General features: G+C 63.5%; 52 protein-coding genes (2 of these 52 only partly in view). 25 read left to right on the top strand and 27 right to left on the bottom strand.

Annotated elements, in window-relative coordinates:
* The 5 genes from SINAR_RS0124380 to SINAR_RS0124360 all read right to left on the bottom strand — a co-directional run.
* A protein-coding gene (locus SINAR_RS0124380; protein ID WP_028001510.1) for an outer membrane beta-barrel protein crosses the window boundary here: on the bottom strand, positions 1 to 1,245 show its 5' portion. 192 nt of this gene lie to the left of the window's left edge; only the first 1,245 of its 1,437 coding nucleotides appear in the window; it begins with the start codon at positions 1,243 to 1,245; the stop codon falls past the left edge of the window.
* Positions 1,246 to 1,353: 108 nt separating this feature from the next.
* Positions 1,354 to 1,809, bottom strand: coding sequence for an NfeD family protein (locus SINAR_RS0124375; RefSeq protein WP_028001509.1), 456 nt, complete (start codon positions 1,807 to 1,809; stop codon positions 1,354 to 1,356).
* Between the two features lie 9 nt (positions 1,810 to 1,818).
* Positions 1,819 to 2,805 (bottom strand): SPFH domain-containing protein, encoded by a 987-nt coding sequence (locus tag SINAR_RS0124370; RefSeq protein ID WP_028001508.1) that lies wholly within the window; start codon positions 2,803 to 2,805, stop codon positions 1,819 to 1,821.
* A gap of 165 nt (positions 2,806 to 2,970) precedes the next feature.
* Positions 2,971 to 4,476 carry a xylulokinase gene (locus SINAR_RS0124365; RefSeq protein ID WP_028001507.1) on the bottom strand — a complete coding sequence of 502 codons (1,506 nt, stop codon included), beginning with the start codon at positions 4,474 to 4,476 and terminating at the stop codon, positions 2,971 to 2,973.
* Between the two features lie 113 nt (positions 4,477 to 4,589).
* Positions 4,590 to 5,576, bottom strand: a complete 987-nt coding sequence (locus SINAR_RS0124360) for a sugar-binding transcriptional regulator (RefSeq protein ID WP_033057554.1) — start codon at positions 5,574 to 5,576, stop codon at positions 4,590 to 4,592.
* Between the two features lie 111 nt (positions 5,577 to 5,687).
* On the opposite strand from SINAR_RS0124360, the gene SINAR_RS0124355 reads away from it, so the two are divergent.
* The 10 genes from SINAR_RS0124355 to SINAR_RS0124310 all read left to right on the top strand — a co-directional run bounded on the left by SINAR_RS0124355 (position 5,688) and on the right by SINAR_RS0124310 (position 17,925).
* Positions 5,688 to 7,043 (top strand): sn-glycerol-1-phosphate dehydrogenase, encoded by a 1,356-nt coding sequence (locus tag SINAR_RS0124355; RefSeq protein WP_028001505.1) that lies wholly within the window; start codon positions 5,688 to 5,690, stop codon positions 7,041 to 7,043.
* A gap of 4 nt (positions 7,044 to 7,047) precedes the next feature.
* Positions 7,048 to 7,860, top strand: a complete 813-nt coding sequence (locus SINAR_RS0124350; protein WP_028001504.1) for an HAD-IIB family hydrolase — start codon at positions 7,048 to 7,050, stop codon at positions 7,858 to 7,860.
* Positions 7,857 to 9,410 carry a glycerol-3-phosphate dehydrogenase gene (gene glpD / locus SINAR_RS0124345; protein ID WP_028001503.1) on the top strand — a complete coding sequence of 518 codons (1,554 nt, stop codon included), beginning with the start codon at positions 7,857 to 7,859 and terminating at the stop codon, positions 9,408 to 9,410. Before SINAR_RS0124350 ends, glpD begins: the two co-directional genes overlap by 4 nt.
* A 101-nt stretch (positions 9,411 to 9,511) precedes the next feature.
* Complete coding sequence (locus SINAR_RS0124340; protein WP_028001502.1) at positions 9,512 to 10,399, top strand: carbohydrate ABC transporter permease; 888 nt, start codon at positions 9,512 to 9,514, stop codon at positions 10,397 to 10,399.
* 1 nt (position 10,400) lies between these two features.
* Positions 10,401 to 11,282, top strand: a complete 882-nt coding sequence (locus tag SINAR_RS0124335; protein WP_028001501.1) for a carbohydrate ABC transporter permease — start codon at positions 10,401 to 10,403, stop codon at positions 11,280 to 11,282.
* Between the two features lie 69 nt (positions 11,283 to 11,351).
* Positions 11,352 to 12,848: an ABC transporter substrate-binding protein gene (locus SINAR_RS0124330; RefSeq protein ID WP_028001500.1), complete on the top strand. Its 1,497-nt coding sequence runs from the start codon at positions 11,352 to 11,354 to the stop codon at positions 12,846 to 12,848.
* A gap of 68 nt (positions 12,849 to 12,916) precedes the next feature.
* A complete protein-coding gene (locus SINAR_RS0124325; RefSeq protein ID WP_033057552.1) occupies positions 12,917 to 13,642 on the top strand; it encodes an SDR family oxidoreductase in 726 nt (241 codons plus the stop codon).
* Positions 13,643 to 13,703: 61 nt separating this feature from the next.
* Positions 13,704 to 14,768: an ABC transporter ATP-binding protein gene (locus SINAR_RS0124320; protein ID WP_028001498.1), complete on the top strand. Its 1,065-nt coding sequence runs from the start codon at positions 13,704 to 13,706 to the stop codon at positions 14,766 to 14,768.
* Positions 14,769 to 14,847: 79 nt separating this feature from the next.
* Positions 14,848 to 16,896, top strand: a complete 2,049-nt coding sequence (locus tag SINAR_RS0124315; protein ID WP_028001497.1) for a bifunctional aldolase/short-chain dehydrogenase — start codon at positions 14,848 to 14,850, stop codon at positions 16,894 to 16,896.
* Between the two features lie 12 nt (positions 16,897 to 16,908).
* Entirely contained in the window at positions 16,909 to 17,925 is a 1,017-nt protein-coding gene (locus SINAR_RS0124310) for a 2-dehydropantoate 2-reductase N-terminal domain-containing protein (protein WP_028001496.1), read from the top strand.
* A 63-nt stretch (positions 17,926 to 17,988) separates the two neighbouring features.
* Here the strand turns inward: SINAR_RS0124310 and hemH are convergent, their stop codons facing one another.
* The 4 genes from hemH to SINAR_RS0124290 all read right to left on the bottom strand — a co-directional run bounded on the left by hemH (position 17,989) and on the right by SINAR_RS0124290 (position 23,357).
* Complete coding sequence (gene hemH, locus SINAR_RS0124305; RefSeq protein ID WP_028001495.1) at positions 17,989 to 19,023, bottom strand: ferrochelatase; 1,035 nt, start codon at positions 19,021 to 19,023, stop codon at positions 17,989 to 17,991.
* A gap of 123 nt (positions 19,024 to 19,146) precedes the next feature.
* Entirely contained in the window at positions 19,147 to 21,039 is a 1,893-nt protein-coding gene (locus tag SINAR_RS0124300) for a bifunctional metallophosphatase/5'-nucleotidase (protein ID WP_028001494.1), read from the bottom strand.
* 187 nt (positions 21,040 to 21,226) lie between these two features.
* Positions 21,227 to 21,595 (bottom strand): outer membrane lipoprotein Omp10, encoded by a 369-nt coding sequence (omp10, locus tag SINAR_RS0124295; RefSeq protein WP_028001493.1) that lies wholly within the window; start codon positions 21,593 to 21,595, stop codon positions 21,227 to 21,229.
* Positions 21,596 to 21,905: 310 nt separating this feature from the next.
* Positions 21,906 to 23,357 carry a homospermidine synthase gene (locus SINAR_RS0124290; protein ID WP_028001492.1) on the bottom strand — a complete coding sequence of 484 codons (1,452 nt, stop codon included), beginning with the start codon at positions 23,355 to 23,357 and terminating at the stop codon, positions 21,906 to 21,908.
* A gap of 377 nt (positions 23,358 to 23,734) precedes the next feature.
* On the opposite strand from SINAR_RS0124290, the gene SINAR_RS0124285 reads away from it, so the two are divergent.
* Positions 23,735 to 24,685 carry a GGDEF domain-containing protein gene (locus tag SINAR_RS0124285; RefSeq protein ID WP_028001491.1) on the top strand — a complete coding sequence of 317 codons (951 nt, stop codon included), beginning with the start codon at positions 23,735 to 23,737 and terminating at the stop codon, positions 24,683 to 24,685.
* Here SINAR_RS0124285 and SINAR_RS0124280 read toward each other — a convergent pair.
* From SINAR_RS0124280 to SINAR_RS0124270, 3 genes are read right to left on the bottom strand one after another with little or no spacing between them, the layout of a single operon-like run.
* Positions 24,650 to 25,276: an aminotransferase class IV family protein gene (locus SINAR_RS0124280; RefSeq protein ID WP_028001490.1), complete on the bottom strand. Its 627-nt coding sequence runs from the start codon at positions 25,274 to 25,276 to the stop codon at positions 24,650 to 24,652. The genes SINAR_RS0124285 and SINAR_RS0124280 overlap by 36 nt on opposite strands.
* Positions 25,273 to 26,430: an aminodeoxychorismate synthase component I gene (locus SINAR_RS0124275; protein ID WP_028001489.1), complete on the bottom strand. Its 1,158-nt coding sequence runs from the start codon at positions 26,428 to 26,430 to the stop codon at positions 25,273 to 25,275. Before SINAR_RS0124275 ends, SINAR_RS0124280 begins: the two co-directional genes overlap by 4 nt.
* A gap of 52 nt (positions 26,431 to 26,482) precedes the next feature.
* Positions 26,483 to 28,366 carry a M3 family oligoendopeptidase gene (locus SINAR_RS0124270; protein ID WP_028001488.1) on the bottom strand — a complete coding sequence of 628 codons (1,884 nt, stop codon included), beginning with the start codon at positions 28,364 to 28,366 and terminating at the stop codon, positions 26,483 to 26,485.
* Positions 28,367 to 28,576: 210 nt separating this feature from the next.
* On the opposite strand from SINAR_RS0124270, the gene SINAR_RS0124265 reads away from it, so the two are divergent.
* Positions 28,577 to 30,115: a sigma-54-dependent transcriptional regulator gene (locus SINAR_RS0124265; RefSeq protein ID WP_028001487.1), complete on the top strand. Its 1,539-nt coding sequence runs from the start codon at positions 28,577 to 28,579 to the stop codon at positions 30,113 to 30,115.
* Between the two features lie 180 nt (positions 30,116 to 30,295).
* The gene (locus tag SINAR_RS0124260; protein WP_028001486.1) at positions 30,296 to 32,125 is read left to right on the top strand and encodes a peptidoglycan L,D-endopeptidase MepK; all 1,830 of its coding nucleotides are present in this window, start codon (positions 30,296 to 30,298) and stop codon (positions 32,123 to 32,125) included.
* A 64-nt stretch (positions 32,126 to 32,189) separates the two neighbouring features.
* Here the strand turns inward: SINAR_RS0124260 and SINAR_RS0124255 are convergent, their stop codons facing one another.
* The 3 genes from SINAR_RS0124255 to SINAR_RS0124245 form a co-directional block, all read right to left on the bottom strand.
* Complete coding sequence (locus SINAR_RS0124255) at positions 32,190 to 32,462, bottom strand: DUF2312 domain-containing protein (protein WP_028001485.1); 273 nt, start codon at positions 32,460 to 32,462, stop codon at positions 32,190 to 32,192.
* 197 nt (positions 32,463 to 32,659) lie between these two features.
* Positions 32,660 to 32,965 carry a DUF1244 domain-containing protein gene (locus SINAR_RS0124250; RefSeq protein WP_028001484.1) on the bottom strand — a complete coding sequence of 102 codons (306 nt, stop codon included), beginning with the start codon at positions 32,963 to 32,965 and terminating at the stop codon, positions 32,660 to 32,662.
* Between the two features lie 19 nt (positions 32,966 to 32,984).
* The gene (locus SINAR_RS0124245) at positions 32,985 to 33,779 is read right to left on the bottom strand and encodes an N-formylglutamate amidohydrolase (protein WP_028001483.1); all 795 of its coding nucleotides are present in this window, start codon (positions 33,777 to 33,779) and stop codon (positions 32,985 to 32,987) included.
* A 341-nt stretch (positions 33,780 to 34,120) separates the two neighbouring features.
* On the opposite strand from SINAR_RS0124245, the gene SINAR_RS0124240 reads away from it, so the two are divergent.
* Together SINAR_RS0124240 and pyk are read left to right on the top strand one after the other, a co-directional pair.
* Entirely contained in the window at positions 34,121 to 34,558 is a 438-nt protein-coding gene (locus SINAR_RS0124240; protein WP_028001482.1) for a DUF1036 domain-containing protein, read from the top strand.
* The gene (gene pyk, locus SINAR_RS0124235) at positions 34,558 to 35,997 is read left to right on the top strand and encodes a pyruvate kinase (protein WP_028001481.1); all 1,440 of its coding nucleotides are present in this window, start codon (positions 34,558 to 34,560) and stop codon (positions 35,995 to 35,997) included. The genes SINAR_RS0124240 and pyk overlap by 1 nt, the downstream gene beginning before the upstream one ends.
* Before the next feature lie 158 nt (positions 35,998 to 36,155).
* On the opposite strand, the gene SINAR_RS0124230 is transcribed toward pyk, so the two are convergent.
* The 5 genes from SINAR_RS0124230 to SINAR_RS0124210 form a co-directional block, all read right to left on the bottom strand.
* Entirely contained in the window at positions 36,156 to 36,755 is a 600-nt protein-coding gene (locus SINAR_RS0124230; RefSeq protein WP_028001480.1) for a tetratricopeptide repeat protein, read from the bottom strand.
* A gap of 177 nt (positions 36,756 to 36,932) precedes the next feature.
* The gene (ykgO, locus tag SINAR_RS0124225; RefSeq protein WP_010970191.1) at positions 36,933 to 37,058 is read right to left on the bottom strand and encodes a type B 50S ribosomal protein L36; all 126 of its coding nucleotides are present in this window, start codon (positions 37,056 to 37,058) and stop codon (positions 36,933 to 36,935) included.
* A 174-nt stretch (positions 37,059 to 37,232) separates the two neighbouring features.
* A complete protein-coding gene (locus SINAR_RS0124220; protein WP_028001479.1) occupies positions 37,233 to 38,282 on the bottom strand; it encodes a 5-(carboxyamino)imidazole ribonucleotide synthase in 1,050 nt (349 codons plus the stop codon).
* The gene (purE, locus tag SINAR_RS0124215; protein ID WP_033057883.1) at positions 38,279 to 38,743 is read right to left on the bottom strand and encodes a 5-(carboxyamino)imidazole ribonucleotide mutase; all 465 of its coding nucleotides are present in this window, start codon (positions 38,741 to 38,743) and stop codon (positions 38,279 to 38,281) included. Before purE ends, SINAR_RS0124220 begins: the two co-directional genes overlap by 4 nt.
* Positions 38,744 to 38,792: 49 nt before the next feature.
* Positions 38,793 to 38,996, bottom strand: a complete 204-nt coding sequence (locus SINAR_RS0124210; RefSeq protein ID WP_012066888.1) for a YdcH family protein — start codon at positions 38,994 to 38,996, stop codon at positions 38,793 to 38,795.
* A gap of 211 nt (positions 38,997 to 39,207) precedes the next feature.
* Between SINAR_RS0124210 and SINAR_RS1000000135750 the strand changes: the two genes are divergently transcribed.
* Positions 39,208 to 39,381, top strand: a complete 174-nt coding sequence (locus SINAR_RS1000000135750; protein WP_012709330.1) for a YdcH family protein — start codon at positions 39,208 to 39,210, stop codon at positions 39,379 to 39,381.
* A gap of 250 nt (positions 39,382 to 39,631) precedes the next feature.
* On the opposite strand, the gene SINAR_RS0124200 is transcribed toward SINAR_RS1000000135750, so the two are convergent.
* Entirely contained in the window at positions 39,632 to 39,892 is a 261-nt protein-coding gene (locus SINAR_RS0124200) for an ArsR/SmtB family transcription factor (RefSeq protein WP_028001477.1), read from the bottom strand.
* 95 nt (positions 39,893 to 39,987) lie between these two features.
* Complete coding sequence (locus SINAR_RS0124195; protein ID WP_028001476.1) at positions 39,988 to 40,770, bottom strand: sulfite exporter TauE/SafE family protein; 783 nt, start codon at positions 40,768 to 40,770, stop codon at positions 39,988 to 39,990.
* 99 nt (positions 40,771 to 40,869) lie between these two features.
* On the opposite strand from SINAR_RS0124195, the gene SINAR_RS0124190 reads away from it, so the two are divergent.
* From SINAR_RS0124190 to SINAR_RS0124165, 6 genes are all read left to right on the top strand, one after another.
* Positions 40,870 to 41,523, top strand: a complete 654-nt coding sequence (locus SINAR_RS0124190) for a thiamine phosphate synthase (protein WP_028001475.1) — start codon at positions 40,870 to 40,872, stop codon at positions 41,521 to 41,523.
* 9 nt (positions 41,524 to 41,532) lie between these two features.
* Entirely contained in the window at positions 41,533 to 42,678 is a 1,146-nt protein-coding gene (locus SINAR_RS0124185) for a tetratricopeptide repeat protein (RefSeq protein ID WP_028001474.1), read from the top strand.
* Positions 42,679 to 42,952: 274 nt separating this feature from the next.
* On the top strand, positions 42,953 to 43,753 hold the full coding sequence (locus SINAR_RS0124180; protein WP_028001473.1) for an inositol monophosphatase family protein: 801 nt from the start codon (positions 42,953 to 42,955) through the stop codon (positions 43,751 to 43,753).
* A gap of 267 nt (positions 43,754 to 44,020) precedes the next feature.
* Positions 44,021 to 45,127, top strand: a complete 1,107-nt coding sequence (locus SINAR_RS0124175; protein WP_028001472.1) for a MotA/TolQ/ExbB proton channel family protein — start codon at positions 44,021 to 44,023, stop codon at positions 45,125 to 45,127.
* 2 nt (positions 45,128 to 45,129) lie between these two features.
* Positions 45,130 to 46,158, top strand: a complete 1,029-nt coding sequence (locus SINAR_RS0124170; RefSeq protein WP_028001471.1) for a peptidoglycan -binding protein — start codon at positions 45,130 to 45,132, stop codon at positions 46,156 to 46,158.
* Positions 46,159 to 46,333: 175 nt separating this feature from the next.
* Positions 46,334 to 47,983, top strand: coding sequence for an FAD-binding dehydrogenase (locus tag SINAR_RS0124165; protein ID WP_028001470.1), 1,650 nt, complete (start codon positions 46,334 to 46,336; stop codon positions 47,981 to 47,983).
* A 13-nt stretch (positions 47,984 to 47,996) separates the two neighbouring features.
* Here the strand turns inward: SINAR_RS0124165 and SINAR_RS0124160 are convergent, their stop codons facing one another.
* Complete coding sequence (locus SINAR_RS0124160) at positions 47,997 to 49,799, bottom strand: ABC transporter transmembrane domain-containing protein (protein WP_028001469.1); 1,803 nt, start codon at positions 49,797 to 49,799, stop codon at positions 47,997 to 47,999.
* A 289-nt stretch (positions 49,800 to 50,088) separates the two neighbouring features.
* Between SINAR_RS0124160 and rpmE the strand changes: the two genes are divergently transcribed.
* The gene (gene rpmE / locus SINAR_RS0124150) at positions 50,089 to 50,310 is read left to right on the top strand and encodes a 50S ribosomal protein L31 (protein ID WP_010970183.1); all 222 of its coding nucleotides are present in this window, start codon (positions 50,089 to 50,091) and stop codon (positions 50,308 to 50,310) included.
* A 214-nt stretch (positions 50,311 to 50,524) separates the two neighbouring features.
* Here rpmE and rcdA read toward each other — a convergent pair whose 3' ends face one another.
* The 3 genes from rcdA to SINAR_RS0124135 all read right to left on the bottom strand — a co-directional run bounded on the left by rcdA (position 50,525) and on the right by SINAR_RS0124135 (position 52,879).
* The gene (gene rcdA / locus SINAR_RS0124145; protein ID WP_028001467.1) at positions 50,525 to 51,043 is read right to left on the bottom strand and encodes a protease adaptor protein RcdA; all 519 of its coding nucleotides are present in this window, start codon (positions 51,041 to 51,043) and stop codon (positions 50,525 to 50,527) included.
* 359 nt (positions 51,044 to 51,402) lie between these two features.
* Positions 51,403 to 51,591: a DUF1192 domain-containing protein gene (locus tag SINAR_RS0124140; RefSeq protein WP_028001466.1), complete on the bottom strand. Its 189-nt coding sequence runs from the start codon at positions 51,589 to 51,591 to the stop codon at positions 51,403 to 51,405.
* A complete protein-coding gene (locus SINAR_RS0124135) occupies positions 51,578 to 52,879 on the bottom strand; it encodes an MFS transporter (RefSeq protein ID WP_028001465.1) in 1,302 nt (433 codons plus the stop codon). Before SINAR_RS0124135 ends, SINAR_RS0124140 begins: the two co-directional genes overlap by 14 nt.
* Before the next feature lie 181 nt (positions 52,880 to 53,060).
* Between SINAR_RS0124135 and SINAR_RS1000000135745 the strand changes: the two genes are divergently transcribed.
* Positions 53,061 to 53,216, top strand: coding sequence for a hypothetical protein (locus SINAR_RS1000000135745; RefSeq protein WP_084617614.1), 156 nt, complete (start codon positions 53,061 to 53,063; stop codon positions 53,214 to 53,216).
* Between the two features lie 148 nt (positions 53,217 to 53,364).
* A complete protein-coding gene (locus SINAR_RS0124125) occupies positions 53,365 to 55,269 on the top strand; it encodes a TPR end-of-group domain-containing protein (protein ID WP_028001464.1) in 1,905 nt (634 codons plus the stop codon).
* Between the two features lie 12 nt (positions 55,270 to 55,281).
* On the opposite strand, the gene SINAR_RS0124120 is transcribed toward SINAR_RS0124125, so the two are convergent.
* Positions 55,282 to 55,944, bottom strand: partial view of a PhzF family phenazine biosynthesis protein gene (locus tag SINAR_RS0124120; RefSeq protein WP_028001463.1) — the 3' portion only. It continues 255 nt past the right edge of the window; the window shows 663 of its 918 coding nt (coding positions 256-918); its start codon lies beyond the right edge, outside the window — the gene reads right to left on this strand; its stop codon occupies positions 55,282 to 55,284.

The following is a 55,944-nucleotide window of genomic DNA, read 5'->3' as shown; positions in this document are numbered from 1 at the left end:
GACGCTGTTCGAAAGCCGGCCGACGAGAGTCGAGCGCAGCTGATGCGTGACCACGTTCGTCAGCTCGTAGTTAATCGATCCCGCCTCGCCGGGGGTGGTCGACGGATCGACATAGGTCAGCATGCCGAACAGGACGTCGGTGCCGCGCTGAGGCGACCAGTTGACGCGGCCGTCGAGCGACAATCCGCGCAGGTCTCCGAGCCGTGCGTCGTCGAAGCGGAAGGTCTCGTAACCGAGCGCCAGTTCTCCATTGAGCTTCTCGCCGAGATCGACTTCCATGCCGGCGCGTCCCGCATAGCTCTCATAGGAGCGCTCGAAGCCGAAAGTATCGCGGCGCAGATCGTAGATCGACTTGCCGACGGAGGCCTCGAGAAACGGGATGAGCGCCGGCGAGAGCTCGTAGCCTATCCGCCCGGTGAGCGTTCCCAGATTGCGGTCGCGGTCCTCCTGCGAAAGCGTCGTGCCGTCGTCGAGCTCGACATCGCCATAGGTACGGCGCTCGAAATCCACGCCGAGCGAGCCCCGAATGAGACCGAGGTCGCGCTCGACCGCGGCGCCGAGGCGATAGGTGTCGACGCCGGATTGGGTGTCGGCATTGGCGATGGCGTTCGGATCGTTCGCGTCCTCGCGTTCGAAGCTATAGCCCGCCCTCAGCCTTGCGATGGTCTGCGCGCCGAGGTCGAGGCGCAGTTCGGCGTCGATGTCTGCGCGCGGCTCTTCTCTGCCCTCACCGGATATGTTGTCCTGGACCACGCCTTCGCCGGTGATGCTCAGCTGGTGGCGGGACCAGTCGGAAGTGAGCGACCCCTTGAGCCCGGTTTCCATGAAGCTCCGGCTCTGGCTGCTGCCGCCATTCTTCTGCCGCTCATGGTTGAATGTTTCGCTGAGCGCCGGCTTCAGGACGAAAGTGCCGATGCGTATGCCGGGTGCCTGACCGTCATCGGGGTCGATCCGCCTGCGCAGCCCGTCGATCGTCTCCTCGCGCCGGTTCAGGCGATTGAAGTCCTCGTCGAGGGCCGGCGGAAGGTCGGTGCCGGCAACGGCGCCGGTCGCCTGCGGGTCGACGGTGGCGGGAACCGGCAAGCCCGCCGGAGCGGCGACAGAGGCGCCCGCCAGCGGCGGCTTGTCGAGGCTTTGCGCGCTCGCAGGCGAACAGGCCAGAAAAGCACAGCCCGCAACGAGCCACGCCGGCGGTTTCAAGCGCAAGGCGCCCGTCATGATCGAGCGTGAGATATTGGGCACCATGCGCCGTGTGTCCGCGAAACCTGATTGCAATCGTTTCGCAATCGTAAAGGCGCGTGGTTAATCAATCGTTTCCGTACGGCACGTTCAGATCGCGGTTTTCCAACGTGCTCAGGCCTGCTCGACCGTCAGGTGCCGGCCGCTGCCTGCAACGATGCGCACGCGCGTCCCGGCCGGAAGATCGGGGCCTTCGACGGACCAGGTCGTGTCGTCGAGCCGGACGCGTCCGCGGCCTTCCGCGATCGGCTGCTCGAGCACCGCCGTCCGTCCGACGAGGCTTTCGCCGCGCTTGTTGAGCAGCGGCTCGTCGCTCTCGGCGGAAGACGAGACGAAGCGCCGCCCGAGGAGGACAGAGGCGACCGAAAGCAAGGCGAAGGCAACGAGCTGTACCTGCCAGCTCCAGAATGACGCCTCCCACAAGAACAGCGAGAGAGCCCCGGTGACGAGCGCGGCGAGCGCAATCCACACGAGGAAGACGCCAGGCAGGATCAGCTCCGCCGCCAGCAGCAGGAGGCCCAGGACCCACCAGCTCCAGGGGCCGAGTTCGAGGATGATGCGTGCAATCATCGGCGATCCTCAGGGCGTTTCCGAAGGAACGGACGGCCCTGTTCGGGGCGTGGACTGGCGCTGGCGCGGGGAGGACGCCGCGCCGTCGCCGAAGACTTCCTTCGCGATCGCGCCTATGCCGCCGAGAGAACCGATGAGCGAGGCGGCTTCCATAGGCATCAGGACGATCTTCTGATTGTTCGCCGTTCCGATCGAGGCAAGGGCCTCGGTATATTTCTGCGCGACGAAATAGTTGATCGCCTGCACGTCGCCGGCGGCGATCGCTTCGGAGACCATCCGGGTCGCCTTTGCTTCCGCCTCCGCCAGGCGCTCGCGCGCCTCCGCCTCGCGATAGGCGGCCTCGCGCTGGCCCTCGGCCTGGAGGATCGCCGATTGCTTCGCGCCTTCGGCACGCAGGATCTGCGCATTTCTGGAGCCCTCCGCTTCAAGCACCTGCGCGCGCTTCTCGCGTTCCGCCTTCATTTGCCGGGCCATGGCGTCGACCAGGTCTTTCGGCGGTGCGATGTCCTTGATCTCGATGCGGGTGATCTTGATGCCCCAGGGGTTGGCGGCCTCGTCTACGACGTGAAGCAGCCGATCATTGATCGTGTCGCGGTTCGAAAGGAGTTCGTCGAGGTCCATTGAACCCATGACGGAGCGGATATTGGTCATGGTCAGGTTGAGGAGCGCGTTTTCCAGATCGGCCACCTGATAGGCTGCCTGTGCTGCATTCAAGACCTGGTAAAAGGCGACCGCATCCGCCGAGACGCTCGCATTGTCCCTGGTGATGACCTCCTGCGTCGGAACGTCGAGCACCTGCTCCATCACACTCAGCTTCGACCCGATGCGATCGATGAAGGGGACGATGAGGTTGAGCCCCGGCTCCATCGTCCTCGTGTAGCGGCCGAAGCGTTCGACCGTATAGCGATGGCCCTGCGGCACGGTCTTGATCCCGGCAAAGAGCACGAGGATCACGACAACGACGAACGCGACGACTGCGATATCCATACCGCCCATGACAGCCCCTTCCTTTTGCAACTCCAAGGCTCGGAGTCGCGCCCGAATCATCAGGTGGCGATTCGCCCGGATAATTCAAGCGTGACTGCAATGTCCGCCCGCACTCCACCTCGTTCGATCGCATGGCGTTTCTGCGACGCCTTGCGCGCGGCAGATGTCGTCGCGTCAGGTCCCATTATCGGCATCATCGAGGTGGCGGATTGCGTGGTAGAGCTTCACCTGCCGGCGGGATAGCGCCGCCCACGCATCCGCGGTCGCAGGGCGCGGTTCGACCTGTTCGGCAAGGCGCGACATGGCGTCGGCGGCCTCGCCGAAATGCCGGTACCAGCCGGCGCCGACGGCAGCGGACATGCCGGCGCCGAGCGCGGAGGCTTCGTTGGAAAGGCTGCGAATGACGGGCAAACCGCTGGCGTCGGCGATCATCTGCCTCCAAAGCGGGCTGCCGGCGCCGCCGCCGATGACGAAGATGCGGTCGGCGGCTACTCCCATCGATTTCATCTCGGAAAGGGAACGGACGAATTCCAGCGTGATGGCTTCCATCGAGGCACGATAGAGATGGCCCATGCCTGTCTCCGGACCCATGCCCGTGAAGGTGGCGCGGGCATCGGCGTCCCAGTGCGGATCCATGCAGCCCATGAGATAGGAGCAGACGGTAACGCCGCCCGAACCGATGTTCAGACTGCCCGCCTCCGCTTCGAGCCGATCGAAAATGGCCGGGTCCGAACGGCCGCCGGCAAAGGTGTCCAGCAGCCAGTTTACGAAATAGGCGCCGGCGCGCTGGCAGCTTTCTAGCAGATAGCCTTCGCCACTTGGCGAGACCAAGGTGCGCCAGTGGCGGCTGAGCCTGCGCGTCGGCGACCAGCAGCCGCCGACGACGGCCGTGCCGAGATTGAGATAGACGACGCCGGGCTTGATCACATTGACCCCGAGGCCGGCGCAATGGCCATCGCCGCCGCCGGCATAAACCGGCATCCCCGCCGCCAGGCCCGTCGTCCTCGCGGCATCCGCGGTCACACGGCCGATCAGGGTGCCCGGGCGGTAAAGCGGCGGCAGCTTGGCGAGCGGAATGCCGAGATAGTCGAGAATTTCGCGCGACCATTGCTTCGTCTCGATATCCATGAGGCCGAAGGGATCGCCGCTGGTCCAGCTTGCCGCGGCTTCACCCGTCAACTTCTGAGTCAGGAAATCGTGTGCGCTCAGAATATGCGCTGCGCGGTCCAGCAATTCCGGCTCGTGCTGGCGATAATATCGAAGGCGATAAACGCAGGGAATGACATCGACCGGCTTGCCCGAGATCGCATGCAGCCGCTCGCCGCCGAATTCGTCGGCGAGCGGCTGCACCACATCCTGCGCGCGGCGGTCGAGCCAGAGAGTCGCCGGGCCTAGCGGCTTTCGGTCCTCGCCGAGCAGAACCATCGTTTCGCGCTGGTTCGAAATCGCGATGCCATCGACGCGGGCGGGATCGATCTCGTGCATGAGCGCTGACAGCGCCTGGCAGGCGGCCGACCACCAGTCGTCGGCGTCCTGCTCCGCCTTGAACGGATGCGGTGTCGAAATGCGGTGCAGTGCGCGGCCCTCGGCCCGCGGTGTGCCGTCGGCCGTCCAGGCGACCGCCTTGACGGACTGAGTCGATGAATCCATGCCGATGACATAGCGTTCGTCCGGCTGCATGCGCACCTCCTCCGCGACGCAAGACCACGCGGGTCCCTTCCGTCCTCCTCAGGCCGCAGCCGATGCGGCGGCCTTTCCTCCCTGTCCGCCTGACTACCGGTCGGGCAGCCCGTTCATTCCGCCAGCAACGCCTCCCCCGTGGCGATGTCGGTAACGAAGTGGGTGGCGTAGCCGGCTTCGAGCGTGGCGGTGATCGCGGCGATCTTGACCGCGCCGCCGGCCACGCAGATACGGCTCGCCACCTGCTTCAGCTCGTCGAGTGAGATGCCGACCATCCGTTCGTCATGGTCGCCGCCGATCGCAGCACCATGCGCATCGATGAAGCGTCCGATAATCACAGCCGCGGCGCCGCGCGCCACGTAGTCGTCGATCTCCTCCTTGCTGGCAATGCCGGAGGCCCGCACCGTGCTCTTCGGCCCGATGTCGCCGACGCCGAACAGAATGCGGTTGGTCGAATGCACCAGGTCCATCTGCTTCCGGAGCACCGGCTCGTTGAGCAGCGCCGCCTTCAGTTCGCGCGTCGACAGCACGGCCGGCGCCAGCAGGTTGACGCAGCGCGCGTGGATGCGGTTCGAAAGCAGAGAAGTGCAAAGCTCGGGCGAGAAGTTCGGCTCGCCGGTCGAGCTGCCGGAGACCTGCACCACAGTCAGGTTGCCGACCGGGCGCGTCAGCGAAATGCGGTCGGCGACGGCGAGAACGGTGCGGCCCCACGCGACGCCGATCGTATCGCCATCCTCGATCTGATCGGCCAGCACGCGTGCGCCGGCATCACCGAGCCGCTGCGAAAGGCCTTCCTCGTCGCCGCTCGGAATGACGAAGGCGCCCTGGAGGGCGAACTTCTGCATCAGGGCGCGGGCGATGCTGGTGCGACCACCGGCCTTGGGATTGATATTAACGGAGACGATGCCTCGCTCTCGCGCCTCTTGCAGGTAATTGACGATGGTCGCGCGTGACACGTTGAGCTGCTTGGCGATCTCGCTCTGCGTCATCTGGTCCGCATAGTAGAGCCACGCGGCCCACATGACGGCATCGTCGAATTCGGTTGGCACGCCTGCCGGCAATTCCTCGCCGGTTCTGCCTGAAGTCTTGTCCCTTGCCATGCCGTTATCTGGCAGAGGGCGGTGGCATTTGTCAATCATGTCTGTCATGTGTATTGACATATGCCAACGCGTGTTGTCACATGCTACGAAATTGGAGAGCGGACCGAGGGAATGGAAACGGCAAGCCAGCGGAATATCGCCGCAGATGCGCCCGAAGGAGGCTGGACGGCGCTCATCGACGACATCGTTGACGGCAACTGGATCAACCCTGAGACGGGCAGCCGGGCGACCGTTCCCTACGAGAAGATCGTCATCAAAGAGAGCCTCGATGGCGCGGAGGCCGATCTCCTCGCCGGTCTCGGGCTCGGCGAGCGCTATGCGGTGGTCGCGGACGAGGCTACCTGGGACGCGATGGGCGGGCGCGTCGCAACCGCACTGAAGAGCCTCGGTCCGATCGATACCGTCATCCTCGACCATCCGCATGCAGACATGGGCACCGTGAACGACCTGACCGAGAGGCTTGCGAAAGCGGACGCCGTGGTCGCGGTCGGTTCCGGCACGATCAACGACCTCTGCAAGTTCGTCACCGGGCGCACCCATCGCCGCTATGCCATTTTCGCGACGGCCGCCTCGATGAACGGCTACACGTCCACGACGGCCTCAATCACATTGGAAAACGGCCTCAAGGTTTCGCTGCCGTCGCATGCGCCAGCCGGTTTCTTCGTCGATCTCGCGGTGACCGCCGCGGCACCTCGCCATCTTTCGGCAGCGGGTTTTGCCGATTGCCTCGTGCGCTCTGTCGCTCAGATCGACTGGTGGATGTCGCACCGGCTGATCGGCAGCCTCTATTCGGGCGTACCCTACATCATTCAGGATGCCGACGAGCGCGCGCTGAACGCGCGTGCGGCCGGTATCGCTCAGGGTAGCATCAGCGCGAACGGCTATCTTCACCGCGTCCTTACCCTTTGCGGCTTCGGCGTCTCCTTCACCGGCATGTCGAATCACGGCTCGATGGGCGAACATCAGGTCTCGCACTACATCGACTGCTTTGCCGGCGAGAACCATCCGGGCACGCTGCACGGACAGCAGGTGGGCGTAGCTACGCTCACCATGGCGCGGCTGCAGCGCATCTTTCTCGACAGCGACAAGCCGCCGGTCATCCGCCCCACGAGGATCGACCCGACGGACATGGCTCGACGCATGGGCGGCGACATCGCCCCGCAATGCTATGCCGAAATCCAGCCGAAGATTTTCGATGAGCGGTCCGCCGCTGAGATCAATGAAAGGCTCACCGGTCTCTGGCCGACGCTCCGCCGGGAACTGGAGGCCTTCGCGCTGCCGGTGGCCGAGATGGAGCGGCTCTTGCGGGAGGCCGGCGGCCCAATGACGGCGGCCGATCTCGGCCTGCCTGCCGACTTCTACCGCGAGGCCGTGCTGCACTGCCGCGAAATGCGCAACCGTTACACCTTTCTCGATATCGCCGCCGACGCAGGCCTCCTCGAGGATTTCGTCGCAGGAGAGGTCTGAAGCGATGCGCGCGGTTGACGAGATGCCGATCGATGTCGCCGCTCAGGTCACGGTGCTCTTCGCCGACATCGACGATACGCTGACCAATGAGGGTCGGCTGCCGGCCGCAGCCTATGGCGCTATCGAGCGCCTGACGGAAGGAGGGGTCAGGGTGGCCCCGATTACCGGGCGGCCGGCGGGATGGTGCGACATGATCGCCCGCATGTGGCCGGTTGCGGGCGTCGTCGGCGAAAACGGCGCATTTTATTTCGCCTACGACCGGACGAAGCGCCGCATGCGCCGCAGCTTTGCCATCGCAGATGCCCAGCGCGTCTCCAACCGCGAGAAGCTAAACCGGGTGAGCGCCCGCATCCTCGCCGAGGTGCAGGGAGCGGCGATCTCCGCCGATCAGCTCTACCGCGAGGCCGACCTCGCAATCGATTTCTGCGAGGATGTGCCGGCGCTTCCGGCATCGGAGGTCGACCGGATCAAGCGTATCTTCGAGGAAGAAGGCGCCGTTGCCAAGGTCTCCTCCATCCATGTCAACGGCTGGTACGGGGCCTATGACAAGCTGACCATGACGCGCCGCTTCGCCGCCGACATTCTCGGCGTCGACATCGACGATGAGCGCGACAGGATCGTCTTCGTGGGCGACAGCCCGAACGACGCGCCGATGTTCGGCTTCTTCCCCAATGCCTGTGGCGTCGCGAACGTTCTCGCCTTCACGGGCCGCATCGATGCGGAGCCTGCCTTTGTGGCCACGCGCGAGGGCGGCCACGGCTTCGTCGAAGTGGCCAACCGCATCCTCGACGCCCGTTCGGGAAGGCACGCGGCATGAGCGGCGCGGTCTACGACATCGCCATTATCGGCGGCGGCATCAATGGCGCAGGCGTGGCCCGCGATGCGGCCGGCCGCGGCCTGAAAGTGCTGCTTGCCGAACAGTCCGATCTCGGCTCCGCCACCTCATCGGCCTCGACGAAGCTTATTCATGGCGGCCTGCGCTATCTCGAACACTACGAGTTTCGGCTGGTGCGCCACGCTCTTGAAGAGCGCGAACAGCTCTGGAGGATCGCGCCGCATATCATCTGGCCGCTGCGCTTCGTGTTGCCGCACCGCAGGGGGCTGCGTCCCGCCTGGCTGCTGCGGCTCGCCCTGTTCCTCTACGATCATCTGGGGGGGCGCAAGCTTCTGCCGGGGACGAAGACGCTGCGGCTGAGAAGCGATCCCGCGGGCGAGCCGTTGCGCGACGTCTCCGCGATAGGTTTCGAGTATTCCGATTGCTGGGTGCAGGACAACCGGCTTGTCGTGCTTAGCGCGCGCGACGCGGCGATGCGAGGCGCGGATATCAGGGTACGCACCCGCTGCATCGCCGCTCGCCGCGAAGGCGACCTTTGGCGGCTGGAGTTCGAGGATGCCGAAACCGGTCTGAAGAGCGAGGCGATGGCCCGCGCCCTGATCAACGCCGCAGGCCCCTGGGCCGACAAGGTCGTGTCCGATGTCGCCGGCATCGGCACGCGGGGCCGCGTGCGCCTCGTGCAGGGCAGCCATATCGTCGTCAGAAAACTCTACGACCACGATCGCTGCTACATCTTCCAGAATCCGGACGGCCGCATCTTCTTCGCCATTCCCTACGAAGAGGACTTCACCCTGATAGGCACGACGGACCGGGACTACCAGGACGCTCCCGAGGCGGTCGCGGCCTCGGCTGAGGAGGTCGACTATCTGCTTGCCGCAGCATCGTCCTATTTCCGCACGGAGCTTTCGGCAGCCGACCTCGTCTGGACCTATTCCGGCGTACGCGCCCTGTTCGACGACGGCGCTGCCAACGCCCAGGAGACGACGCGCGACTACGTTCTGCAGCTCGACCGGCCGGGAGCGCAGGCGCCGATGCTCTCCGTCTTCGGCGGCAAGATCACCACCTATCGCTGCCTCGCGGACGATGCTCTGGACAAGCTCGCCACGATTTTTCCGGACTGGAACAGGCAGCGAGGCTGGACGGCGACGCAGCCGCTGCCGGGCGGCGCCTTTCCGGCCGGGACGGCCGATGATCTCGCAAGAGCCATTCTCGCCGAGCACCCCTACCTTACGGGACGGGAGGTGCGCCGCCTCGTGCGCCATTACGGGCTGGAGGCACGCGACATCCTCGGCAAGGCCCGCGATCGCGCCGATCTCGGCCGCGATTTCGGAGGCTCGATGACCGAGGCGGAAATCGCCTTCCTGATGGAGCGCGAATTTGCGCTGACCGCGGCCGATGCGGTCTGGCGGCGCACGAAGTCCGGATTGCGGATGACGAACGAGGAGATCGAGGCGCTGGACCGCTACATGCAGGAGCGGCGCGTCGCCGGCGCGACCGCGCGCGCCGTCCTGAAAAAGGCGGCGGGCGCATAAGGAGGAGACGACGGCGCTCTCCGCGCCGTTGCGGAACCGTCGGAGGGGACGGGCCACGGGCGGGAGACCGCCGATGGCGACGTCCGTGGGAGGAGAAGGCAATGTCCATTGCTCAGGTGAAACGCATCGCGATCTCGGACTCGCCGTGGCCGTGGCTCCTGCCGCTGATCGCGCTGCTGGTCGTCTTCACCATCTATCCGTTCATCTACAATGTCTGGCTGAGCTTTCACGAATTCGTACCGAAGAGCCGCGGGCTCAAGTTCGTCGGCGTCGACAACTGGATTCAGCTCTGGAACGACAGCCGCTTCTGGGGCGCACTTGGGGTCACCTTCCTCTATTTCGCCGTGGCCCTGACCATCGAGATCGTCCTCGGCATGGCGATCGCGCTTCTCCTCGACGCGGAACTGCCGGGTTTCGGGATGCTGCGCGCGGTGCTTTCGATGACGCTGGTCATCCCGCCGGCCATTGCCGGCATGATGTTTCTCCTGATGGAGGATTCGCAGTTCGGGGCGCTCTCCTATCTGCTCGGCCTTGTCGGCCTGCTCGACAAGGCGACCCCGATGCTTGCCACGTCCTCGCTGGCGCTGGTCGGCGTCCTGATCGCGGAAGTCTGGCAATGGACGCCGTTCATGGTGCTGATCTTCCTGGCCGGATTGCGTTCGCTGCCGGCCGAACCCTATGAGGCGGCGATGATCGACGGCGCATCGTCCTTGCAGATGTTCCGTCGGCTGACGCTGCCGATGATGTCGCGCGTCATCGCTGTGGCGGTGCTCTTGCGCGGCATCGATCTCTTCCGCGTCTTCGACTACGTCTTCGTCATGACTTCGGGCGGACCCGGCACCGCGACCTATACGGTCAGCCTCTATGCCTGGCAGCAAACCTTCTCGTTCCTGAAATGGGGCTACGGCGCCACGCTGAGCCTGACGAGCCTGATCATCGTAATGGTCATGGCCAACATGTTCATCCGCGTTGCGAAGGTGAGGTGGTAACATGCATCGGAGCGCTTTCGTCCGCACACTGCGCACCATCGCCGGCTGGCTCGTCGTCGGAGCCTTCTTTTTCCCGATCTATTTCTGGACATCGGTCGCCTTCCGCGACGCCAAGGACATCTTCAACTGGCCGCCGATCTTCTTCGGCTTCCAGCCTACCGTGAGAAACTTCGAACAGGTCTTCGGCATTTCGCTGGGCTTTGGCTTCGGAAGCCAGGAAACCGTGACGCCAGGCGGCGGCAACTTCTACATGGGGCCCCGCCTTTGGGATTCCATCGTGGTCGCGACTTTCTCGACGGTGCTGGCGATCGTGGTCGCGACGCTTGCCTCTTATGCGCTGTCGCGCATGCATTTCCGCGGCCGCCATGAATTCGTCAACTGGGTGCTATCCACGCGTATGATGCCACCCGTTGCGGTTGCGATCCCGATGTTCTTCATCTTCAAGCAGTTCAACCTGCTCGATACCTATACAGGCGTCATCCTGGTGCACGGTCTCATGAACCTGCCGCTGGCGGTGTTGCTCCTGAAGAGCTTCTTTGACGACATCCCTGCGGAAATCGACGAGAGCGCGTTGCTCGACGGCGCGTCGCGCTGGACGATCTTCCGCCGCATCGTGCTGCCGATGGCCAAGGGCGGCATCGCCGCTACTGCCGTGCTCTGCTTTATCTTCTCATGGACGGAGTTCCTCTTCGTCCTGACCTTGACGCAGACGGGGCTGAAGACCGTGCCGGTCGTGTCGTCGACCTTCGTGACATCGATAGGAACCGCCTGGGGCAATATGGCCGCCCTCGGGGCGGCGGCGATCGTACCCGCCTTCGTCGTGATCCTGCTCGTTCAGCGCCATCTCGTGCGTGGTCTGACGATGGGCTCGCTGAAGCAGTGAGAATGCGGCGCCCGCGCCGACAACAGGAGAGATCGGGGCCACCTCCGGCGCCGATAGAGGAGGAGAGAAATGAAAGAGAGAGACAGAAAGTTTTATCTCGCATCCGTGACCGACCGCTTCGTCCGCGGCCAGATGGACCGCCGCAGCTTCCTGCGCACGGCCGGCACTCTCGGCCTCGGCGCAACCGCACTCGGGATGGGGTTCGGCAGCCGGCCCTTTGGGGTAAGCAGAGCGTTCGCCCAGGAACAACTTCAGCCATCCGCAGAAGTGATCTCCTGGCTCAAGGACGTCGCCAAGCCCTTTGCTGGAACGACGCTGAAACTCGCGACGGAGTCGACCCCGCCGTCGAATGCCATCAATTCCCAACTGAAGAAGTATTTCGAAGAAGCGACCGGCATCAGGGTCGAGATCGAGGTGCTGCCTCTCGAACAGGTTCTACAGAAGCTCACGCTCGACGTTGCCTCGTCGCTCGGCACCTACGACCTCTACTACATCGACCAGAGCTGGTCGGCATCCTTCAGCGAAGACGTTTTCGATCCGCGCGAGCAGCTTCAGGAGAAGCCCGATCTCGCCATGCCGAACTATAATATCGACGACTTCATGCCGGCGCTCGTCGACGGCATCGCCAAATACGGGGACCGTTGGGTGGGTGTGCCCTACGACATCCCGATCTTCATCATGATCTACCGCAAGGACATCTACGAGAAGCTCGGCCTCAAGGCGCCGGCAACGTTCGAGGACCTGCTGAACAATTCGGTCGCCATCACCAAGGAGATGGGGCCGAACCTCTACGGCTATGCCGGTCAGATGAAGTCCGGCCACTATGCGCTGGAATGCGAATGGACGTCCATGCTGTGGGGAAATGGCGGCTCGATCTTCAATGCCGAGAAGAAATTCGTCGGCAATGACGAGCGGGGCATCGTCGCTCTCGATTACTATACCAAGCTCAAGGAAGCCATGCCGCCGGGCGTGGACCAGTGGACGTGGGACGGGCAGGGTCAGGCGATAGCTCAGGGCGTGGCGGCTTCGATGCTCTCCTGGGGCGAGTTCTTCCCCTATTTCGACGATGCCAGTCAGACCAAGGTGTCCGGTCTCTGCGAGGCAGTCGTTCCACCGCAGCCCGTCGCGCTCAGGAAGCCCGAGGAGTGCGGCTATGGCGAAATTCCCGGCGCCGGGCACCAGGGAGGCTCGTCGCTGGCCGTGTCCAGATATTCGAAGAGCCCGGATGCGGCATGGATCTTCATGCAGTGGGCGACCTGCGCCGACACACAGGCCCTCATCACCACACTCGGCGGCGGCACCGGCCCCACCCGCGCCTCGGTGTATGACGACCCGCGCGTCAAGGCCAATGCCCGCGTCGGCGCCGGCACGACTCGTCACCTGTCGGTCGTCCGCGAGACGATCGACAAGTACATGGGCTCGGAACCGGATCTGCCGGAATGGGCGCAGCTATCGAGCGACACGATACCCGTCGGCCTCGGCAAGTATTTCGCCGGCAGCTACGGCTCCTCCAAGGAAGCGATGGACGACATCGCCTCTCAGGTCGAAGCGGTGCTGAAGGGCTGACCCATACACGGAGGGGGCTGCACGGGCATCCCCCTCCGACCGGGACAAGAGGAATGAGGGGGACCACCATGCCTGACAGACCGCTGATCGCGATCACTGGCGCCAGCTCCGGCATCGGCGAGGCCGTCGCGCGCGCCTTCTCCAGGGCCGGCCATCCGCTGCTGCTGATCGCCCGCAGGCTCGACCGGCTCGAGGCGCTCGGCCTGCCGAACGCCGTGCTGAGGAAGGCCGATGTGCGCGACCGTGCCGCACTTGCCGACGCCGTCGGAGAAGCCGAGGCGAAGTTCGGACCGGTCGATATGATGTTTGCCAATGCCGGCATTGCGCGGCTCGGCGACATCGCCCGCCAGGCACCCGAAGAATGGGACGAGATGATCGACATCAATACCAAGGGCGTGATGAACAGCGTGCATGCGGTGCTGTCAGGCATGATCGGGCGGAAGCATGGAACGCTGGTGATGATGAGCTCGATCGCCGGACGCAAGGTCTATCCGGATCATACGGTCTATTGCGGCACAAAGTTCTTCGTCCACGCGGTTTCGGAAAGCTTGCGCGAATATCTGGCACCGCACGATGTGCGCGTCGTCGTCGTCTCTCCCGGTATCATCGATACGGAAGTGCTGGACCACGTGAAGGACGAAACGACTCTTGCCAATTACAAGGCAAACAAAGCGGCGATCGGCGGCGGCATTTCGGCCGACATCGTCGCGGACCTCATCCTCGACGCCTATCGGCTGCCGCAACGCGCGATCGTCCAGGAAATCGTCATCACGCCAACCCGGCAGAAATACTGAGACAGCGGAACTGCCGGCCGCCGGTACGGACGGCCTGAAACGAACAATGGAGTAGCGACCGATGGCGACCGTGGAATATCAACGTATAGGCAAGTCCTTCGGCGCCTTCACGATCATGCGCGACATCTCCTTCCGGATAGAGGATCACGAATTCGTGGTTCTGCTCGGTCCATCTGGCTGCGGCAAGACGACCCTGCTCCGAATGACGGCCGGCCTCGAAGCCGTCAGCCAAGGCGACCTCATGATCGGCGGCAAGCGCGTCAACGACGTGCATCCGCGCGACCGCTCGATTGCCATGGTCTTTCAGAACTATGCGCTCTATCCGACGATGAAGGTCTATGACAACATCGCCTTCAGCCTGGAAGTCGCGAAGGTTCCGCCCGCTGAAATCAAAAGTCGGGTCGAATGGGCGGCCGCGACGCTCAACCTTACCGCCTATCTGGACCGATACCCGAAGGAGCTTTCCGGCGGTCAGCGACAACGCGTCGCCATGGGCCGCGCCATGGTGCGGGAGGCGGAGGTCTTCCTGTTCGACGAGCCGCTGTCCAACCTCGATGCCAAGCTGCGCGCCCATATGCGCACGGAGATCCGCCAGTTGCACAACCGGCTGAAGACCACCACGATCTACGTCACCCACGACCAGATCGAGGCCATGACCATGGCCGACAAGATCGTGGTCATGCGCGCCGGGAAGATCGAGCAGATAGGTTCTCCCGACGACGTCTACGACCGGCCGGCCAGCAAATATGTCGCCGACTTCATCGGTTCCTCTTCCATCAATTTTCTCCCCGGAACTGTGGTCGCCGACAATGGCGCTCCTGCCGTCGATACGGCGACCGGTCGGGTGACCGTCGAGCCGTCGTCCGCCTTGAAGCCGGGTCGCAGGGTCGTTCTTGGCCTGCGTCCGACCGATGTGGTTGTCGACGCCGGGGGTTCGCTTGCAGCCAAGGCGATCCTCACCGAGCGGCTCGGCCACGACGCTCAGCTGTTCTGCCAGGGGCCCGATGGAAGCTTCGTCGCCGTTGTCGACAAGGCGGCGCGTTTCACGGAAGGCGCCGAGGTCCGCTTCGCCATCCCACCTTCCAAGGTGCACGTTTTCGATGCCGAAACCGAGATCCGCATCTGACTGCTGCGGATCGTCTTTCACTCTGCTGATCGACTCGAGCCGGCCGCTGCGTGCGGTGCCGGCAAGGAAAGGAACTACCATGAAATCGCGCTGGTCGAACTCCGAACTCACCTCGATCGTCGAGGCCTATGTCGCCAAAGGCGTCAATCGCGACCTTGCCGTCCGCACCTATACGACCCGTCTGCTGGGCTCCGATCCGGAGCTGGTGCTGCACGGCGGCGGAAACACCTCGGTCAAGACCACGTTCAAAGAGATGGACGGCACCGAGGTGGACGTGCTCTGCGTCAAGGGCAGCGGATGGGACATGGGTACCATCGAGCCGCAGGGGCTGCCGGCCGTCCGCTTGCAGCCGCTGCAGGCCATGATCGATTTCGAGACGCTCTCCGACGACGACATGGTGATGCTTCAACGCCGCCTGCTTGTCGACCCGGGGGCGCCCAACCCGTCGGTCGAGGCCATCCTGCATGCGATCCTGCCCTTCAAGCACATCGACCATACCCATGCGAACGCGATCGTCTCGCTCACCAATCAGCCGCACGGCGAAGATCTGATCCGCGAGCTCTTTCCAGAATCGATCATTGTTCCGTATGTGATGCCGGGCTTTGATCTGGCGAAAGCCTGCGAGGCCGCTTTCAAGGCAAACCCGAAGGGCGACGGGATGATCCTGCTGAAGCACGGGATCTTTACCTGGTCGGACGACCCACGCGAGGCCTATGAAGGCATGATCGCCAAAATCGACAAGGCCGAGCGGCGCCTTTCGGAGGGCAGGGCGAGGCCATTCAAGGGCATCGCCGTTTCCGGAGCCCTCGCCGCAGCCGCGGATGTCGCGCCGATCCTGCGCGGGGCGCTGGCGATCGATACCGGTATCGAAGGCGCGCCGAAGCGCTTCATCCTCGAACACCGTAGGAGCGAGAAGATACTCGACTTCTGCAATGCCGAAAATATCGAAAGCCTGGTGCGCCGCGGCAATGCGACGCCGGAGCACGTGATCCATATCAAGCGCTTCGGCGTGGCACTGCCCCCGCCGGAGAAGGGCAGGCTCGGCGCATGGGCGGAGAAGGCAAGGGAGGCGGTCGCCGCCTATGAGGCCGACTACAGGGCCTATTTTGAGCGCAACAATGCCCGCGCCGGGGGCGGCAAGCATATGCTCGACCCGAAGCCGCGCGTTTTCTATGTCGCCGGCATCGGGCTTTTCGCAGCCGGTGCGGCGCGAAAAAACGCTCTGGTCGGCGCCGACGTGGCGGAAGCGACCATCGATGTCGTCACCAAGGCGGAAGGCATCGAAACTTTCGAGGCGCTCCCGGAGGCCGATCTCTTCGATATCGAATACTGGTCGCTCGAGCAGGCGAAGCTGACAAAGGTGCAGGAAAAGCCTTTGACGCGGCAGGTGGCAATCGTTACCGGTGCGGCCAGCGGGCTCGGCCTTGCGGTGGCCGAGGCACTGAAAGCGGAAGGTGCCGAACTCGCACTCTTCGACATTTCCGAAGACGCTTTGAATGCGGCCGCAAAGAAGCTCGGCGCGCTGCCTGTGCTTTGCGACGTGACCAGCCCGGCGGCAGTCGATGCGGCGGTCGCTAAAGTCGCGCAGCATTACGGTGGCGTCGATATCCTGATCTCGAATGCGGGCGCAGCCTTTCAAGGCAAGCTGCTCGAGGTCGACGAGGCGATCTTCCGAGGGGCGTTCGATCTCAATTTCTGGAGCCATCATTATGTGGCGCGCGCGGCAGTACGCGTCATGGAACAGCAGAAGACGGGCGGCGCGCTGGTCTTCAACGTCTCCAAACAGGCGGTGAATCCCGGCGCGGACTTTGGTCCCTATGGGACCTCCAAGGCGGCACTGATGGCGCTGATGCGGCAATATGCGATCGAACACGGCGGTTCCGGCATCACCTCGAACGCCGTCAATGCCGACCGTATCCGAACCGGCCTGATGACCGACAAGATGGTCGAGGAACGTTCGCGGGCCCGCGGTCTGACACCGCAGGACTATATGCGGGGCAATATGCTTCGCCGCGAAGTGACCGGCGCCGATGTGGCAGCGGCCTTCGTGCATCTCGCCAAGGCCCGCACCTCCACGGGAGCGGTCGTCACCGTCGACGGCGGCAACGTCGCCGCGATGATGCGCTGAGGGAGCAAAAAGATGGCAACGATCCTCATTCTCGGGGCCGGTGTGATGGGGACTGCCCTGGCCGTGCCGGCAAGCGACAACGGCCACACGGTGCTGCTTGCCGGCACGCCGCTCGATACGGTGCCGGTTGCCCGAATGAAATCGCGCGGAATCCATCCGAAGCTCGACGCGCAGCTTGCTGGAACGGTAACGATCCTCGCCGACGAAGAGCTCGGGCCGGAACATGCCGAAGCGGCGGATCTCGTCGTCGTCGGCGTCAGCAGCCCCGGCATTGCCTGGGCGGTTGATCGGCTGAACCGCCTGCTACGCACGAAAAAACCGGTCGCCTTCGTAACGAAGGGCCTCGACCGCGAGGGCGAACGAATCGCCACCTATGCCGAGACGGTGCCGGCGCAGATCGCCAACATGGAAACCTTCATCGGCATCGGCGGCCCGTGCATCGCGCGCGAACTGGCCAATCGTTACCCGACGTCCAGCATCTATGCCAGTCACGATCGGACGGCCGCGGCTTTCGCGGCAGACCTGATGCGGACACCCTATTATCGGCTTACACCGGGCGTCGATGTGACCGGCGTCGAGGCCTGCGCGGCGCTGAAGAACTTCTTCGCAATCGGCGTCAGCGCCATGCAGACGCGCTATCCGGACCGGCTGCGCGCCGATGGCCAGTCCAAGAACCCGGCGGCGGCGGCCTTCAACCAGGCAGCGCAGGAAATGGCGCTGCTCTGCGAACGGATCGGCGGCAGCCGTAACACCGCCTTCGATCTCGCCGGGATCGGCGATCTGCATGTGACGGTCGGCGGCGGGCGCAACAGCCGGCTTGGCCACGGCCTCGGCCTTGGCCGCACCGTTTCGGAGGTGATGACGGGCGAGCTCGGCGGCGAGACGGTCGAAGGTATCGACACCGCACGGATCGTAGGCTCGCTGCTCCGGCAAATCGACGATGCCGCCACCCTTCTTCCCCTCGCAAGCGCAATCACGACCGCGATACTGGACGGCGGCACGCTCGCCTTCGACTTCGACAGGATTTAGGTCATGACGGCCGGGAGGGATGCGGGCGGAAAACCGCACACAGTTTTCCTCATCCCGCTCTAGCTAGAGCCAGCCTTCCAGTTCGCGACGCACCACGTGGTTGAGGACTGCCATGCCTTCGGGACTGTCGTTCAGGCAGGGGATATGGGCGAATTTCTCGCCGCCGTTATGGTGGAAGCTCTCGGCCGCCTGGCCGGCAATCTCTTCGAGCGTCTCCAGACAGTCGGATACGAAGCCCGGATTGATGACCGCGATCCGCTTCACGCCTTCCCTGGCCAGCCTTTCCACCGTGGCGTCCGTATAAGGCTGCAGCCACTCCTCGGGGCCGAAGCGCGACTGGAAGGTGACCTGCAGCTTTTCTTTCGGCCAGCCCAGCTTTTCGCGGAGCAGCCGCGCGGTCTTCTGACACTGGCAATAATAAGGGTCGCCCTTTTCGAAATAACTCTTCGGGATGCCGTGGAAGGAAGCGAGCACCAGCTCCGGTTCCCAATCGAGCGTCGCGAGATGCTTGGTGATCGAGGTGGCCAGGGCATCGATATAGACCGGGTCGTCGTGATAGGGCGGCACGGTTCTGAGCGCCGGCTGCCAGCGCATCTTGAGCAGGGCCTCGAAGGCCTTGTCGTTGACGGTGGCGGTGGTGGCGGCGGCATATTGCGGATAGAGCGGGAAAACGAGAATCCGATCGCATCCGGCCTTCTGCAGCGCCTCGATGCGCGAGGCGATCGAGGGCTGGCCATAGCGCATCGCCCAGTCGACGACGACTTGCGGCTGACCGCCAAAGGCCTCGGCCATCAGTGCCGCCTGGTTGCGCGTGTAGGTTCTGAGCCAGCTTTCGTTCAGCTCCTTGTTCCAGATGAGCTCGTAGGCCTTGCCGACCTTGCGCGGCCGGGTGTTGAGCACGATGCCGTAAAGGATCGGATACCAGAAGAGACGCGACCATTCGATCACACGTCTGTCGCTGAGGAACTCCTTGAGATAGCGGCGCATGGACGTGAAGTCGGTACCGTCAGGCGTGCCGAGATTTACCAGGAGTACGGCGAGCTTTCCGTAGGTGACGGCAGGATGTTCGGTGTTCGGCTCGGCGTTTGCGGTTGTCATTTCGGTCCTCGCGAGGCGCGCGCGTTTCTGAGATCGTGTCTGCGCCGACAGTTTCAAATCCTTCTAAAAAGAAAAGCCGGCGCGGGAAAGACCGCGCCGGCGCCCGAGGCGAGGCAAATTGTCTTACTCGGCAGGAATCTCCAGCTCGCGACCAATTTCGAGCGCCCGCGGCGCGGGATCGCCATTGGCGGCCGATATCCGCTTCCATTCAGTGCCGTTGCCGTAGAAGGACCGGGCGAGATCCCACAGCGTGTCGCCTCGGACGATGACGTGCTTGCGCGGACCTTCGGCCGCGGCCGCGGCCGCAGCCTCGGCCGAAGGCTCGGGAGCTGGGACGGCCGTTTCGCCTTCGGCCGGCTTTGCGGCGGCTTCCGGCTCCGGTGCAGCGCTCGGCGACGCTTCCGGCGCGGCAGCCACTTCCGCTATGCGGCCGTCGGTGTAGGGCTTGAACGGCTGGTTGGCGGCAAGATAGTCCGCAAGCACGGTTTCGAGGCCCGGACCGTAGTCATAGGCGTTCTCGCCTTTTTCCTTGAAAACCGCGTAACCGTCGCCGCCGCCGCGCATGAAGTTGTTGCTGACGAGCGAGTAGGTCTTTTCCGGATCGAGTGCTGCGAAGGTGTCACCCTCTTTGACCTCGACGTCGACGAGGCGGCTGCCGGCGGGCTTCGAGCGATCGAAGGAATATTTGAGGCCCGCGACCTGCGGGAAGCGCCCGCCGCCTTCCTCGATCTGACTGAGGCCGTTTTCCAGTGCCGTTCGGATATCGGCGCCCTTCAGCTGGAAGGTGGAGAGCGTGTTCTGAAAGGGCAGGACGGTGATGACTTCGCCCATTGTCACGTCGCCGCCGTCGATCGAAGCGCGCAAGCCGCCGCCGTTGGTGATGGCGACGGTCACGCCCTGGCCCTTGACGCGATCGAGCATCGCGTCGGCCACGAGGCTGCCCATCTCGCACTCCCTGGCGCGGCAGGTCTCGCGCGAACCATCGATCGGCGCCTCGGTCCTGGCAATCACTTTCGACCTCAGCTCTTCGATGGGCTTGGCGAGCTCGTTGACGCGGGCGACGACGGCCTCATCCGGCTTCACGGAGGAATCGACCAGGATGGGATCGCCCTTGGCGGCCTTGACCACCCCGCTGTCGTCGAACGTCACCACGATTTCGCCGAGATATTTGCTGTAGGAGCCGGCCTGTACCACAGGCACCTTGTAGCCGCCGGGATTATCGACCATCGTCGGATAGGGCCCCTCGGCCTTTTCGTCGGTGTTGGAAAGCAGGCTGTGCGAATGGCCGCCGACCACGACGTCTACATCCGGAATCTTCGCGATTGCCGCGAGATCGCGCGGATAACCGACATGCGTGAGCGCGACGATCTTGTTGACGCCCTGCTTCTTCAGCTCCTCGACGGCGCTGGTGATCGTCGCCACGTCCTCGCCGATGAGGATGTCGGGGCCGGGCGAGGCCAATTCCGGCGTATCGTTGGCGACCGCGCCGACAATGCCGATCTTCTGTCCGCCGACATCGAGCACGATCGACGGCTTGATCCGGTCGCCGATCTTCGACTTGTGACTCGGCAGCACATTGGCGGTGACGACCGGGAAGGTGATCTTGTCGAGGAAGCTTGCGAGACCGTCCTCGCTTTCGTCGAATTCGTGGTTGCCGACGGTCATTGCGTCGAACTTCATGAGATTGAGGAATTCCGCTTCGGCGGTTCCCTTGTAGGTGGTGAAGAAGAGCGAGCCCTGAAAATTGTCGCCGGCGTTGAGCAGAAGCACGTTCTTGCCCGTGAGGTCCTGGCGCTTCCGGTCGATCAGCGTCTTCAGGCGCGCGACGCCGCCGAAGCACTCGTTCTTGCTCTCTTCCTCGGCCGAGCAGGTCGAATCGAACTTGTTGATCGATTCGATGCGCGAATGCAGGTCGTTGATGTGCAGGATGTTCAATTCATAATCGGCGAAGGCTGCGCCCGACGAGAGCGCGAGAAGGGAAGCGGCAAAGAGGCCGGTCCGCATGTGTCTGATCATGGTTTGCTCCTGTGTGCTGCCGGCCGAGTTCCGGATAGGACCCGCCGCGCCGTAGCGGATGTTTTCACCAGTCGAGATCGACTTCAAGCTGCAAACGCATGCCTTTTCTGCCGGATTTTCAGATAAGGTTAAGCCCGCGCAGACAGAGGAAGGCCCCGTTTAAGGGGCCTTGATCCGGTCCTGGGCCTCAGCCGCGGCGCGCCAGCGAGAACTGCGCGCCCGAGTCCGTCGTGCAGTTCAGCTGAGAGGGCGTTGCCAGCGCGCAGTTGACCTTGGACTGGGTATTGCGCACCAGCGACGTCATGTTGATTTCCACCAGCGTCGGGCTGACGTTCACATAATTGCCGGAGGCGAGAAGCTGGTTCGTGTCGGTGGTGCGCGTCGAGAAGGTGCCGCCCGCGAAAGTGGAGACGATGCCGTTCGGATCGACCCACGAGCCCTCGACGCCCGTCGCCTGCGGCGCCGAAGACATTTGCCGCATTTCCCGGGGCTGGGACTGACAGGACACCAGCGCGGCGGCAGATGCCACGAGGATGAGAATGGCGAATGGCTTCATCGGCGTTTCTCCCGCGTCACGAATTTGAGCGGGATGCGAACGCAAAACCGCTTCATGCTTTCCTGTCCCCGCTCTACCGCATAATTCCGTGAATCGGAACCGATCCAGGGACAATTGTGCAGCGTCTCAAAGCACTGCTGCGACCGTTGTGCATCTTTTGAGACACGCGACACTGCAGTGCGCGAAACATGCCGCGATCATGAGTTGAAAGCAAGAGCGGGCATGCGCGGGCCGCGCTCGGCATTCGCGAACGAGAAAGGTCCGGAGCAGGATTGCTCCGGACCTTGCCCCTGCGCTTGTCGCGTGATCGTCAGCGGACGAGAATGTTCCTGAACTGCCACGGATCCTTCGTGTCGATGTCTTCCGGGAAAAGGCCGGGGCGACCGTCAAGCGGCGTCCAGTCGGTGTAGTGCCCCTCGACCGGACCGAGATAGGGCAGCTGCACTTCGAGGCAGCGCCTGTAGTCCATCTCGTCGGCCTCGACGATGCCGGCGTTGGGGTTCTCCAGGGCCCAGACCATGCCGGCAAGAACGGCGCTCGTGACCTGCAGGCCGGTGGCGTTCTGGTAGGGCGCGATGCGGCGTGTTTCTTCCAGCGAAAGGCGCGAGCCGTACCAGTAGGCGTTTTTCGCGTGGCCGTAGAGCAGCACGCCGAGCTCGTCGACGCCGTCTACGAGCTCATGCTCGTCCAGGACGTGCAGTTCGGGTTGCGCCTTGCCGCCGTTGCCGAACATTTCGTGCAGCGAGAGAACGGCGTCGTTGGCCGGATGATACGCATAATGGCAGGTCGGGCGGTAGGAGACATCGCCGTCCTTGTCGCGGACGGTGAAGAAGTCGGCGATCGAGATCGATTCGTTGTGGGTGACGAGGAAACCGTATTGCGGGCCGGGCGTCGGGCACCAGCTGCGCACGCGGGTATTGGCACCCGGCTGCTCCAGGTAGATCGCCGCCTTGCAGCCCTTCTTGTGCTTCTTGGCGTTTTTCGGCATCCAGTTCTCGTGCGTGCCCCAGCCGAGCTCGGCCGGCTGCAGGCCTTCGGAAATGAAGCCTTCCACCGACCACGTGTTCCAGAACACGTTGAGCGGTTTCGGGTGCTTCGTGCGCTGGGTATCGCGCTCGGCGATGTGGATGCCCTTGACGCCCGCCTTCTTCATCAGCTTCGCCCAGCCTTCACGGTCGTCCTGGTGCGGCTCTTCGTATTTCAGGCCCAGATCGTCGGCGAGGTTGAGGAGAGCCTTCTTGACGAACCAGGACACCATGCCCGGATTCGCGCCGCAGGTCGAAACGGCAGTCGTGCCGCCCGGGTTCTTTTCCTTCTCGCGGCGAACCGTTTCGCGCAGCGCGTAATTCGTGCGCGCGGCGTTGTCCATCTCCGCGTCGAAGTAGAAGCCGAGCCAGGGCTCGACGACCGTGTCGACGTAAAGCACGTCCAGCTTGCGGCAGAGCTTGATCAGGTCGAGCGAAGAGGTGTCGACCGAGAGATTGACACAGAACCCCTGGCCGCCGCCTTCGGTCAAAAGCGGTTTCAGCAGTTCCTTGTAGTTGTCCCTGGTGACGGCGGCCCGCACGTGCCGCACGCCGTGGCGCGCGAAGATTTCCGTGTCCCTGGCATCCTCGCGAGGCTCCACCACGATCAACCGGTTCTTGTCGTATTTGAAGTGGCGCTCGATCAGCGGCAAGGTGCCGTGACCGATCGAACCGAAGCCGATCATCACGATCGGGCCGGTGATCTCACCGTAGACCGGGTAGGTGGTGTCTGGCATTTTTGTCTTTCTCCTGAGAAAACGTCCCTGTGCGATGCTTGCATGCGCGCAAAAGCGAGCCTCGAATTTCCGGCGAGGCCTGCATGATCGGGCGATATCACGCAGGCAACGTGAAGCGCTGCAGCGGCCTTTGCGCGTCTGGATAGACGCGCGGCGCTGTAGAGCACAGTTTCCTGTCACAATAAAGGGCCGGCCCGTCAACCGGTACTTGAGACTTTGCTTAACCGGCTATCTCCGATAAGGCCCTCCATGCCGTATCGATGATGGTCATGATTTCAGTTGATTCGATCACAAATCATCATGATCCGGGCAGCTTGCCGCAAGCACCTCGTGCTATAGTTCCCGTGGCGATTGATATTTCCTGGAGCAGACCTACCGTGACTGGTGATCACCTCAAGGCCCTGATGGGCCTGCAAGCCGCAACACCGGTGTTGATCGCGCTCTATGATCCGCAGGATCGGCTGCGCTATGCGAATAGGGCCTTTCGATCCGCCTATCACGTCGGGGAGGACGAGGCGCCGACCTGGGCGGAGATCATGCGCCGCAACCATGCTGCGGGCAGGGGCACCGTCCTCAAGACCGAAGACCTCGAAGGCTGGATCGCAGCCACGGTCCACAGACGCGGCAAGGTGCCCTTCCGCACGGTCGAGACCGATCTCCACGACGGCCGCTGGCTTTGGATGACGGAGACGGTAGACCAGAAAGGCTGGATGCTCTGCATCGCTGTTGACATCACGGATGTGCGGGCCGGCGAGCGCAAGCTTCGCCAGGACCGCGATTTCGCCCTGCGGGCCTCGCAGGTGGACGAACTCACCAGCGTGCCCAACCGGCGTTACACTATGGAGAGACTGAACGAGTTCATCCGGAACTGCGCCGAAAATCCGCACATGTGGGGATGCGTCGCGATCATCGACATCGACTATTTCAAGGCGATCAACGATCGCTACGGCCATCACCGGGGCGACGAAGTGCTGCTCGATTTCGCCCGCCAGATGCAGGAGTTCGTCCGGCGCTCCGATTGCTTCGGACGTATCGGCGGCGAAGAGTTCATGCTGATCCTGCCCGACACCACCGTCGGCGAAGCGAATCTCATCCTCGACAGGCTGCTGGACAAGATCCGCAATGCCCGGCCGCTTTCGAACATACCGGAGTTCTTCTACACCTGTTCGGTAGGGCTTGCGGAGTATCGCGAAGGCGACAGCGTCGGCGACATCTATTCGCGAGCGGACGAGGCGCTTTATATCGCCAAGCGTGAAGGGCGTGATCGCGTGAAGCGCTATACGCTGCCCGGATCAGACCGTGAGTTCAGCCCGGATCAGACCCCTTAAGGAATTGCCGAGGTAAAGGCGGCCGCTTGCGAGGTCGGCGGGAGCCAGCCGCTCGACCCGTGCCCGCCGCTGGCAGATGAGCTCCGTTCGCAGAACCCCGGCAAGCAGGCCACAGGCAACCGGCGGCGTCTTCAGGTACCCGCTGCCGTCGTCGAGAAAAACCGAGGTTATCGTGCCCTCGCAGACCTCCCCCTTTTCGTTGAGCAGGATCACCTCGTCGACCTCGGCCGTCGGGAACTCGCTGCGTGCCGCCTCGTAGAGGCTCCGTCGCGTCGTCTTCAGACGAAGCAGGCGGTCGTTCGAATCGATCCGCGTCGAGGCGATCCGCACCCGCCATACCGCGTTGCCGGCAAGCGGCACCAAGGGCGCCGTCGTCACCTCGATGCTGCCGTCGCGGTCGAGCGTGAGGCGCACGCGCAGCGGCGCTTGCGCACCGGAAACGGCTTGCCTCAGCGCCGGCTCGGCTGCGGCCGCACCCGCAAAGCCGAGGTGTCTGGCGGAGCGCGTCAGTCGCGCCAGATGCAGCGGCAGCCGCGTAAAGCCATGCTCCGGTTCGTAGCGCAGCGTCTCTATCAGGGAAAAACCGGTCATCGGGCGATCTCGGCATCGCCGACGGCAAAACGGGCCTTCAACAGGCACTCCTCGTACTCTGCTTCGGCCTTGGAATCGAAGACGATGCCGCCGCCGACATTGAAGACCGCCCGGCCCCCGGCAAAGAGAGATATGGTTCGGATCGCGACGTTGAAGCGCATCGCGCGGTTGGGTGCGATGTAGCCGATCGCGCCGCAATAGGCGTCGCGCGGACCGGACTCCAGGTCGTGAAGAATTTCCATCGCCCGCATCTTGGGCGCGCCGGTAACCGAGCCGCAGGGAAAGAGCGCGGCGAAAATGTCGGCGATGCCGATAGCCGGCAGGAGCTTCGCCCTGACGTGGCTTACCATCTGGTGGACCGTCGGATAGGTCTCGATGTCGAAGAGCTTCGGCACGTCGAGCGTTCCGACCTCGGTGACGCGGGAAATGTCGTTGCGCAGAAGGTCGACGATCATGCGATTCTCGGCTTGCGTCTTCTCGTCGGCCCGCATCGCCGCGATGATGGCTGCATCCTCCTCAGCGCTCGCGCCGCGTCGTGCCGTGCCCTTCATCGGATGCGTCTCGATCCAGCCGTCGGCGTCGACCCGAAAGAAAAGTTCGGGCGAACGCGACAGGAGGACCGGACCGTCCAGGGCCACGAGCGCGCCGTATTTCACCGGCTGACGCTCGATCAGCGACCAGAACGCAGCAACCGGATCGCCGGACCAGCGCGCACGAACGGGCATGGTCAGGTTCGCCTGGTAGCAATCGCCCTTGCGCAGGTGCCGGTGCAGCCTGTCGAAGCGCTGGCGGTAAGCAGGAAAGTCCCAGCCGGCGCGAGGCTCCAGGAGGAAGGGCTCGTTTTCGATGCGCCGCTGCGGCATTGCGAGCGGGTGGTCTTCCGCCGGCGCGTCGAAGACGCCGAAGGACATAAGGGGCGTTTCCCGGTTCTCCGGCGCCAAGGGGGTCAGCTTCTTCTCGAAAAGGTGGCCCGCTTCATAGGCCATGAAGCCCGCGATCCACTTGCCGGCGCGATGGGCCGCTTCGATCTCGTCAAGGCCGCGGTGAAACTCAGCCTTCGTGCGCGCCGTGATGACGCGCAAAGGCTCGGCGAAAACCGTCGTGCGGTTCTCGCTGTCGTCCCGGAAGAGGACATAGGGCGCGTGTTCGATCATCGAGGTCGGTCGCTGTCAATTCGGTCCGACGGAGCCAACAGGCCCGAGCGGGTCACGCCTTATCAAGCGCCTCCAGTTCGTCGATAAGCCCTTCAATCATCGACAGGCCCTGTGCCCAGAACGACGGATCGGTGGCGTCGAGCCCAAAGGGCGCCAGAAGCTCGGAATGATGCTTCGTTCCACCGGCCTTCAGCATGTCGAAATACTTCTCCTGAAAGCCGCGCTCGGCGTTCCGGTAGACGGCATAGAGGGAGTTCACCAGGCAGTCGCCGAAGGCGTAGGCATAGACATAGAAGGGCGAATGGATGAAGTGGGGGATATAGGCCCAGTAGGTCTCGTAGCTCTCCGAAAGCCGGATCGCCGGGCCGAGGCTTTCGCTCTGCACCGACAGCCAGATCCGGCCCAGGTCCTCGGCCGTCAGCTCGCCTTCCTTGCGGGCCGTGTGGACCTTTCGCTCGAAATCGTAGAAGGCGATCTGCCGAACGACCGTGTTGATCATGTCTTCGACCTTCTGTGCAAGCATCGCCTTGCGCTCGCGCTTGTCCTTCGTTCGGTCGAGAAGGGCGCGGAAGGTCAGCATCTCGCCGAACACGGATGCGGTTTCCGCAAGCGTCAGCGGCGTCGAGGCCATCAGCGCGCCTTGCGCTCCGGCGAGGACCTGATGCACCCCGTGCCCGAGCTCGTGGGCGAGCGTCATGACGTCGCGCGGCTTGCCCATGTAATTGACAAGAACATAGGGGTGCACGGAAGGGACGGTGGGGTGAGCGAAGGCGCCCGGCGCCTTACCGGGGCGGACCGGCGCGTCGATCCAGCTGTCGTCGAAGAAACGGCGCGCGATATCAGCCATTTCCGGTGCGAAGGCGTGATAGGCGGAAAGGACCGTGTCCCTGGCCTCGTTCCAGGGGATGAGCGCATTCGGCGTCTCCGGCAAGGGTGCATTTCGGTCCCAGAAATCCATCTGCTCCATGCCGAGCCACTTCGCTTTCATCGCATAATAGCGGTGCGAGAGGCGGGGGTAGGCGGCCTTCACCGATGCAGCCAGGGCGTCCACGACCTCGCGCTCCACCCGGTTGGCGAGATGACGGCTGTCGGCGATGTCCTCGAAGCCGCGCCACCGGTCGGAGATTTCCTTGTCCTTCGCGAGCGTATTGGTGACGAGGGTAAAGGTGCGGATATTCGCCCTGAAGGTTTCCGCGAGCGCGAGCGCGGCCTTCTTGCGCACCTCGACGGAGGGGTCCTGCAGAAGGTTGAGCGTCACTTCCAGCGGCTGCGCCTTGCCGTCCACCGAGAAGGTCAGCGATGCGATCGTCTCGTCGAAGAGCCGGTTGAAGGCGTTTGCGCCGGTCATCGACTTTTCGAGGAAAAGCTGCTCCAGCCTGTCGTCGAGCTGATAGGGCTTGTCCTTGCGCAGGTCCAGGATCCAGGGCCTGTAGTGGGCGGCAAGGCTGTCGGCTGCGAGGGCGGCATCGATCACCTTATCGTCGATGCGGTTGAGCTCCAGCGAGAAAAACAGGAGATGCGCCGATACGTCGGTAAGCTTTGACTGGACATCCCCGTAAAGCTTGCCGTTCGCCGGATTGGAGGTATCGGAGAAATAGGTCAGGCCCGCAAAGGCGGCGATGCGGCCCATGAGGTCGTCCAGGGCCTCGAGTTCCTTTACGGCCGCGCCGATGCCCTGATCACCGGTCCGGCCGGCAGCCTCCGAGAGCCTGCCCTTCCACTTTGCCTCGAAGGCGATCGCGTCGGCTTGCGCCTTTGCGAGGTCGGAGCGGAACTCCTCGGAAGAGGGCGAGAGATAGAGGTCCGTGAGCCGCCAGGACGGCAGCTCGCCGAGCTCGGCCGGCGCCGCGGCGGCCTGATCGGCCCTGGAGCTCGCCAGTGAGGCACGAAGGAGGGGTTGCCCGGAGGCGGCGAGACGGGGCGAAGCGAAATTCATCGTCGGTTCTCTCGTTTTGAAAGGGTTCTGACCTCAGGCCTTAGCCCTGAAGCGAGGCAACGGCATGGCCCATTGCTACCGCCCGCGATGGATAAAATGCAAGCATTTCTCAAAACAGGATGTTCAGCCCTTTGTGGGACGAATGGCCGGTATGATTTGGCACATGATGCTTGCCAAAAGTATCCCGCGTGTCCCAAGCAGGAGGCTTTCGTGACATCCCATATTCTTGTCATCGACGACGATCCGGTGCAGCGGCGGCTGCTGACGAACATGATCGAGCGGCTCGGCCACGTCGCGCATCTCGCCGATAACGGGCGCAGCGGACTCGAGCTCATGCAGCGCCAGGGTGGCATCATCAACGTCATCCTGCTTGATCTTCTTATGCCGGAAATGAACGGCCACGGTTTCCTCGAGGCGCTCGCCGAACGCGGCATCGACACCCCGGTCATCGTCCAGACAGGGCAGGGCGGCATCGAGACTGTGGTCCAGGCGATGCAGGCCGGCGCCTTCGATTTTCTCGTCAAGCCGGTCTCGCCGGAGCGGCTGTCGATCGCCTTGGGCAATGCGCTGAAGATGGCGAGCCGCGACGGGAGGGTCAAAACCGCGCGGCGTCCGCGCGGCGGGGCCGTCGGCTTCGACGATATCGTCTCGGCAAGTCCGGCGATGATCCGCGTCATCGATCTCGCGCGGCGCGCCGCCCAGTCGAACATACCGATCGTGCTCGAGGGCGAGTCGGGCGTCGGCAAGGAAATGGTGGCCCGCGCCATCCAGGCGGCGAGCGACCGGGCGACGAAGCCGTTCGTCACTGTCAACTGCGGCGCCATCCCCCACAACCTCGTCGAGAGCATTCTCTTCGGCCATGAGAAGGGAGCGTTTACGGGCGCCAGCGAAAAGCACAGCGGAAAGTTCGTCGATGCCGACGGCGGCACGCTCTTCCTTGACGAGATCGGCGACCTTCCGCTCGAGGTCCAGGTCAAGCTGCTGCGCGCCGTACAGCAGGGCGAGATCGAGACGATCGGAGCGCGCCAGCCGCAGAAGGTGAACGTGCGGCTCATCTCGGCCACCAACAAGGACCTCATCACCGAGGTGCGCGAGGGCCGGTTCCGCGAAGATCTCTACTATCGGCTGAACGTCTTCCCCATCACCATTCCAGCGCTGCGCCGGCGCAAGGAGGATATCCCCGTCCTGGTACGGGCCTTCGTCGAGCGCTTCGCCGCAGAGCAGCGACTCGATCAGCGGCTGACGGTCTCGAACGGCGCGATGGCGCTGCTGACGTCCTATGACTGGCCGGGCAATATCCGCCAACTCGAAAACGCGATCTTCCGCGCCGTCGTCCTCGCCGAAGGCCGTGAACTCACCGTCAGGGATTTTCCGCAGGTGGCAGCCCAGATACCGGGTTACATCGTTGCCGACCGCAGCGGTCTCACCTGGGGCGAAGCCGGTCCGGAGCGCCGTCCCGCATCCGGACAGCTTCCCGCCGCCCGGGTCGACGCCGCCCGGGAACAGGCGGCGCCTCCCGAGCAGGCCCCGGAAGGCCGCCCGGAGAACGCGATCGCCAGCCTCAGCGAGGGCGGCGAGGTCAGGAAGCTCGCCGAGGTTGAGGAGGAACTGATTCGGTTTGCACTGAAATTCTACCGCGGCCAGATGAGCCAAGTGGCGCGCAAACTGGGAATCGGCCGCTCGACCCTCTATCGCAAGCTCAAGGATTACGGCATCGATCCCGACAACCCCTTGCGTGAGGCGGCATAAAATCGGCGCATTCACACCTCATTTCCCGTGCAGATAGGCCACCGCCGTTTAGACCTTGTTAGCAAACTGTTCACTATATTATAAGGGGCGGTGAGCACTGTGGCATAATTGCCATGCTGTCACCTTATTTGACAGTCATCTGAGACAGCGAAGCACGGTTGTCCGTCGGACGGGGATTGAATGCCAAATTTGTTCGGTTTGGAGGAACCAGTCGGTTCCTTTGCGCGCAGACTCTGCTCGGCGGTTGCTCGAAAAGCGCCCCAGGTGCTGGCGTCCATCGCGCTGGTTTGCTCCCTTGTCACACCGGGTATGGCGCCTCCGGTCGAGGCCGCCGGCCAGACACGCACCCTCAAGCTCTATTTCGTCCACACCAAGGAAAAGGCGCAGATCACCTTCAAGCGCAACGGTCGCTACGATCAGAAGGGACTGCAGCAGGTCAACCGGTTTCTGCGCGACTGGCGGCGGAACGAACCGACCAAAATGGATCCGCGCCTGCTCGATCTCGTCTGGGAAGTTTACCAGAAGAGCGGTTCGCGCGACTATATTCATGTCGTTTCGGCCTATCGCTCGCCGGCCACGAACAGCATGCTGAGGTCGCGCTCCAAAGGCGTCGCCAAGAAGAGCCAGCACATGCTCGGAAAGGCGATGGACTTCTATATACCGGACGTGAAGCTCAAGACGCTGCGCGAGATCGGCATGAAGTTCCAGGTCGGCGGCGTCGGTTATTACCCGACCTCCGGTTCGCCCTTCGTCCATATGGACGTCGGCGGGGTGCGCGCCTGGCCGCGCATGACGCGCAACGAACTCGCGCGGCTGTTCCCGGATGGCAAGACCATGCATATTCCCTCCGACGGCAAGCCGTTGCCGGGCTATGAACAAGCCGTGGCCGATTACAAGCGGCGCGTTGGCGCGTCTGCGATCGAGGTGGCAGGCGGCGGCGCGAAGGGCCCGGGCGACACCGGCAAGCGCCGCAATCTCTTCGCTGCACTCTTTGGCGGAGGCGGCGATGAGGATGAAGAACCCGCGGCAATCGCAGCCGGCGGCGGCGAAGAGGAAGCTCCGGCCAAGGTCCAGACCGCATCCGCGCCTGCGGACCAGGATGCCCTTCCGGGCGTCGCAGGTTCTGCTCCGGCGGCTGCGGAACAGCAGGATATCAACGCACCCGTGCCTGCCGTGCGACCGGCCCTCAAGGAATCTCCCTCTGACAGCGGCGTGGCGGTTGCCCTCGTCGCGCCGGACAAGAACAGTGCCCAGGAGGCACTGGCAGCGGCCATGCCGCAGACAGCGGTGCCTTCTGAATTTGCGGATCTCAGCACCCTCAAGGTTCCGGTCCCGCAGATGCTCGACCGGCGCGACATGAACACTCTGATCGCCAACGAGACGCTCGTCGCCTCCGCCGACAGCCAGGCTCAGGAGTTCGGTTTCGTACCGGTGCCGGGAATGCGCCCGGCGGGCGAAGAGGCGCTCGCCGCGGTGGCTCACGCAGAGGTCACTATTCCCGCTTTTGCGGATCGGCCCGCGCTTGCTTCCGCGGCCCAGCCGCCGAAGGCAGCCGGCGCAGCCGAAACGCGGGTGGCCCTTGCCGCGCCGACCAGCGAGAACCGGACGCCTGCATTCTCTCCGGCGATCGAGGTTGCCGCCTATGCGCCGCAACCGGGGTCCGCTTCGCGTGAAGCGATCTTCGACAGCGTCTTCGCCACCGAAGCCGATGCTCCCTCGAAGGGTGCTCGTCCCAAGAGGCAGGACGCCGAGGCGAAGAGCCGGTCTTCCGTCCGCACCGAGCCGAAGCTGACGCAGAAGATCATTTCCGAGTGGGCGCTCTCGGCGGGCCGTGTGGCTACCCTGTCGAAGCCGGTCAAGGCGCCGCGCTTCGTCAGCAAGTCGCTCCGCGTCGCTCCGACGACCGTTTATGCGGCCGGCTTCACCAGCGATACAGGCGCAGTCGATACGGCGCGCTTCAGCGGCAGCGCCGTCAATTTCATGGAAGTCAAGAAGTTCAGCACCAACTGAGCTTCGATTGCCGCTCGCACACAGGAAGAGCCCGCCAGGTCACCGGCGGGCTTTTTGCTGCCAATCAGGCCGCGTCCTCGGCTTCGGCGGCAGGGATCATGCCCAGCGCCTGGAGGTAGGTGTCGAGGATCGCTTCCTGTTCCATGCGCTCGTCGGCGTCCTGCTTGCGGATCGAAATCACCTTGCGCAGGATCTTGGCGTCGAAGCCCATCGATTTTGCCTCGCCATAGACATCCTTGATGTCGTCGACGATGGTCTTCTTCTCTTCTTCCAGCCTTTCGATCCGTTCGATGAAAGCGCGAAGCTGGTCGCGGGCAATGCCGTGAGCATCCGACATGTTCGTCTCCTTATGGGGTGAGTTTTCCGGGTGCTGTGACCTGCCGCGAACGGCCGCCGAGGTCAAGGGCGATTGCGCAACAACACGGGCATTTCCCGCCTATGCGTGGCATTCAATTGAATCCATGCGACCCGCTTAAGGTCGTCGTCTTGAGCATGCCGTCATCCCGAACCGCTGCACACTTCGGGCGCAATGCGCTACTCCTTCGGGCGATTGCGCTCGAAGGCGGCTTTCTGCTCGGGCGAAGCCTCCCGCTGATTTCGTGCGCGCCATTCCTCATAGGGCATGCCGTAGACGATCTCGCGGGACTCCTCCTTGCTCATGGATACGCCGGAGGCTTCAGCCGCTTCCCGATACCAATTCGACAGGCAATTGCGGCAGAAGCCGGCAAGGTTCATCAGATCGATGTTCTGGACGTCGCTGCGTTCGCGCAGGTGCTCGAGCAGCCGGCGAAACGCCGCGGCCTCGAAAGCGGTGCGCTGTTCCGGGCTGAGTTCGGTCATCGGAGCGGGCCTCCTTTCTTCAGTCGCTGTAAGCCCCCGTGCGCGACGGGTGACGTTGATAGACGTGGAGTTCCGGGAGCTCGTTGAGCTCCGCAAGTATGGGCGCGAGGCGTTGCGCCCAGGCTGCGACGCCCGCCGCATCTGCGATCAGGTCCTGGCGGACCTCTATCAGCGCATGCGCGATCCCGGGGCCCATGCAGTGCCGATACATGGTATCGCCGCGCAGCGCCCCGTCATAGGGCTCATTGTTGCCGACGACGATGTCGCCGGCCGCCTCCAGCCGCTCGATCAGGGGAAAGACGGCGCGCGGGTCGTTGTCCCAGAGAACCGAGGCATGCCAGGGGCGCGCCACGCCCTTCCAGAAAGGCGTGAACGAGTGCAGGGAAATGACGAGAGGGGCTCTCCCCCCGGCGGCGGCGGAACGGGCGATGGTCTCGGATACGGCCTCGTGATAGGGGCGGTGAAAGCGCCTTATCCGGTTCTGCCACTCCTCCTCCGCTATGGGGTGGTTGCCCGGAACGACCGCGCCATCCGAGATCTTCATGATCAGGGTCGGGTCGTCTTCGCCGCGGTTCGGATCGATCAGGAGGCGCGAGAAGCAGCCGAGCACGGCCGGCACATCAAGTGCGGCCGACAACTGCCGCGTCAGCGGTTCGATGCCGATATCGTAAGCGATGTGACGCTCGAAAGCGCTTTCGGGGAGGCCAAGCCGGCCATATTCCGGCGGGAGCCGGTTCATGGCATGGTCGGCGACGAGCACGAGACCCCTTGCCGGATTGCCTTCGATGACCTCGTAAGGAGAGTAGTGCCGCATTCCGCTCCTGCCAGGCTTCAGAGCGGGACGAGGAAAGTATGTGCGGTTTTCCGCCCGGGTCCCGACCTGACTTTTAGAATCGATCACCTTCATGATTTTAGATCAATCCGACGGAAATCATCGTGATCTGAAGGTACCTACCTGATTGCACGCAAAGCAACCATTCGCAAGAAAAACGCGAAGCTCTTATGCGGTTCTGTCACAGGAATGACGATTATAATCGATTAGAGTTGCGTTGACTTTCGGGGCTGGCCGTCGCAAGAAAGTGCCACGCAAATCAAAACGGAGTTCCGTAGGAAGCCGTGTCTAGATATCGTTTTTCCAGAGCGAAGCCGGGGTCGATGACGTTTGGATCCATCCTCCTGTTTTCCTTGGCAATTTCCACTTCATTTCTCTTCGCCGGCGATGCCCGCGCCGATTTTCGCGTTTGCAACGGGACGCAGACTCTGGTCGGCGTGGCGATCGGGTATCGGGCCAAGGAAGGCTGGGTCACGGAAGGCTGGTGGCAGGTGCCGGCGACGACCTGCGCCACGCTGATCGAGGGCGAGCTTCAGTCCCGATATTATTATCTCTACGCGGAAGATGCGGCCAAGGGCGGCCGTTGGACCGGCGACGTCAACATGTGCGTGGCCGAGAACGAGTTCAAGATCGTCGGCGTGCAGGACTGCTTCGCCCGCGGCTTCCAGCGCATGGGATTCAAGGAATATGACACGGGGCGGCAGGGAAGCTGGATGGTTCAGCTTTCCGACACGCCCGGCACGCAGGAAAGCCAGAATTGATGAGACGGAACCGGAAAGTCAAAATCCTCGCTACGCTCGGCCCGGCATCGGCCGACGAGCAGATGATCCAGAGGCTGCACGAGGCGGGGGCCGATCTGTTCCGTATCAATATGAGCCATGCGAGCCATGAGGTCATGCGCACGCTGATAGAGCGGATCCGTGTGGTCGAGGCGCGCTGTGGCCGTCCGATCGGCATTCTGGCCGATCTTCAGGGGCCGAAGCTGCGTGTCGGAAAGTTCGCAGAAGGCAAGGTCGAGCTCAAGATCGGCCAGACGTTCACGCTCGATAACCGGGATGTGCCCGGCGACAGCAGCCGCGTCTATCTCCCGCATCCGGAGATCCTCGAAGCGGTGAAGCCGGGCCATCGATTGCTCATCGATGATGGCAAGCTGCATCTGCGCGCCGAAAAAAGCGATGGCAAGAGTATCGTCACCACGGTCGTCTCGGGCACGCGGATTTCGGACCGCAAGGGCGTCAGCCTGCCCGATACGCTGCTTGGCGTCGGCGCGTTGACGGACAAGGACCGCGTCGACCTCGACGCCGTGCTGGCGACAGGGCAGGTCGACTGGGTGGCGCTTTCCTTCATCCAGCGCCCCGAGGACCTTGCCGAGGTTCGCAAGATCGCCCGTGGCCGCGTCGGGTTGATGTCGAAGATCGAAAAGCCGCAGGCGATCGAGCGGATCGACGAGATCATCGAGCTTTCGGACGCGCTGATGGTGGCTCGCGGCGACCTCGGTGTCGAAATGCCGCTCGAGTCCGTGCCTGGGCTTCAGAAGCAACTGACGCGCGCCTGCCGGCGAGCCGGCAAGCCGGTGGTCGTCGCGACGCAGATGCTCGAATCGATGATCTCCTCGCCTGTGCCGACGCGCGCCGAAGTGTCGGATGTGGCGACGGCGGTTTTCGAGGGGGCCGATGCGGTCATGCTTTCGGCCGAATCCGCCTCCGGCGAATACCCGGTCGAGGCGGTTTCGACCATGGCCTCGATCGCCAGCAACGTCGAGCGCGATCCGCATTATCCGGGCATCATCTACGCCCAGCGCACGCCGCCGGAGGCAACCGGCGCGGACGCCATTTCGCTTGCCGCTCACCAGATCGCCGAGACGCTCAAGCTTTCCGCGATCGTCACCTACACCTCTTCCGGCACCACCGGGCTGCGTGCGGCGCGCGAACGGCCCCAGGTACCGGTCATCGCGCTTTCGCCGATCGTCCAAACGGCCCGCCGCCTTTCCGTGGTGTGGGGGCTGCACTGCGTCGTCACCGAGGACGCGATCGATCTCGACGATATGGTCAACCGCGCCTGCCGGATCGTCTCGACGGAAGGCTTCGGCAAACCGGGAGACCGCATCATCGTTACCGCCGGCGTGCCGCTGGGTACGCCCGGCGCCACCAACATGCTGCGCATCGCCTATATCGGCTCGGACGGGCAATCGGCCATTTGAGCTGCCGCCGCGTAAGCGGGCTTTAATGCGCTTGCAGTGAATCGCACTGGATCGGGTTCATTTCATTTCGCACAACCTCTGTCCGCCTGCCTTTCGCCCCGGCTGCGGGGAGACGGCAGGCCGGATGAGGGAAATTTGATTGTGTCCGCAGGCACCGGTCAGGTCCGGCTGCCGGCAAGCTTTTCCGCCAGTTCGCCGAGCTGCTCCTGCGCTTTCCGGTCGGAGGGGTAGATGTCGAGGAATTGCTGCCATGCGCGCATGGCAAGCTCATCCTTCCCGGCGGCCTCGAGCATGGTGGCCATGCCGGCGAGCGCGCCGAAATGGCGGGGCTCCAGTGCAAGCACACGGTTTATGTCGGACATCGACTTGCGAAAGTTGCCCATCTGGTAGTGCAGTGTGGCGCGCCGGTTCCAGCCTTCGACGTAGCCGGGATTGAGAGCGATCACCTGATCGAGAATATCGAGCGCCGTAGTGTGCTTATCACCGGAGATCGCCTTGTTGGCCCATTGCATCAGCAGGTTCACGGTCGCACTACCGGAGTCCTGCCATTCGAGACGGATGCGGTCGGCCACCTGCCGCGCCTTATCCTCATCGCCTTCCTTCTTGAGATCGGCGAAGAGGGCGTCGACACGCTCTTCCGGAGTGGTGAGTGCTGCGACCTCCGCCTGAGGCGAGGGCTCCGCCGCCCGGAGCGGCGTGGCGGCGGACATGGCAAGGCCTGCCAGAATCAAGTTCACGAAAACACGCATGGCGGACATCGTAGCCCGCCATGAAACAAGATCAAAATCAATTTTGGGAAATCAGCGAGCCACCCGCCGTGCTCCGCATCATCTCCTGAATCGCCGCCGATCAGGAAACGGGCAGCCCGAGTGCTGCAGCCATCGTTGCGCATCCGACAAGATGCGCGGCGTTGCAGGCACGGGCCGCCACAAGCATTAGCCCTGGCGTGCCTTGAAGCGCGGGTTCAGCTTGTTGATAATGTAGACCCGGCCCTTGCGACGAACCAGACGGTTTTCGCGGTGACGGGTCTTCAGGGACTTGAGCGAATTCTTGATCTTCATTTTTCCTGATCCGCAGGGTTTCGGGGAACGAAAATTCGCCCGGTAATTCCAACAATCAAAAGCGCGCCGTTCAGCGCGCTGTTCAAGTAGGCAGGCACATACCGTGTCGCCTCTATCGTGTCAACCGCGTGACGGGGATTTTGCCGCCTGTCCCCGCCTTCCATGGCGTCCCGGTCAGAGCAGGCGGGTGAAGTGCCCCATCTTGCGCCCGGGCCGCGCCTCGGCCTTGCCGTAGAGGTGAAGCAGTACATTGGACTCGGCAAGCAGATCCTGAACGCCTGCGATGTCGTCGCCGACCAGGTTCTGCATCACGCAGTCGGAATGGCGCGACGGATCGCCGAGCGGCAGGCCTGCAATCGCGCGGATATGCTGCTCGAACTGTGAAACGACGCAAGCGGCTTCCGTCCAGTGGCCGGAATTGTGTACGCGCGGAGCGATTTCGTTTGCGACGACGCTGCCATCGGCCAGAACGAAGAACTCGACTCCGATCACGCCGACATAGCCGAGCGCGTCGAGAATGGCGGTCGCCGCCTGACGGGCGGCCTCCGCAGTCGAGCGGCCGACGGATGCCGGCACGGTCGATGTGTATAGAATTCCGTTTCGATGCACATTTTCGGCCGGATCGAAGCACGCGGTGGTGCCGTCGGGTGCGCGTGCGGCAATGACCGAGATCTCGCGGTCGAACGGCACGAAGCTTTCGAGGATCAGCGGGACCTGTCCGAGCGCGACGTAGGCGCCGGCCGGATCGTCGGCCGCGGAGCGGAAGACTCGCTGGCCCTTGCCATCGTAGCCGAGCCGACGGGTCTTGAGCACGCCGGCCCCACCGAAGTCAGCAAGGGCGGCCTCGAGGTCGGCCTGACTGTCGACGGGACGGAATCCGGCGGTGGCAATGCCGCAGTCGTTGATGAAGCGCTTCTCGACGAGACGATCCTGTGCCACTTCCAGCGCCTTCGGCGGCGGGAAGACCGGCCGCGAACGGGCAAGCTGCTCGGCCGCCGAGACGGGAACGTTCTCGAATTCGTAGGTGATGAGGTCCGACGCCCGCGCAAGCTCATCCAGCGCCCGCGGGTCGTCATAGGCGGCAACGATCTGCTCGTTCGCCACCTGGGCCGCGGGACAGTCCGGCTGCGGCTCGAGCACCACGGTGCGGAAGTTCAGGCGGGCAGCGGCCATGGCCAGCATACGGCCGAGCTGACCGCCGCCGATGATGCCGATCGACTTCATGCCTCGTCTACCGGATATTCCGCGACCGATACGGTCTGCTGTTCGCGCCAGTCATCGAGGCGATCGGCAAGATCCTCGTCACCGAGCGCGAGAACTGCCGCGGCCAGAAGCGCTGCATTGATGGCACCCGCCTTGCCGATCGCAAGCGTGCCGACCGGAATGCCCGCCGGCATCTGCACGATCGACAGCAGGCTGTCCTGACCTGAAAGCGCTCTCGATTGGACCGGAACCCCGAAAACGGGGAGCGGCGTCATGGCCGCGCACATGCCGGGAAGATGCGCCGCACCGCCGGCACCGGCGATGATCACCTGGAATCCCTCGTCGCGCGCACCCTTGGCGAAGCGAACGAGGCGATCGGGCGTGCGATGGGCGGAAACGATGCGGGCTTCATAGGCGATGTCGAGCGCCTCGAGCGTGTCGGCCGCGTTCTTCATCGTCTCCCAATCCGATTGGCTTCCCATGATGATGGCGACGGGCGGGGGCGTAGTTTCGGTCACGTCTTGGTCCGTTTCAGGCAATGATGTCGGGAATGATCTGGTCTTCGATCTTGGTGATCTTGTCCTTGATGGCCAGCTTCTTCTTTTTCATGCGCTGGATTCGCAGGGCGTCGCAGCCGGTCTGGATCATCGCGTTGATTGCCGCGTCGTAATCTTCGTGTTCCTGCCTCAGGCGCGCGATGGTCAGTCTGAGTTCGGCCTGGTCCTGGTCCGGCATGCAAAGCGATCCCCATAAGCCCGGCCTCGCCGATCCGCGATCCGGAATTTCCTGCGTCGCTCTACCACATCTTGGTCAGCGACGGGAAGTTATCCGGCGTCATCATTTCGCCTTCGACAAATGAAAAATGACATGGCACAGTAAAAAGGTTTCAACCATGGAACATCCGGCATTTGCGTGCCGGATGCAAGCTAAAGGGAAGGGACTGCCAATGACCATTGAGGCTCATCTTGCAACGCTTGAGAAAAAGCATGGCGCCCTCGAAGAGGAGCTCCATGAAGCTCTGAACTCTCCCTCCTGCGAGGACGAGCTGATCAGCGAACTCAAGCGGCGGAAGCTGCGCATCAAGGACGAAATCGAAAGACTCCGTTCCTCGACGCACTGATCGTGAACGGTATTCCCGATTGCATCGGGACGCGTCGCCACCCTTACTGCACGTTTCCTTTGATCGCAGCCGATTAAAGGACAAAACTGCAGCAGATCAAAGTGCTACAGCGACCTTTGCACGTCTCAGAAGACGCTGGCGCTGTAGAGGCGATGCAGCGATAGGGTCAAAAACAATCCCGAAATTATAGATTTCATTGCTTGACCGGGCTCGGTGCCCGGTCGGCTTTGCGCGGTTGAGCGGACCTGAATCAGGACCAGAATTGGTCCAGCCACAGGTTGAGCCGGTCGAAGCCGGGTTTATGGATCGCGTAGATCCGCCGTGTGCCGCTGCTCGAAACCGACACGAGCTTGCAGTCCAGCAGTGCCTTGAGATGTTGGGAGACGGCGGGCCGGCTGATAGGCAGACCTTTGGCGAGTTCGTTGACGGTCTTCGGCGCGCGTCTGAGTTCCTCCAGCAGATGGCGCCGGTTCGGATCCGCAATGGCATCGAAGGGGTCCGCGATCGTCATGAAGGGAGGTTAGGCGAATTCCCTCGGAGCGGCAAGGGAATTGTGCGTTGCGAGACGTCGCTCGCATTGCAGCATCGGCGTCGCCTGGCGCCGGGTTACACTCCCCCCGATATGACGCTCAGCAGCCCGTCCCAGACGAGCTTCGAGCCGGCGAGGAAGGCCATCGTGTACATGAAGGGATAGAAGATCTGCGGCTTCATCCGCCGGACGGTCCAGGCGCCGCAGGCGGTTGCGGCAATGGCCAGCGGGAAGAGCGTCGCCGACGTCGCGAGATTGCCGGGGTCGAGTTGGCCGAGGGCGAAATAGGGAATGAGCTTCACCGCGTTGAGGACCGCGAAGAAGCGCACGATGGTGCCGGTATATTCGCGGGGCGCGAGTTTCAGCGGCAGCGCATAGATCTGGAAGGGCGGGCCGCCGGCATGGGCGACGAAGCTGCCGTAGCCGGCGAGGGAGCCCCAGAGGGTGGCCGGTCCGGCGCGTTGCGGCTTCGGCTGGATGGGGGTGCCATTGCGGTTGCGCCACACGGTGTAGACATAACGCAGTACGAAGACGACGGTGATGAGCCCGATGATCAGCCTCAGCGCGTCGCGGGGCACATAGGCGGACGTTGCCCAGCCAATGCCGATGCCGGCGAGCGCGCCCGGGAGGAGCATGACGAGAGTTTGTCGGTCGCCGTGCTTGCGCCAGATCCAGAGGGAAACGATGTCCATGGCGATCAGGATCGGCAGAAGCAGGGCCGCAGCCTGCACGGGCGAAACTGCCATGGACAGGATCGGCACGCCCATCAGCGACAGGGCCTCACCCATGCCTCCCTTGGCGAGGCCAACGAGCAGGACGGCCGGAATGGCGACGAGATAGAAGTCGATATCGGGAAGCATCGGCGGCGGTTGATCCTTTTGTCATCTCCGTCTATCGGTTTTCCCGAATGAAATCGAGTGCCGGCTTCCGGCCCGATGCGAGATCGTCAGGATTGATCCATGAGCAACATTGAAGACCGCTGCCGCCTCGTGCTGGTCGTTCCCGATATCGCAGATGGCACAGAGCGCGCGAAGCTCGTCGGCGAGGCGCTGAGGGGCGGAGACGTAGCGTCGGTGATCGTGCCGCAATACGCGCTTAGCGATGCGGATTTCCAGAAACATGCGGAAGCGCTCGTGCCCGTGATCCAGAAGGCGGGCGCCGCGGCATTGATCGAGGGGGACACGCGGGTCGCCGGGCGGGCGAAAGCGGACGGCCTCCATGTCGCCGGCGGTGCGAACGCGCTTGCCGAAGCGATCGAGCGGCATGCACCGAGGCTGATCGTCGGCGGAGGCAACGCCACCGACCGCCACCATGCGCTCGAAATCGGCGAACTGAGGCCGGATTACGTATTCTTCGGCCGCACTGATGGCGACATAAAGCCGGAGGCTCATCCGAAGAATCTGGCACTCGCCGAATGGTGGGCCTCGATGATCGAGATTCCCTGCATCGTCATGGGCGGCACGGATCCGCAATCCGCGCTTGCAGTCGCTGAAACCGGCGCCGAGTTCGTGGCGTTGCGCCTTGCCGTCTTCGGCGAACCCGGTCAGGCGCCGTCGGTGGTTGCGGCCGTCAACGCCCTGCTTGACGAAAAAGCGCCACGGTTTGAAGGTTAAGACCTGCCGATGGCAATCCGCACTCTCCTGAAATCCAGCCGGTCCGCAGCCTTCGCCGCCGCGATGCTCCTTGCAGTCGCGCCGGCAATGGCCCAGCAACCGATGCCGCCTGCGCCGGCCGAGGAGGGCAGCGCGCCGAAGCGGGGGCGGATCACGCCTTTCAACGGCGCGGTACTGCCACAGGATGCGGAACGCAAACCGGCGGCCGCCGAACCGGAAAAGCCGAAAGCCAGCGACGGCAATGCGCCTTCGCAGGGCGTCAACGTGTTCGATCGAATGGGTGCCGAATTGCCGGCGCTTCCCGAGGAAAAACCCTTTACCGGGAAAATCGACCAGGCCTATGGCGCCTTCCAGCGGGGCTATTACCTGACGGCGATGGACCTGGCTTTGCCGCGGGCCCAGCTCGGCGACCCTGCCGCCCAGACGCTCGTCGCCGCGATCCTCGAGCAGGGCCTCGGCGTTGCGCGCGACACCAAGGCGGCCGCCTTCTGGTACGGTCAGGCGGCGAACAATGGTGATCCGGCGGCCATGTTCAAATATGCGCTGATCCTGATGGAGGGGCGTTACGTCAAGCGCGACCGGAAGAAGGCCGACGAGCTGATGAAGAAGGCCGCCGATCTCGGCAATGCCTCGGCCCAGTTCAACTACGGGCAAACGCTGGTGGCCGACATGCCTGGCGAGAGGGGGCTCAAGGCTGCGATGCCCTATTACGAGAAATCCGCCGAACAGGGCATCGCGGATGCGCAATATGCGCTCTCGCAGATTTATCTCAATGTCGACGGCATCGAGGAGAGCAAGCGCGCCCGCGCGCGGGAGTGGCTGCTCAGGGCGGCGCGAGCGGGCTACGATACCGCCCAGCTCGACATCGCCATCTGGCTGATCGAGGGGATCGCCGGCGACCGCAATCTCGAAGAGGGATTTGCCTGGATGAAGCGCGCGGCCGAAAGCGGCAACGTCGTCGCCCAGAACCGGCTTTCCCATCTCTATGTCAATGCCATCGGAACGCGTCCGAACCCCGTGGAAGCGGCAAAGTGGTACGTCCTCTCCCGCCGGGCCGGTCTCAAGGACGATGCGCTCGAGGATTTCTATCTCGGCCTCAACGAAACACAGCAGAAGTCGGCGCTTGCGGCGGCAAACAGGTATCGCTCGTCCTGACGTGCCGCAGCTTGCCTTCAATCGCACTCGATTGGAGGATGCAGGCAGGCCCGATCTATTTCGCTTGAACTTCCCGGGTTTTTGTGGTCTTGAAGCCCCGGTTTTTGTCCGCAGCCTCCAACTATGCCGCAGCGGACGGAGTGACATCTCACTCGGTTTTTTGACGACAGTTCCCCCGCCCGCGCTTTGAGCTGCGGCCGCGATCCGGACTGTCAGACAGGTTCAATGTCCGGTCGAGCGATCTCGGCCGGCCTTCGCTAGAGGAAATCGCCGCATGGCCCGCTCTGCCCTTCTCAATGTCATGGTCCAGGCCGTCTTCAAGGCCGGCAAGTCGCTTGCGCGCGATTTCGGCGAAGTACAGAACCTGCAGGTTTCCTTGAAAGGACCGGCCGACTACGTTTCGCAGGCGGACCGCAAGGCCGAGCGGATCATCCGCGAGGAGCTCATGAAGGCCCGCCCGACCTACGGTTTCCTCGGCGAGGAGGGCGAGGAGGTCAAGGGAACGGACGGCGCTCACCGCTGGATCGTCGATCCGCTCGACGGAACGACCAACTTCCTTCATGGCATTCCGCATTTCGCCATCTCGGTCGCGCTGGAGCGCCAGGGCGACATCGTGGGCGCAGTCGTCTTCAACCCCGCGACGGACGAGCTCTACACCGCCGAGCGCGGCGGCGGCGCCTTCCTGAACGACCGCCGCCTGCGCGTAGGTGCGCGCAAGGCTCTCTCCGATGCCGTGATCGGAACCGGCACTCCGCATCTCGGCCGCGGCAATCACGGCAAGTATCTGGTCGAACTGCGCCATGTTATGGGTGAGGTCGCGGGCATTCGCCGCATGGGCTCTGCCTCGCTCGACCTTGCCTATGTCGCGGCCGGTCGCTTCGACGGTTTCTGGGAGCGGGATCTTGCCGCCTGGGACATGGCCGCCGGCGCCTTGCTCATTCGCGAGGCCGGCGGCTGGGTTACCGATGCCGAAGGCGGCAGCAGGCCGTTGGAAGCGGGTTCGATCGTCTGCGGCAACGAGCATATCGCGAAAGCGCTGCGCGAAGTGATCCAGCGCCCGATTCCGACGAAGTGACAGCCGCAAAACAATGAGCTGAAGCGCCCCGCATGAATTCGATCCAGATGCGAGGCGCTTCAGGAGCGCGCTTCTTGTTTTCCCTTCAATTTGGTGCAAACTTCCACTAGTCTCCGGGCCGATACGGATGGCCTGCGGTCATCGGCAGCACCGCCCTTGAATCGTTGCCGATTCAGGAATGGTGCCGCAATTCAGAGTGTTGCGGCCGCCCTCTTGTTCGTCGGACAGGCGCGGAACGTGCCGCAAAACCGGGAGACTGGCGAACTTATGGCGAAACTGAATCTGTCCGGCTGGCGCGATCGCGAAGACGTGGAGGACGACTACGGTCCGCACAAGCTTTCGAGCCCGATGCCCTATTTCTGGACGATGGTCCTTTTCCTGATCATCGTCGGTTTCGTCGCCGCGATCCTTTTCCGCCAGGCAAGCGAGGCCTTCGCCGGCAATCCCGGCCTCAACGGGCTGATCCTGGGCGTGCTCGTGATCGGCATCCTGCTGGCGTTCAACCACGTCCTCAGTTTGAGGCCGGAGGTTCGCTGGTTCAACTCTTTCCGCGCCGCCGGCAGCGCCGACAAAGTCGGGCGCGACCCGGTGCTGCTTGCGCCGATGCGGGCGCTCATCGGGGGGCGCCAGACGACGGCAATCTCCACGGCCGCGCTCCGGTCCATTCTCGATTCCATCGCGGCGCGCCTCGACGAGTCGCGTGACATCACCCGCTATCTCGCCGGCCTGCTCGTTTTCCTCGGCCTGCTCGGCACGTTCTGGGGCCTGCTCGGCACCATCGGTTCCATCAACACCGTGATCCAGTCGCTGGACGCGGGAAGCGGGAGCACGGACGATCTCCTGAGTTCCCTCAAGAGCGGGCTTTCGGCGCCACTCACCGGGATGGGAACTGCGTTCTCCGCCTCGCTCTTCGGTCTTTCCGGCTCGCTCATCGTGGGCTTTCTCGATCTGCAGGCGGGGCGCGCCCAGAACCGCTTCTATACCGAGCTCGAGAATTGGCTTTCGTCGGTGACCGACGTCGGCTCCGGTTTCTCGTCGCCGGGCGACATGGCCGACGGCGCTCCGGTCGAGGAGTTGCGGCGGCTCACTGATCAGCTCACCCGCCTGACGCATGACGGCGGCGTGAACCAGCGCACCACAGCGGCGATGGCAAGCCTCGCCGAAGGCATCCAGGGCCTCGTCAAGAACATGCGCGGCGAGCAGCAGATGCTGCGCGACTGGATCGAAGCGCAGCAGGAGGAGGCCAAGGCGATGCGCAAGACGCTCGACCGGTTGACGGCGCGTATCGGTCAGGCCGACCGGATTACCGTGCAAAGCGAGAAGCCCGTGGCCCAGGCGAAGCTCAGCCGCATGGAAGACAGCGGAGGGGATTGATCATGGCGCTATCCCGACGCCGCGATCCGCGGGCGATCAACTATTGGCCGGGTTTCGTCGACGCGCTCACGACGCTGCTCATGGCGATCATGTTCCTGCTCAGCGTTTTCGTGACCGCACAATTCCTGCTCGGAAGGGAGATCAGCGGCAAGGACGAGGTCTTGAGCCGGCTGAACAGTCAGATCAACGAGCTCACCCAGCTCCTGGCGCTCGAGAAGAGCGGCAAGCAGGACCTCGAGGACTCGCTCGCCAACCTGCAGGCATCGCTTGCGCAATCCGAAGGGGAGCGCTCTCGCCTGCAGGCGCTGCTCGACCGGGGCGCCGGAAACGCGGAAGTCGCCGATGAAAAGATCGGCCGGCTGGGCTCGGAGCTCGAGAACGAGCGGCAGGTCAGCGCCCGGGCCATGAGCCAGATCGAGCTTTTGAACCAGCAGATCGCAGCGCTTCGCAGCCAGATCGCCGCCATCGAAGGAGCACTCCAGGCATCGGAGGCGAAAGACGAGGCCTCGCAAGCGAAGATCGCGGATCTCGGCCGCAGGTTGAACGTCGCGTTGGCGCAGCGCGTCCAGGAGCTCAACCGCTACCGTTCGGACTTCTTCGGCCGCCTGAGGGAGATCCTTTCGGATCGGGAGAACATCCGGATCGTCGGTGACCGCTTCGTCTTTCAGTCGGAGGTGCTCTTTCCATCGGGCGGCAGCGACCTGAATCCCGAAGGGCAGGCCGAAATGACGAAACTCGCGACAGCTCTTCTCGACCTTGCCAAGGAAATCCCGGCAGAGATCAACTGGGTCCTGCGCGTAGACGGCCACACGGACGATGTTCAGCTGTCGGGTACAGGACGCTTCAGGGACAATTGGGAACTGTCGTCCGCTCGTGCGACTTCCGTGGTCAAATTCCTGATCTCTAAAGGCGTTCCGGCCGACCGGCTGGTGGCGGCGGGTTTCGGGGAATACCAGCCCATTGCGCCTGGCGGAAGCCCGGAGGCCCGCGCGCAGAACCGCCGCATCGAGCTCAAACTCACGGAGAAATAGGTTCTCCCGAATCTTGAATTGACCTTGACGTGCGCGTAACAATCGACGGGAAGTGCATGTGGCTCCCGCTCGCGTTCCTGCGTCTCCGGAGCGTTTCAGTGTTTCACTGACGCACCGAGACCATGAAGCCATCGAAGGCAAAAGCGATCGGGGGACACGAGGGGGGATGCCTTTCATGGATTGCGATGTGCTGGTCATCGGTGCCGGTCTCGCCGGGCTCGTGGCGGCGTCCGAGGCTGCGGCGCGCGGCCGGAAGGTGATCGTTCTCGATCAGGAAGGGGAACAGAATCTCGGCGGCCAGGCATTCTGGTCGCTCGGCGGTCTTTTCTTCGTAGACAGCCCCGAGCAGCGGCGCATGGGTATCCGTGACAGCCGCGAACTGGCGCGGCAGGACTGGATGGGGGCGTCGCAATTCGACCGCCCGGAGGATCATTGGCCGCGCCTGTGGGCCGAGGCCTATCTCGACTTCGCCGCCGGCGAGAAGCGGCGCTGGCTGCACTCCCTCGGCATGCGCTGGTTCCCGATCGTCGGCTGGGCCGAACGCGGCGGCGGGCTGGCTCACGGCCACGGCAACTCGGTCCCGCGCTTCCACGTCACCTGGGGTACCGGTCCTTCCGTGCTCGAACCCTTCATCCGGCTCGTGCGGCAGGCCGAGGCCGGCGGCCTCGTCCGCTTCCGTTTCCGCCATCGGGTCGATGAGCTCGTGACGAACGACGGCACCGTCACGGGCGCGCGCGGCGCGATCCTCAAAGCCGACCCGGTGGATCGCGGCGTGCGCAGTTCACGGGATGTCGCCGGAGACTTCGAGATCTCGGCGGGTGCGGTCATCGTGACGTCCGGCGGTATCGGCGGCAATCATGAACTCGTACGCCGCAACTGGCCGCGCAAACGCCTCGGCCACCCGCCGGCCGCGATGATCAGCGGCGTGCCGCATCATGTCGACGGCAGAATGCTGGAGATTGCGGCCCGGGCGCGTGGCTCGGTGATCAACGCCGACCGCATGTGGCATTATACCGAAGGTCTCAGGAACTTCGACCCGATCTGGCCGGATCATGGCATCCGCATCCTGCCGGGGCCGTCGTCTTTCTGGTGCGATGCCGACGGCAATCGTTTCCCCGCTCCGGCGATGCCCGGCTTCGACACGCTCGCAACTCTGCAGGCGATCCGTCGCAGCGGCCACGACTACAGCTGGTTCATCCTGACGCGAGCGATCATCAAGAAGGAGTTTGCCCTGTCCGGGTCGGAGCAGAATCCGGATCTGACCGGAAAGAGCGTCGCGCTTCTGCTGAAGAGGCTCGGGCGAAATCCGCCAGCCCCAGTGCAGGCCTTTATCGAAAAGGGCGAGGACTTCGTGGTTCGCGACCGCCTGGAGGACCTCGTCGAGGGAATGAACGGCCTTACGGGCGAAAACCGGCTCTCGGCCTCTCACATCAGAGAGCAGATCGAGGCGCGTGACCGCGAGATCGCCAATCCCTTCTCGAAGGACGCGCAGGTCACCGCCATCCGCGGCGCGCGCTCTTATCGCGGTGATCGGTTGCTCAGAACGGCGCGGCCGCATCGCCTTCTCGATGCCAGGGCCGGTCCCTTGATTGCGGTGCGCCTGCATATCCTCACACGCAAGACACTCGGCGGGCTGCAGACCAATCTGTCCGGCCAAGTACTGGAACTTTCCGGCAAGCCGGTGCGGGGCCTATATGCCGCGGGAGAAGTCTCCGGCTTCGGCGGCGGCGGCATGCACGGCTACAACGCGCTGGAAGGAACCTTCCTCGGCGGCTGCATCTTTTCCGGCCGTGTCGCCGGGCGCAACGCCGCCGCGGAAGGCTGAGGCTCATCCCGTTCTAGCTTCGCGAAGCGACGAAGAGTGCTTCCGCGCCGTGATCGAACTGCAGCCGCGCAAGCTTTGCGTAAAGCCCGCCTTGGCGGATCAGCGACTCGTGGGTGCCTTCCTCGGCGATGTGGCCATGTTCCATCACCAGGATGCGGTCCGCCTTGAGCACGGTGGCGAGCCGATGGGCGATGACGAGCGTCGTGCGCTCCTTCATCAGGCCGTCGAGCGCCGTTTGCACCAGCGTTTCGCTCTCCGCGTCGAGCGCCGAGGTTGCCTCGTCGAGAAGAAGGATCGGAGCGTTTTTGAGGATGGCGCGTGCGATCGCGATGCGCTGGCGCTGGCCGCCGGAAAGGGTCACGCCGCGCTCGCCGACCAGCGTGTCGTAACCATGTTCCAGCCTTCCGATGAACTCTTCGGCCTGTGCCGCGACAGCGGCGGCGCGGACCGCTTCACGGCTTGCGTCCGGCACGCCGAAGGCGATGTTGTCGTGCACCGAGGTGGCGAAGATGGTCACGTCCTGAGGCACGATCGCAATCCGCTCGCGCAGGTCCTCGGGGTCGACCGTGCGCACGTCCGTACCGTCGATGCGAACGGTGCCCTTTGCCGGGTCGTAGTAGCGCAACAGCATCGAGAAGACGGTGCTCTTGCCGGCGCCGGACGGCCCGACGATCGCGACCGTCTCGCCCGGCCTTACCGAAAAACTCAAGCCCCTGAGGCTCTTGTAGTCCGGACGGGCGGGATAGGCAAAGTGGACCTCGTCGAACTCGACCGCGCCTGCGGCAGGAACGGGCATAGCGACCGGGTGATCGGGCGCCCTGATCTCCGGTACCTCGCTCAGCAGCTCGTTCAGACGCTCGGCGGCGCCTGCCGCCTGCGAGAGCTCGCCCCAGACCTCCGAGAGTGCGCCGAGGCTGCCTGCCGCGAATACGGAATAGAGCAGGAACTGACCGAGCGTGCCGGCTGAAAGCGAACCCGCGAGGACGTCCCGTGCACCGAACCAGAGCACGGCAACCACGCTTCCGAAGATCATGGTGATGGCAAAGGCGGTCAGAACCGAGCGTGCCCTGGTCGCAGCGCGAGCGGCGCGATAGGCCGCCTCAACCGCGTTGCCGAACCGCAATCGTGCGCTCTCCTCACCATTGAAAGCCTGCACCGTGCGGGTGGCGGCGATCGCTTCGCCGGCATAGGCGGAGGCGGCTGCGAGCATGTCCTGCGCTTCGCGCGAGCGCCGGCGTACCGAGCGGCCGAAGCCGACAAGGGGGAAGACGATGAGCGGGATTGCGGCGAGCACGAGGCTCGAGAGCTTCGGGCTCGTGTAGACCATCATGCCCATCGCACCGAGACAGAGGATCAGGTTACGAAGCGCCACCGACGCCGTCGCACCCACCGCCGACTTGATCTGCGTCGTGTCGGCCGTGAGCCGCGAGACGATCTCCCCGGACTGATTGACGTCGAAGAAGGAGGCCGAAAGCTGCATGACGCGGGCGAAGACGTCGCGCCTGAGATCGGCGACAATGCGCTCGCCGAGCGAGATGACGAAGTAATAACGGGCGGCGCTGGCCAGGGCGAGGACCACCGCTATCACCATGAGCATTGAGAAATAGGTATTGATGAAGCCGGAATCGGAATTGGAGAAGCCGTGATCGATCATCCGGCGAACGGCCATGGGCAATGTCAGCGTAGTGACAGCCGCAACGGTCAGGGAGATCGCAGCGCCGATCGCAAGGCCGCGGTAGCGCGAGAGATAGGGCAGCACGGTGGCGAGCGGGCGGATGGATCTGCGCGCCGGCGCTTGTTTTTCTTGTCTTGGCACGTGGCCTCCCCGTTCGCCTGTCACGGGGTGCAACAGCGTCACGCGCCGAGGAGGCGCATGGCTGTGCGACTGCGATCTGCTACCGCCCCGGATCGTGCCGATCCGATGAACATGCAGAGATCACAAGTCTTCCGCGCGGCACTTGTTATCCCGCAGACCTTCATGTATAGGCACGGCATCGAATTGGGAAGCCGCGGCCCAAGAGCGGTCTGCGGCTTCATTTACGTGTTCGGTCCCAAAGTCGCAATGCCTTGCGACAATTGGACCCTGGAACTCTAGGAAGATTGTTATGAAGGCAGACATCCATCCCGACTACCACACGATCAAGGTTGTCATGACCGACGGCACCGAATACGAAACCCGCTCGACCTGGGGTACGGAAGGTGCGACCATGAACCTGGAAATCGACCCCAAGTCGCATCCGGCCTGGACCGGCGGCAACCAGCAGCTCGTCGATCGCGGCGGACGCGTTTCCAAGTTCAAGAAGCGCTTCGAAGGCCTCGGTCTCTGATATCAGGCGCTACTGCGTTTTTTCTGAAGCCCGGCCCTGCCGGGCTTTTTGTTGGCTGCTGCGGGCCACCTTCGGCTATGTGCCCCGTTCTGGTTCGATGGCCCGTGCATGGATCCTCGGGTCAAGTCCCAGGCAACCTTTCCCGCGCTCGCCTGACAGAAAAACCCGGCGCATGGCCGGGCTTTGAATTCTGCGGCAGTGAAGTTGCCTCCGGTCAGTTCGCTCCGAAGGCGGTCTGCAGCAGCTTGATCTGCGCCTTGACGCCGTTCTGGTTGTCCGGAACGAAGCTCGTTGCCTCCTGCGGCCGGTAGATCTCGCGGTCGAGCAGGGCGACGCGGTTCTGCAGCCTGAGCGACCGCTCGATCAGCTCGCGGAAGCTCTCCGGCAGATCGTTCCAGCCGGGTGCGTTGCGGTCGACGTTGAAGCTGTCGAGACGCACCTTGCTTTTTTCCGACAGGACCTGCTCGCGGCTCATCTCGCCATTGTTGACGGCACGCTGCAGCAGGAGCCACGAGGCCATCTGCATCAGCCGAGTGGTGAGGCGCATCGACTCGGCAGCATAGAGAACGGACGCCATGCGCGGCAGCACCTTGGCGGCAGTGCGGCCGGGGCCATCGAGATAGCTTGCCGTTTCCTCGACCAGGCCCATTCCTTCAGCATAGAGTGCCTTGAACTGCGCCGATGACGCAGCGTGACCGGCGAAACTGACGGTATTCAATCCTCTATCGGACATGCCTGTATTCCCTGGTTCCAACGCATCACGACTGTCAGGCGGACGGGCGGCTCTGGGAAAAGTTTCCTGAGGCCCCTCCATGCTCGAAGAATGATCCCATACCGCATTCCGCGCAAGAGCATTCTTAAGAAAGGGTTAATCTCCACAATTCTCTGGAGACCGCCTGTCGCAAAGCAAAAAAAGAGCCGCGCGGAGCGGCTCTCAAGGTAAAACAGGGAGAAAAATCAGACCCATTCGCCAGTCGGTGAAATTGTCTGAGTCCGGAAGGAACCGGATGATCCGATAATCGCAGAAAATGCTTAATATGCGGTTAAGCCACAGGCATTCCGATGGGTTCAACCTCCCAGACTTTCCGTGCTTCAACGGAAAAGGTTTTCGGCGGCCGAACGGCTTGCCGACTTGCGGTTCCGTTCCGCTTCCAGCCTTGCGATCTCCTCCGTCAAAAGCGCGATGCGTGCGCCAAGCTCGTCCACGGAGAGCAGCGAAAGATCGCTGCCGATCTCGTGCTCGATCTTCTTTTTCGGTTGGTCCTCGTCAAACAGGCTCATTCGATCTCTCCTCCTCTTGGGGGTCGTCGGCGCCTTCGTCCGGCGGTTCCTCCAGCGGAGCCGCACGCGGCGAGAGCTGCAGACTCTCCGGCGTCGTCGCCGTGCCGGCATTGACCGGCGAGAAGTTTTCACGCTCGGCCGCGGGTACCGGTGCGCGCCGGCGGCTGCGGACGATTGCGTAGGCAGTGATGAGCATATGCGCACAGGCCGTGATCATGAAGAGGCCATAGGGGCCGCTGGCGGTCATTATCGGCCCGCCGATCGTCGGACCGATGATTGTGCCGATGCCGTAGAGCAGCAGGAGCCCGCCCGAAACCTTCACGAAGTCCTCGGGTGTGGCGAAGTCGTTGGCGTGGGAAACTGCGATCGGGTAGAGCGCATTGGCGGCTGCGCCGTAGATCGCGATCAGCGTCAGAACGATCCAGACCTGACCGGGCTCGACGAGAAAGATCAGGAGGCCTGCGAGAGCGCCGACACCGGCGAGAGCCGCAAGCACATAGCGGCGGTCGATACGGTCGGAGATGCGGCCGGCCGGCAGTTGCATGGCGGCGCCCGAGAAGATCGCCACACTCATCATCGTCGCTACGGTGCTGTCCGACAGCCCGGCCTGGCGGCCGAAGACCGCGCCGAGCGTGCCGAACGCGCCGTTGGCGATACCGATGAGCAGGATACCGAGAAAGGAGACCGGCGAATTGCGGTAGAGGCCGCGCAGGTCGAGACGGACCTGTTTCAGCGGCTGCGGCGAAGCGGCCCTGGACAACAGCGTCGGCAGCATCGCCACGCAATAGAGAATGCCGCAGATCATGAAGAAGAGGGTCGTCGACGTCTCGCCGAAGGGAATCATCATCTGGCCGCCGACGACACCGAAAAGGGTGATGGCGATGTAGAGCGAGAAGATCACGCCGCGGCTCTCATTGGTGGCGCGCTCGTTCAGCCAGCTTTCGATGATCATCGAGGTCCCGGCGGTGGAGAAACCTGTGACCGCACGGAGCGCCAGCCACCAGATCGGGTCGATCAGAATGCCCGTCAACAGGGAGACGATCGCGATCAGAGCCGTGAACACGCTGAAGGCGCGCACATGCCCGATGCGCTTGACGACATTGGGCGCGAAGAAGCAGCCGAGCACGAAACCGGTGGCCCAGAGCGTACCGAGCAGGCCGAGGATGGTGGTCGGATATCCTTCCGCCGTGCCGCGCACCGGCAGGAGCAGGCCCTGCAGACCGTTTCCAAGGAAGAGAAACAGTGTACCGAGCAGCAGCGCGGCAACGGGAAGCAGGTTATTTCTCATCGTCCACCAGGAATTCGTTCACCCTCCGGCATGCCACGACGAGGACCGCCGCTCTGCCGAAGGAAATCCATGCCACCGGTCATTGCAAATCGACGGCGAAAACAATAGCCCTCTATGCGACGAAAAGTGACGTCCGTATGACGTCGCTCCCATTGCGGCGGATCTTCCCGGAAATGAGCGAATGTCAAAGGCACTGACGCTTCTCCTTCTGTTGGCCATGTGCGTCCAGCTCATAAAGCCGCTCGGCTGTCCGGGCCTCAGGCAGCGCCGCGATTTCTGGAAGATTGCCGTCTTCGCCATCGTCGTGATGATGGCCACCGTGCTTTTGCGTCCTTGAAGCTCGGCGCGGCGCCGCGCGAGATATCGATCCCCGGCAACTTCGGCGTTCCTTGCGAAACAGCATCCCGGGAAAGGGCCGCGCTATTGTTGCGGCCATGGACCCCGAGTCTCTGCACGACATGACGACAGGAAAAGGTTAAATTACCGTGCTTGGCCACAAGATGAAAATCGAGGCTCTGTTGGAACGTCGTCTCACTGCCATTCTCGCAGCCGATGTCGTGGGCTACAGCCGCCTCATGGGAGCGGATGAGGCCGGTACGCTCGCGGCACTGAAGCGGCATCGCCGCGAGTTGCTGGAGCCGAAGATCGCCGATCACAAGGGCCGAATCGTCAAGCTGGCGGGAGACAGCATGCTCGTCGAGTTCTCGAGCGTGGTGAATGCGGTCGCCTGTGCAGCCGCGATCCAGCGCGGCATGCTCGCCTCCAACGAAGACCAGCCGAGGAACAGGCGCATCGAGCTCAGGATCGGCATTCATCTCGGCGACGTGATCGTCGAAGACGGGGACATCTTCGGCGACGGCGTCAATGTCGCCGCGCGGCTCGAGGGTTTGGCCGATCCCTCCGGCATCGCGGTTTCGGCGTCGGTGCGCGACCATGTCGGGTCGCGACTGGATGTCGGCTTCATCGACAAGGGCGAATACAGCCTGAAGAACATCGCATCGACCATCCGCGTCTACACGGTGTCTCTCGGCGACAATTCGGCGGTCAAGCGGGCGGAACCGCCCGGCGTCGTGGATCGCGGCTATGAACTGTCGATCGCCGTCCTGCCATTTACGAATATGAGTCTCGATCCCGAGCAGGAATATTTCTCTGACGGCATCACCGAGGACATTATTACCGACCTTTCGAAGATCGCGCGCCTGCATGTCGTCGCGCGCAACACCGTCTTCACTTACAAGGGCAGGGCCATGAAGGTGAAGCAGATCGCCCACGAGCTCGGCGTCCGCTTTATCCTCGAAGGCAGCGTGCGAAAGGCGGGCAAGCGCGTGCGCATCACCGGCCAGCTGATCGACGCGCAGACCGGCGGGCATCTTTGGGCCGACCGCTACGACCGCGACCTGACGGATATCTTTGCGATCCAGGACGAGATCACGCACGCGATCGTCGACCAGCTCAAGATAAAGCTCTTGCCGGAGGAGAAGAGGGCGATCGAAAGCGACCCGACGACTTCCGTCGAGGCCTACACCTACTATCTCCGGGGCCGGCAGTTCTCCCGTACCTGGACCCGGCCCTACCTGCTGCTTGCACGCCGGATGTTCCTGAAGGCCGTCGAACTCGATCCGAACTATGCGCGTGCCTATGCCGGCATCGCCGAGTGCGAATGTGCGATTAGGGACTGGCACGAAAAGGAGTTTCCGCTGGAGAGCATCCTCGACATGAGCGCCAGGGCGCTCGCGCTTGATCCGAACCTGGCGGAAGCGCATGCCTCGCGCGGGCTCGCATTGAACCACGACGGGCAAACGGAGGAGGCGAGTCGTGAGTTCCGCCAGGCTCTGGCGCTGGATTCGTCGCTCTACGAGGCGAATCTATATTACGGGCGCTTCCTGTTCGCGCAGGGTCGTTTTCAGGAAGCGATCACATTCTTCGAGCGCGCGGCCGAAATCCGGTCGGACGATTATTTTTCGCCGATCCATTTGATGGGTTGCTATCTCTCGCTGGGTATCGAGACCGAGCGGCAGCGCTGGGCGCGGATCGGCATCGAAAGAGCGCAACGCGCCCTGGAGAGGAACCCCGAGAACGCCAGCCCGGCCCATCGCGGCGCATTGGCACTCGCGCATGTGGGCGAGGCCGAACGTGCGAAGGAATGGATTTCCCGCGCGCTGGCGATCGATCCGGACGATGTGGTCGCGCAGTACAATGCAGCCTGCGTCTACTCGTTGCTCGGCGAGGGCGAGCGCGCGCTGGAGCTGCTGGAGATCGTGGTGCCGCAGAGTTCCAGCTATCATGTCCTGTGGTTCAACCAGGACCCCGACCTGGACCCCGTTCGCAACGATCCCCGCTTCCGCGCCCTCCTCGACGCGCTCACAGACTGCACCGCCGGAAAGCGCTGAACTATCCGGCGATCAGATCTCGATCTCGCCGCGCATCGCCGAAACGCAATCGCCCGAGACGCTGACCTTTCGGACTTCGCCGTTCCGCTTGTCGACGCCGACGGTAATGAGGCTGCGGCGCCCCATTTCCACGCCCTGCTCGATAACGAGTTCGACCTCGGCGTCGGGCTCGGGGAGCAGCGAAACGAGGTAAGCGCCGAGCGCCGCCGAAGCGCTGCCGGTTGCCGGGTCTTCGATGACGTTGTCGAGCGGCGCGAACATGCGTGCCCTCACATGCGACGGCTGCTCGCGCGTTCGCGCATAGAGAAACAGGCTGAAACTGTCTTCCGCGAGCGGATAGCGGACATTCGCCTCCTCGAAAGCCGAGACGTTCGGCCGCGCCTTCGAAAGGGCGTCCAGGTCGCGCAACTCGGCGACGGCGAAGGGCAGCCCGACCGAAATGCGCACCGGTGGGTGGGACCCCGCGGCGAGATCGTCCTGGTGCAGCGATGCGCAGGCGGCAATCGTCGCGGCGTCTATGGCGGGACCGATCCTCAGCGCCTGCGGGGCGACGATCCTTGCGCCGGTAACGAGGCCGTCACGGTCGAGAATGCTCACCTCGACCAGCCCCGCCTTTTCCTCGAAACGCAACGCGTTGCCCGGCCTTCGGCCGAAGATTTCCTTTTGCCGGGCGAG

Source organism: Sinorhizobium arboris LMG 14919, from assembly GCF_000427465.1.
Classification (GTDB): Bacteria; Pseudomonadota; Alphaproteobacteria; order Rhizobiales; family Rhizobiaceae; genus Sinorhizobium; species Sinorhizobium arboris.
The sequence above is the reverse complement of the archived record's forward strand: the minus strand, read 5'-3'. Positions and strand labels throughout refer to the sequence as shown.

Coding starts and splice junctions, on each gene's coding strand:
- SINAR_RS0124375 (WP_028001509.1), bottom strand. CDS start 1,809: ATGATTGCACGCATCATCCTCGAACTCGGCCCCTGGAGCTGGTGGGTC.
- SINAR_RS0124370 (WP_028001508.1), bottom strand. CDS start 2,805: ATGGGCGGTATGGATATCGCAGTCGTCGCGTTCGTCGTTGTCGTGATC.
- SINAR_RS0124365 (WP_028001507.1), bottom strand. CDS start 4,476: ATGCAGCCGGACGAACGCTATGTCATCGGCATGGATTCATCGACTCAG.
- SINAR_RS0124360 (WP_033057554.1), bottom strand. CDS start 5,576: ATGGCAAGGGACAAGACTTCAGGCAGAACCGGCGAGGAATTGCCGGCA.
- SINAR_RS0124355 (WP_028001505.1), top strand. CDS start 5,688: ATGGAAACGGCAAGCCAGCGGAATATCGCCGCAGATGCGCCCGAAGGA.
- SINAR_RS0124350 (WP_028001504.1), top strand. CDS start 7,048: ATGCGCGCGGTTGACGAGATGCCGATCGATGTCGCCGCTCAGGTCACG.
- glpD (WP_028001503.1), top strand. CDS start 7,857: ATGAGCGGCGCGGTCTACGACATCGCCATTATCGGCGGCGGCATCAAT.
- SINAR_RS0124340 (WP_028001502.1), top strand. CDS start 9,512: ATGTCCATTGCTCAGGTGAAACGCATCGCGATCTCGGACTCGCCGTGG.
- SINAR_RS0124335 (WP_028001501.1), top strand. CDS start 10,401: ATGCATCGGAGCGCTTTCGTCCGCACACTGCGCACCATCGCCGGCTGG.
- SINAR_RS0124330 (WP_028001500.1), top strand. CDS start 11,352: ATGAAAGAGAGAGACAGAAAGTTTTATCTCGCATCCGTGACCGACCGC.
- SINAR_RS0124325 (WP_033057552.1), top strand. CDS start 12,917: ATGCCTGACAGACCGCTGATCGCGATCACTGGCGCCAGCTCCGGCATC.
- SINAR_RS0124320 (WP_028001498.1), top strand. CDS start 13,704: ATGGCGACCGTGGAATATCAACGTATAGGCAAGTCCTTCGGCGCCTTC.
- SINAR_RS0124315 (WP_028001497.1), top strand. CDS start 14,848: ATGAAATCGCGCTGGTCGAACTCCGAACTCACCTCGATCGTCGAGGCC.
- SINAR_RS0124310 (WP_028001496.1), top strand. CDS start 16,909: ATGGCAACGATCCTCATTCTCGGGGCCGGTGTGATGGGGACTGCCCTG.
- hemH (WP_028001495.1), bottom strand. CDS start 19,023: ATGACAACCGCAAACGCCGAGCCGAACACCGAACATCCTGCCGTCACC.
- SINAR_RS0124300 (WP_028001494.1), bottom strand. CDS start 21,039: ATGATCAGACACATGCGGACCGGCCTCTTTGCCGCTTCCCTTCTCGCG.
- omp10 (WP_028001493.1), bottom strand. CDS start 21,595: ATGAAGCCATTCGCCATTCTCATCCTCGTGGCATCTGCCGCCGCGCTG.
- SINAR_RS0124290 (WP_028001492.1), bottom strand. CDS start 23,357: ATGCCAGACACCACCTACCCGGTCTACGGTGAGATCACCGGCCCGATC.
- SINAR_RS0124280 (WP_028001490.1), bottom strand. CDS start 25,276: ATGACCGGTTTTTCCCTGATAGAGACGCTGCGCTACGAACCGGAGCAT.
- SINAR_RS0124275 (WP_028001489.1), bottom strand. CDS start 26,430: ATGATCGAACACGCGCCCTATGTCCTCTTCCGGGACGACAGCGAGAAC.
- SINAR_RS0124270 (WP_028001488.1), bottom strand. CDS start 28,366: ATGAATTTCGCTTCGCCCCGTCTCGCCGCCTCCGGGCAACCCCTCCTT.
- SINAR_RS0124260 (WP_028001486.1), top strand. CDS start 30,296: ATGCCAAATTTGTTCGGTTTGGAGGAACCAGTCGGTTCCTTTGCGCGC.
- SINAR_RS0124255 (WP_028001485.1), bottom strand. CDS start 32,462: ATGTCGGATGCTCACGGCATTGCCCGCGACCAGCTTCGCGCTTTCATC.
- SINAR_RS0124250 (WP_028001484.1), bottom strand. CDS start 32,965: ATGACCGAACTCAGCCCGGAACAGCGCACCGCTTTCGAGGCCGCGGCG.
- SINAR_RS0124245 (WP_028001483.1), bottom strand. CDS start 33,779: ATGCGGCACTACTCTCCTTACGAGGTCATCGAAGGCAATCCGGCAAGG.
- SINAR_RS0124240 (WP_028001482.1), top strand. CDS start 34,121: ATGACGTTTGGATCCATCCTCCTGTTTTCCTTGGCAATTTCCACTTCA.
- pyk (WP_028001481.1), top strand. CDS start 34,558: ATGAGACGGAACCGGAAAGTCAAAATCCTCGCTACGCTCGGCCCGGCA.
- SINAR_RS0124230 (WP_028001480.1), bottom strand. CDS start 36,755: ATGTCCGCCATGCGTGTTTTCGTGAACTTGATTCTGGCAGGCCTTGCC.
- ykgO (WP_010970191.1), bottom strand. CDS start 37,058: ATGAAGATCAAGAATTCGCTCAAGTCCCTGAAGACCCGTCACCGCGAA.
- SINAR_RS0124220 (WP_028001479.1), bottom strand. CDS start 38,282: ATGAAGTCGATCGGCATCATCGGCGGCGGTCAGCTCGGCCGTATGCTG.
- purE (WP_033057883.1), bottom strand. CDS start 38,743: ATGGGAAGCCAATCGGATTGGGAGACGATGAAGAACGCGGCCGACACG.
- SINAR_RS0124210 (WP_012066888.1), bottom strand. CDS start 38,996: ATGCCGGACCAGGACCAGGCCGAACTCAGACTGACCATCGCGCGCCTG.
- SINAR_RS1000000135750 (WP_012709330.1), top strand. CDS start 39,208: ATGACCATTGAGGCTCATCTTGCAACGCTTGAGAAAAAGCATGGCGCC.
- SINAR_RS0124200 (WP_028001477.1), bottom strand. CDS start 39,892: ATGACGATCGCGGACCCCTTCGATGCCATTGCGGATCCGAACCGGCGC.
- SINAR_RS0124195 (WP_028001476.1), bottom strand. CDS start 40,770: ATGCTTCCCGATATCGACTTCTATCTCGTCGCCATTCCGGCCGTCCTG.
- SINAR_RS0124190 (WP_028001475.1), top strand. CDS start 40,870: ATGAGCAACATTGAAGACCGCTGCCGCCTCGTGCTGGTCGTTCCCGAT.
- SINAR_RS0124185 (WP_028001474.1), top strand. CDS start 41,533: ATGGCAATCCGCACTCTCCTGAAATCCAGCCGGTCCGCAGCCTTCGCC.
- SINAR_RS0124180 (WP_028001473.1), top strand. CDS start 42,953: ATGGCCCGCTCTGCCCTTCTCAATGTCATGGTCCAGGCCGTCTTCAAG.
- SINAR_RS0124175 (WP_028001472.1), top strand. CDS start 44,021: ATGGCGAAACTGAATCTGTCCGGCTGGCGCGATCGCGAAGACGTGGAG.
- SINAR_RS0124170 (WP_028001471.1), top strand. CDS start 45,130: ATGGCGCTATCCCGACGCCGCGATCCGCGGGCGATCAACTATTGGCCG.
- SINAR_RS0124165 (WP_028001470.1), top strand. CDS start 46,334: ATGGATTGCGATGTGCTGGTCATCGGTGCCGGTCTCGCCGGGCTCGTG.
- rpmE (WP_010970183.1), top strand. CDS start 50,089: ATGAAGGCAGACATCCATCCCGACTACCACACGATCAAGGTTGTCATG.
- rcdA (WP_028001467.1), bottom strand. CDS start 51,043: ATGTCCGATAGAGGATTGAATACCGTCAGTTTCGCCGGTCACGCTGCG.
- SINAR_RS0124140 (WP_028001466.1), bottom strand. CDS start 51,591: ATGAGCCTGTTTGACGAGGACCAACCGAAAAAGAAGATCGAGCACGAG.
- SINAR_RS0124135 (WP_028001465.1), bottom strand. CDS start 52,879: ATGAGAAATAACCTGCTTCCCGTTGCCGCGCTGCTGCTCGGTACACTG.
- SINAR_RS1000000135745 (WP_084617614.1), top strand. CDS start 53,061: ATGTCAAAGGCACTGACGCTTCTCCTTCTGTTGGCCATGTGCGTCCAG.